This is a genomic window from Armatimonas rosea (assembly GCF_014202505.1).
In the GTDB taxonomy this organism is placed as follows: Bacteria; Armatimonadota; Armatimonadia; order Armatimonadales; family Armatimonadaceae; genus Armatimonas; species Armatimonas rosea.
In genome coordinates, this window is sequence record NZ_JACHGW010000002.1 from 951,168 (window position 1) to 1,005,412 (window position 54,245).

Sequence of the window (54,245 nt, forward strand, 5' to 3'; positions counted from 1 at the left end):
ATCAGCGGCCCAAGTCTGTAGGCTGTTACCACGGGGTCCTCGCCGACCGCCAGCGGGTTGCCAGCATCGAGGCAGACACCAAACGCCGGGTGTGCGCCGGTCTTTTCGTAGAGCCAGAGAAAGTCCGACGTATCCGCGTCTTGGTGGTTCTCAAACGCAAGGCTCAGGCCAAGGCTCTCTGCCACGGGCAGTAGTTCGGTGATGCGCCGCGCCAGTGCATCGCGACGGATAAACCAGCCTTCGTGCTGACCCAGCTTGCGCCGGTCGCCGCACAGAATCCCGGAGAGGGTGAAGCGCACGACTCTTGCGCCCGCCAGTGCCGCTTTTTTCAGGTAGCCCTCGGCGTCCTCCATCTCCAAGACACTCATTCCCTCCACCACGAGCCGCAGGCCACGCTCGCCAAGGGCATCGTGGAGGGCGTCTGCGGAGAGGTCGGGGGGGAGGGGAATATCGACCCCGGCGAGGCCTCGTGCCTGCGCGGCGTCCAATAAACCGAGCGGGGAGAGCGGGCTAGGGTTGGGGGTACCGTCTTTGGTAGGCAGGTAGCCCAGGACATGCGGCAGCGCATAGGCCGTCAGAGCAAAGGGAATTGGCATGGCAGATTGTACCTGGCTTGAAAAAGTCCCTGGGAACAAATCCCGGACAGTGAGCCCGGACAACGAGTGTCCGGGCTTAAGAGGGCGACGGCGACCTTCGTCGCCACTCAGTTCGGTTGGCTGCGAAGGCAGCCGTCGCCCTCTTAAGCCGGAAGACTCGTTCTTCTGGTAACGTTGGCATGGCAGATTGTACCTCGTGGTTTCTGTCTGGAACAAAGTGCACACTTGGCGACGTATAAGAGGTAGAATGAGAGTATCTTTGGAACTCTCTGGAGGAAGAAACATGAATCGTTACCTAATCGCTCTGACGGCTGTCTTCGTTGCCGGCGCTGCGTTTGCACAGAAGCCCGCCCCGACCAAGCCCGCCCCCAAGGCACAGACCAAGTGCGCGGTCACCGACGAAGACCTGGGTAGCATGGGCAAGCCCATCGAGATCGCCTACAAGGGCAAGAACGCAAAGTTCAAGGGCAAGTCCGTCAAGGTCTGCTGTGGCGGCTGTGTCGCCAAGGTCAACAAGGAGCAGGACAAGTACTTCACCAAGGTCTTTGGCAAGTAGTCTCGTCCTAAACTAAGCTCGGCTGAAAAATTGCCGATGGATTCCAGAGCCCGCCCGCGAATAGAAGAGCATGTACTCACTACTCGCTTGGCGGGCTCGCTCTTTGCCCTCCTCGTCCTCGCCCTCCACCGCGACGGTCTCAGACGAGTGGCTCACACAGCTCCGACAGGCCCACCTCGATGGGGTCTATGCCTATGCGCGGCGACGGCTCCCCAGTGTGGAGGATGCCGAGGATGTCGCCGCCGAGACCTTTGCCGCGGTCTGTGTCGCACCGCAGCGAGTTCCTCAAGACGAGACAAAGGTGCGTGCCTGGCTCCTCGGGATTGCCCGCAACAAGCTAACCGACCTGCTGCGCAAGCGCTACAAGCGGCGTGAGCTCCCCCTCACCGACCTGGAGCCACTGGCCCTCGCTGGCCCCGAGGCACTCCTCGGACCGCCCCAGGCACAGGCACTCCGCAGCGCAATCGACGGCCTCCCGGCGGACCAGCGCGAGGCACTGCTCCTCAAGTACGCCGACGAGCTCACCCTCACCGAAGTGGGCAGGGTTCTCGGAAAGTCCGAGGCCGCGGTCTCTAGCCTGCTCCAGCGCGCCCGTGCCACGGTGCGAGAGCGTGCCGCCTATGCCTTTACGACAAAGGAAAAGTCATGAACGATCCCCTTATTGAGCAGGCTATCCCGCTTGTCTTCCCGGTGGAGAAGGCATCGGCTGCGCTCCATGCCCGTGTCCAGGCACTCCAGCCTCCGTCCCCGCCCAAGGCCACACTGCGTTTTCTGCCGCTGCGCTTCCGCTGGGTTGTGGCGATTGTGGTGCTGCTCTGGGTGGGGCACAATATCCCGGCGGCGGTGCGGGCGTGGAATAACATCGGCTACCCCTCCCAAGCGCGCCACACGACACGCTGGGTGCACGGCCCGACCAAGGACTACCTCCAAGGCGAGAACTGGTCCGCACGGGGCAAGAGCCGCGATGTTATCTACGGCAACTGGAAGTGGGACACCAAGACCAATACCCGCTCCTGGGCCAAGTACGAGCATCCTACCGTCGTCATTATCACGGAGAGAAAGTCCTATAGCTTCACTCCGGGTGACAGCACCGTGCCGGTTCAGGTCATGACCTTGCCCAAAGCCACCCCACCCTCTCTCCAGCAACGGTTGTTCACAACCTTCTCCATCTTGTTTTTCCGTGTTTTAGATCGTCCCGTGTTCTTGCCACACGGTAAGAAGATCGTCCGCATGTTCCCAGAGAACTCCCCTGAGGGATTTGTCACCACGACCACCTACGAGCCGGAGACGGGGCGTTATATCATAGACCGCAAGAACCCCCGAGGAGAAGGATTGCTCCAGGTGAATGAGACCATGGCGGCTGTTCCTGAGTCTTACTTTGTGCCGGATTTTCCCCAGGGAGTCCGCTTTGTCACGGTACCGCCTCTCGTGATGGCCCCCGGCCCGAGTGTCACAGAGCAGGCCGCGACCCTCTGGAACAAGCTCCTACTGGGCAACTAAGCCCCTCAACACTTTCCGGTGAGCTCACACTTGCCTGGGGAGCGAGCTCCCCAGGCTTTTTTGTTTCTGGGTACAATAAGGCGTGAATCAATCTCTTCTCCCCGTCCGTGCGGTCACTCTGTTTTCGTCGGGGGTGGCCTACACCCAGCGTGAGGGCGCCATCGACTCTGGCGAGGTGACCGTGCCGCTCACCTTCCGCACCAACCAGATCAACGATATCCTTAAGTCCCTGATCCTCCTCGATGAAGAGGGCGGTGCCTTGCCGGCGGTCTATCCATCGCAGGACCCCGTGGAGCGCACCCTCCAGAGCTTTGCGGTCGATGTCTCGGCGTTTACCACCCGGGGAGAGCTCCTGCGCCAGCTCCGGGGGGCGGCCCTGCGCCTGGAGACCCTGAGCAAGGAGGTCTTTGAGGGGCAGATTGTTGCGGTGGAGGCGGAGAAGCAAGTACGGGGTGAGCGCTCCGTGGTCGAGGTGGAGAGCCTGACCCTGATCACCGCCGAGGGGCTGGTCTCGGTCTCGTTGGACAAGGTTCGCACCATTAAGCTTCTCGATGAGCGGCGGGACCGGGAGCTACGTGAGGCGCTGGCGGTGCTGGCGGGGGGCGCAGACGATGCCCGGAGGACCGTACAGCTACGCTTTGCGGGCAAGAAGAAGCGCAAGGTGCAGGTGGGCTACATCACCGAGGCCCCCCTCTGGAAGATCAGCTACCGGCTCGTGCTCAGCGATACCGAGGGGCAGAAGCCCTACCTGCAGGGCTGGGCGCTGGTGGAGAACACCACCGACGAGGACTGGGAAGGGGTTCAGCTCACCCTCGTTTCTGGGCGCCCCGTGAGCTTTATCCAGGACCTCTACAAACCGCTCTACCTGCCGCGTCCGACAGTCGGGCCCGATATTATTCCCGCCGCCGCTCCGGCGCTCCACGATGCCGCGATGGCATTTGAGCTGGACGCTGCGACCGGAGCGGTGCCGATGTCGGCTCCTGCGCCCATGGCCAAGCGCTCCCTGAGAAGCGAGTCGATGCGGCAATCGGTCACGTCGCAGGCCGAGGGACGGAGTGTCGGTGAGCTCTTTCAGTACAACATCACGGCCCCGCTTGCCCTTCCCCGGCAGCAAGCGGCGATGATCCCCGTGGTCTCGGGCGATATTGGGGGGGAGAAGGTCTCGCTCTACAACGCCGACACCGATCCCAAGCACCCCATGAACGCCCTGAAGCTGGTCAACGACACGGGGCTCCACCTCAAGGCCGGGCCGATCACGGTCTTCGATGGCGGCACCTACGCCGGCGATGCGCGCCTCGGGGAGGTCACGCCCAACGACACGCGGCTGATCACCTACGCGGTGGACCTGAGTATCGAGGGAGTCCGCACCGAGGAGCTACGCAACGGGAGCGCCCTGACCCTGACCATCAAGCGCGGCATCTTGGTAGTCACGTCGAAGAACCGCCGCGAGATGCTCTATAAGTTCCAGTCCAAGGCCGCTGTCCCCCGCACGGTCCTGGTCGAGCACCCGCTCTGGGAGGGCTGGAGCCTGGTCACCCCCACCGAGCCCACGGAGACCACGCGGGACCGCTACCGCTTTGCGGTCGCGCTGCCCCCGGGTGAGTCCGCCAGCCTCTTGGTGGTACAGGAGCACGCACTGGGAACCACGGTCTCCCTGCTCGAGGCGGACACGACCCAACTCACCCACTATGCCAGCCAGGGGGAGATTCCCTCGCGCCTGAAAGAGGCCCTCGCGGTGACTATCGCCCGGCGCCGCAAGATCAACGAGCTGGAGACCAATGCCGATCTGCTCGACAAAGAGCGCACCCAGATCCACGAGGAGCAGGGCCGCATTCGTGGCAACCTGGCCACCCTCGACAAAGAGTCGCCGCTCTACCGCCGCTACCTCGACGAGCTCAATGGCCAGGAGAACCGGCTTCTAGAGCTCCGCGAAGAGGGCAATCGCCTGCGAAAGAATGCCCGTGATGCCCATACCGAACTGAAGGCTTTCCTAGACACACTGGACTTATAGAGTAGCCCCCGGTTGGAGCGGGGGGACAGGAGAAAAGACAATGCTGACAATGATGGTTCTTCCGTTGATCGCACTGGTGCCGGCAAAGCTCCCCGAGGGAGACTTGCCGGTCCGGGCGGTGACACTCTTCTCCTCCGGGGTGGCCTACACCCAGCGTGAGGCGGAGGTCAGTGACAATGCCACCATTCCCCTGGTGTTTCGCACTACGCAGATCAACGATATTCTCAAATCTCTGGTCCTGATCGACGAGAAAGGCAAGGTCCAGCCTGCGGTCTATGCCGCCAAGGACCCGGTCAATCGGACGCTCCAGAGCTTCGCTGTCGATGTTACCCAGCCGCTCGACCGCAATGCCCTGCTCAATCGTCTCCGGGGGCAAGTGGTGACCGCAAGCATCACGACCACACGAACAACGGCAGCGGGCTACGAGACGAGCGCAAAGGCGTTTACAGGCAAGCTTGTCAGTATCGAGGCCAAGTCCCTTCTCAGCGCGGAAGGGAAGCCCAGCAGTGTGGAGTTTCTCAACTTGCTGACGGAAAGCGGGCTCAAGACCCTGCGCCTCGATCTGGTGGATGAGATCGCCTTCGAGGACCCTAAAGTTGCTAAGGAGTTTGGTGAGGCCCTGACCTTGCTCGCGACCGGAGCCGACGATAAGCGCCGCAGTGTGACCCTGCGCTTTGCGGGGCAGGGGAAGCGGCGGGTGCAGGTGGGCTATATCTCGGAGGCCCCGCTCTGGAAGATGAGCTATCGCTTGCTCCTGGGCGAGAAGTCCTACATGCAGGGCTGGGCGCTGGTCGAGAACACCACCGATGAGGACTGGAGTGGGGTCTCCCTGACGCTGGTCTCGGGGCGCCCGATCAGCTTCATTCAGGACCTTTATCAGCCGCAGTACCTTGCCCGCCCCGTGATTGGGGCCGATCTGAGTGTCTCGCCCCTGCCCCAGGTCTCGGAGGCGGCGATAGACTTTGCCGCGAAGAGTGATGTGGGAGCGCGGGCTGCGATTCGCAACTCGATCATGCGGGGGCAAGGGGGTGGGCAAGGCGGAAGCCAGGGCTTTGGGGCACCTGCACCCAGTGCGCCACCCGCCGAGGCTGCGGTGGATGGCCCCGCACTGGCGGGCTCCGTGGACGCGCAGGCATCGGGGGAGAAGCAAGGTGAGCTCTTTACCTATAAGATCACCTCGCCGGTCTCACTCCCACGGCAGCAAGCGGCGATGATCCCGGTGGTGGCACAGGACATTAATGCCGAGAAGCTCTCTCTCTACAACGCGGCAACCGATGTGCGCTTCCCTCTACACGCGGTGCGTCTGAAGAACAACACCGGGCTACACCTCAAGGGTGGGCCCGTGACCCTCTTCGACGGGGGAATCTACGCGGGCGATGCACGGATGCTGGACATTCCGCCCGGCGACAGCCGCATTCTGAGCTACGCCGTGGATCTTGGGCTACGCGGAGAGCGACAAGACAAAGGAGGGACATCGGTCGAGACCAGCCTCTCCATCAAGCGCGGCGTACTGACCAGCACCCGCAAGGAGACCATTGAGGTTGTCTACACCTTCCGCAATACCTCCGACAAGCCACGCCAAGTGCTGGTCGAGCACCCCTACGACCCTGCCTATAAGCTTGTCGCGCCTGCCAAGTTTGAGGAGCGCACCCCCGGCCTCTACCGCTTCCAGATCGCCGTGCCTGCCAGCAAGACCGAGAACCTGATAGTCAAGACCGAGCGCCCGCTGCAGGAGACCTACGCCCTCCTCGATGCGGAGCTGGACTTTATCGAGGTCACGACGCGGCGCAAGGAGGGGGTCTCCCCCAAGCTCAAGGCCGCGCTGGAGGATGTCCTCGCCCGCCGTCGCAAGCTCCAAGACCTCCAGAGCCAGATCGCCGAGCGCGAGGGGGAGGTCAAGCAGATCGAGCAGGACCAGAGCCGGATTCGTCAGAACATGGCAGTCCTAGAGCGCACCTCGGAGAGCTATAAGAACTATGTCAAGCAGCTCGATGCGCAGGAGCTACGGATTCAGGAGCTCCGCAAGCAGGATAGTGCGCTCCGCACCCAGCGCGCCACCAGTGAGCGCGAGCTGAAGGCATTTATCGATACGCTGGAGGTCTGAGGGGCCGGGGGCTTTCCGGGCATTGAAATACCCGGCATAAAAATAAGGAGCGTCCCGTGGACGCGCAGAACACAACATGCTCTGCGCGTCCTCGGGACGCTCTTTTTCCGTAGGCGGGGACTTTCAGCCCCCGACTACCCGCTGCGGTGGAGGCGCTCGCGGGCCATCTGGATATCGGCCTTGAGCTCGGGGTCGGTGGCGAAGCGTGCCAGGGTTTTATCGTCGGCCTTGCTCCCGATATAGCCCACGAGCCGAGCGGCATGGGCACGCACCAGCCGCGGGCGCTTGCTTGCCACAATCGACAAGAGCTCCTTGAGCAGTGCGGCACGCAACGCCTTGGGCTGGCCGGGTGCGGCGGCACCGTGGACATCGCGTGTCATCTGGAGCATGGCCGCCTTTGCCTTCACTTGGTCGCTCCCCGCCATCGTGTCGGCGAGGGAGGTGAGTAGCTCACGCATGTTCAAATTCCTTTCAGGCTCCAGGGCGCACGGTACGGCTCGTAGAGTAGCCGGTTGGCCTCTTCATCGTTGATAAACTTCCAGGTCTTGGGGTCGTAGGTGAGCTTCCGCCCGACCGTGTAGGCGATATTGGCGATAATCGGGAGGATGATCACCTTCACCCCGATCTCGACATCCATCACCGGCTTCTCGCGGGTCTTGATGCAGTGGCGCCAGTTGCGGCGGTGCCGCTCGGTGGGGTCGGTGTTCTCGGGGTGGAGGAACGCCTTGAAGCCATCGGCGGGAGGTGTGTAGAGCTTGGCCTTCTCCTCCGTGGCGCAGCCGCCATCGCCGCCCGCGACAATCAGGTCGCCCTTGTCGCCGGTGTAGGTGCCGCCCCACTCGCCCTCGAAGCGCTCGGGGACCACGCCGGGCTGCTCCCAGATCAGGGTCCACTTCGGGTTGGAGAACTCCCACTTTGCCTTCATGGTCAGCGGCGCATCGTAGACCGAGTTGGGGTTGGTCTCCCCGCTCGCCTCGACCGTCACCGGGGCGTCCCAGCCGTCTTGGCCCGTCAGCCAGAGCGCGATCGACATGGCGTGGTTTCCCCGGTCGCGGATAAAGCCACCGCCCGAGTCCATGAGCCAGCGGAAGTTGAAGTGGACAATCGCGGGGTTGTAGGGGCGCCAGCCCAAGGGGCCAAGCCACATGTCCCAGTTGAGCTCAGGGGGCGCGGGGCCTTCCTTGCCAAAGTTGTTGTCGGAGACATAGTTATTGGGGTGCCAGAGCTTGACCTCTTTGATCTTGCCGATCTGCCCATTGCGGATGTAGTTACAGGCCACAGCCGCGCTCGGGTGCGAGCGCCCCTGCGAGCCGATCTGCACCACCCGCTTGTAGCGCCGCGCCGCCGCGATCATCGCCTGCCCCTCTTCGATCGTCTTACAGGTCGGCTTCTCGCTGTAGACATCCTTGCCCGCCTGGCAGGCATGCACGGTCATGAGGGCGTGCCAGTGGTCCGGGGTTCCAATCGTGACCGCGTCGATATCCTTGCGCTCCAGCACGCGCCGGTAGTCGTCGGTGAGGAGCGGATTGCCCGTCACGCGCTTGGCGTTGTTCTTAAGGTGGTTGGCGTCGACGTCACAGAGCGCCGCGCAGGAGTCGGGGACCACGTGGCTGCTGCCCATGCCGCCCAGCCCGATATGTCCGTAGATAATTTTCTCGTTGGCCCCCTTGGGGTTCTGGGGGAAGATCGTCGCAAACGAGTCCACACGCTTCTTTGAGTCCATGCCTCTCTCGTTCGACAGGCGTGACGGTTCTTCCTCTTTTTGACCGCTCTCGGTGAGATCGCCCCCGTTGGAGGGGGGCGTCTTGCTGTCCTCGTGCCTCGGACACGAAGGCCTCCGGCCATCCCAGCGCGAAGCGCTCGTTGACGCCTCGCTCCAACCGAGGCGATCACACTCTACTCCTGTGTTTGTCGCCTAAAGTGCCAGGCCAAGAAGAGATGGAGAGCGGCGAGACAAACACCAATCCCAGCGGCCCAGAGCGTGAACAAATGCCCCTCCGCACCCATGTCTTGGTCTAGCGTGTAGCCCATTGGAATCAGTCCCAGCCAAGCGATAGCCAGAAGCACCTGACAGGCCAGGGTGATTGTTCGTAGGCGCAGGAGGCCGACAAGCGCCACGAGAAAGAACCCGATCCCGACCCCCTGTGCCATCCGAACATAGGCCTGCCTGAGCCCCATGTCTTCGAGAACATGGGCAACGTAGAGAGAGCCAAGGCCGTAGAGCATGCACAGCACCGATGCGAATACCTCTAGCGGCAAGAGTCTGTCGTGTTTCTGCTCTTGCCGTTGCACGGCCTAGCCCTCGTTGCGCAGGCGGATATGTCGGGCGGCGGCGAGATGCAAGGCGGTCATCAGGGCGGCACCGACACCCGAGAGAACCCCATTCCAGTAGCCCGGCGCGTCTTTGTTGCCACAGAGCGCCAAGATTCCCAGAACCAGGAGGCAGATCAGGAGCCAGCAGAGCGCGATCGCGTACTGGCAGGCACTGGCAAGCGCTCGGTCGCCGCGCAGGAGCGTGATGGTGGCGACAAAGGAAACCAGCGCGACCGCTCCGAGAACGATATTGAAGGGCTCTTGTCTGTTGCTCAGCATCCACACGGTTAGCATACCACCGTAGAGTAGGCACAAGACGGCAGCGATCCACTCCAGCGGGGAGAGCGCAAGGCGTTTTGGTGGTTCCATGGCTCACTCTACCACCGATTGAAATCGGTGTCTGCAATGGCCTGCGGCCACAAAGCCCGTGCCGGGCTACAATATTGCGCCCCCCTTCGCAGCGAAGAATGAGCCGCCCAGAGGGCACCCGGCCGGAGGGGGTGGCGAGCCCTAGCGAGCCGGGGGAGGCTAGCCCGGCACGGGCTTCGCGGCTGAGGGACGAAGCCACTGCAGACGCCTCATTTCATGGGGCGGATGACGTCGCGACAACCGGGAATTCCGCGACTCGGAGGAGTGTCGAGCCATACGGAACCAGCGTGAGTTCCTCCGCGGGCGTCGTGACCGCAACGGGGGAGGGTGGCAGCGGTCCGGCGGCGTGTTTTTCGAGCCCCCACTCGGGGACGCGGTGCCCGGTCGCTTTGATGGTCAGCGTCTCTTTGTCCAGCACCAGCGGCTTGCTCAGATCGAGCGCATAGTTCCACGGCGTGGTCGGGTGCACCTCCCGATCCGCCCACGGCTCCGGGCCATCAGGACGCACCTCCTCCCCGATCTTCAGCCCAAAGAGCAGCGACCCTACGTAGATAGAAACGCCATCATTCTCTAGGCCCGTGACAACTTGGACAACATAACTAAGATTGAGAACAACAGGTGAGCCTAACTGGAGTGTTACTGCGGCAAATCTCCCCGCGCTGACAGGGTTCCCATTCAGCATTGCGTTCTCTACTGAGGCAGGAATGGGAAGCCGGAGTATTGCTTCACCAGAGGTTGCTGTGATGGTGATGGTCTCTCCATAGGGATAGTTCGTCTCAACCGAAAACGAAACGGAATCTGTGGTGACGGTGCAGGGAGCCAGAGAGAGGGCTACAAGTGCACCATCTTCGCACTGCATCCAGAGATGGCTGGTGAGCTTGGGCCAGCCTTGGTGAAAGTTCGCGGTGCAGCAGCCGAAGTTAGGCTCAAGCCCGAAGAGATTGGAGCGTGGGCCATTGGTCGTGAAGATCGTTTCCTCTTTGGTTTTGGAGTCGGTGCACAGCACTTGGTTCACTTGCTGATCGTACTGGTGTCCCCACATGTCATCCGTGAATGTCGCGGGGAGGGCGTTGTAGGCAATTCGTTCAAACCGGGAGGACAGTAAGATATCGCCATAGATTGCAAAACACTGCTCCAAGGAGAACATAGCCTCGACAACGGCACAGAGCTCGGTGCCTTGTGATGGGGATTTGCCGGCAAGGGACTCATCACCACTGAACATCCCATTCGCCTGACCATGATAGAGACCTAAGTGAAGTATCGCATCCTCCAAATGGCTAATGTCAGAGCCAGGCCGATAGAGCGATTCTTTCAGAGCCATCCCATGATTGACCACATGGTTCTCCAGTGTCCATTTCGTTGCCTTGTCCGTGTGCTCGAAGTTCTCGAAGTGCGCTTGCCAGTTGTAGCCTTGCTCGGCGGCGAGGGTGAGCAGGTCATCGAGCCAGGCTTCGCCGGTTTGCTCTTTCAGCCACTTAATCGAGATCGCCAGCTCCATCCAGCGCATCTTGGCCCAGTCCCAGAGCGGGGTCTCTTGCATCACGTCGTGGATGCGCCGCATGGCCTTGAGCATCGCGGGGACGATGCGCGGGTCTTTTGTCGCTTCGTGCCACTGGGTGAAGACTTTAAAGAGAATAAACTGCGGCCAGGGATCATTTTTTCTTTCTCCGTGGCTCTCGTTGGCGGTGCGCGGACCAAACCAGCCGTCGGCGTGCTGGCCGGCGAGAATGAGCTCGATCCACTCGGTCGCCACTCCGATTAGGTGCTCGTCTTGGAGGAGGAAGGCGAGCGGGACAAAGCCATCGAGCCAGTAGGGGACGCGCTCCCAGCCCTCGGCGCTTCCCCCGCGCCACTGGCTGTCCTTGATGTCCGGCCAGAACTCGTGCAGGTGCCCGCCCAGCCCGTCGGCTTGGGTCTGGAGCTGTTTCTTAAGCCAGCCCGAAGGCAAGATCGCCCCGAGCGGCAGGGGCTTGGCAAACGGCGTTGTGGTGCTCATGAGAGGCATTCTACCGGGGATTTGCCGGGGGCTGCCGGGCATTAAAATACCCGGCAGAAGGGAGGGAGCGTCCCGTGGACGCGGGAGACGCTGGGACTTCGCGCGTCCACGGGACGCTCCCCAAAATCCGAGGCGGGTATTTTAATGCCCGACAAATCCCCGACGGGTATAATCCGGCCATGAGCGACGAGAAAAAGCCCGACGAGGGCGCAAAGAAGAGTGAGTTTGTGGAAGAGACACCGGTGGTCACGCAGCATGAGGTGGTGCTCGGTGGCAAGACCATCCAGTACTCCGTGACCGCGGGGCGGATGCCACTGAAGAACGCCAAGGACGAGATCGAGGCGCAGGTCTTCTACATGGCCTACACCAAGGACGACGACCGCCCCGCCAAGGAGCGCCCGCTACTGATCTCCTTCAACGGCGGCCCGGGCTCGTCGAGTGTCTGGCTACACCTGGGGACGATCGGTCCCAAGCGTGCCGCCCAGCTCCCCGATGGCAGCCTGCCGCCGCCACCTTACGCGGTCGAGGACAACCCGCACACCTGGCTGGAGCAGTTCGACCTGGTCTTTATCGACCCGGTGGGGACGGGCTTCTCGCGTGCAAAAGACGACGAGACGGCCAAGAAGTTCTGGGGCGTCCAGGGCGATATCGAGAGTCTTGGTGAGTTTATCCGGCTCTTTATCACCCGCAACAAGCGCTGGAGCTCGCCGCTGTACATGGTGGGCGAGAGCTACGGAACCACGCGCGGCGCGGGGCTGGCGGGATACCTTGCCGACAAGGGAATCGCGCTCTCGGGGCTGCTGCTGATCTCTACCGTGCTGAACTTCCAGACCCTGCGCTTCACGCCCGGCAACGACCTGCCCTTCATTCTCTACCTCCCCACCTACGCCGCGACCGCCTGGTACCACAAGAAGCTGGCCAAGATCATCCTCAACAAGCCGGTGGAGAAGCTCATCAAGGAAGTGGAGACCTTCGCGATGGGCGAGTACGCCACGGCGCTGCTCAAGGGGGATCGCCTCCTTCCCAAGGAGCGCATCAAGCTGATCGCGACTCTTGCTAAGTACACCGGCCTCTCGGAGACCTACCTCGACCGCAACGATCTTCGAATCGAGCACTGGAGCTTCTGCAAAGAACTCCTGCGCGACCGCGGAGTCACCGTGGGCCGCCTGGACAGCCGCCTCACCGCGCAGCAGGGCAACGAAGGCGGTGCCCACCCGGATTTTGACCCGTCGCACGCCGCGATCTCCCCGGGGTACACGGCTTGCTTCAATAGCTATGTCCGTGAGCAGCTCGGCTACGAGTCGGACCTGGAGTACAACATCCTCGGTGGGCTCTACGGCAAATGGAACTGGGGTGATGGCAATAACTTCACCGACACGGCAGGGGCGCTCAAGTCTGCACTGACCAAGAACCCGTACATGAAGGTCTTTGTCGCGCAGGGCTTTTATGATCTGGCCACCCCGCACGCCGCCGCCGAGTACACCTTCGCGCACATGGGTCTGCCCGCCGTGCGCAAGGCCAACTTCACCCAGTGCTACTACCCATCGGGGCACATGATGTATATCGAAGAAGGCTGCCTGGCGCAGCTCAAGGCCGATGTCCTAAGCTGGCTGTAGGCGGGGCCGGGGGCTGAAAGTCCCCGGCAGAGGGGAAGGAGCGTCCCGGGGACGCGTGGAGTGAGTTGTGTTCTGCGCGTCCTCGGGACGCTCCCCAAAATCGGAGGCGGGGATTTCAACCCCCGACAGCATGCCCGGGGAGCAACAACTCGTAGTAGATCTCTTGCTCCTCGGTGCCGTCGTGCCAGGTGTGTGGCTCGCGGTGGGTTTCTTGAAAGCCGAACGCTTGGTTGGCGCGCATCGACGGTGTGTTCGAGGCGCGGTGCCCGACCACAAGCCGGGTAAAGCCCTGCTCGCGTGCCCAGTCGAGTCGTGCTTGGTAGAAGAGGCGCGAGAGCTTTTGGCCGCGGTAGGCGGGCTTGAGATAGCTGGCGATACACATCGCCGTCGTGGGATCATTGGGATGGGCGAGGATGCCCGTGAGACCAATCAGAGACGTGTCGTCGTAGAGCAGGAAGACCGCCTTGCTGGGGCCGGCGCTCCACGTGCGCCACTGGGCTTCGTCGTAGACACTCTCGCGGGCGTAGCTGCTCCCAAAGACACCCGGCTCGGACTGAAGCGCCTCTAAGCGAAGGGTGCGGACGAGCTCCCAATCGTCTTGTGTGGCAAGCTGCAACTTCATCGGATGGCCTCTTCGAGGCTGCGCCAGCGGGTGGCTTGCTCGGCGGCGGGGATGGACTTCTTGTCCCAGCGGCGCAGGGTCTCGGCGCGCCAGGCACGGGGGATGCTCTCCTCATACGCCGCGATCCAAAGGCAGGCTGCGCGGAGCTTCTCCCGGAGCCGCTCGCCGTCGTCCGGGGTGGCGGGGTAGAGGAGCTCGGCATCACGCACCGTCCAGATATCCGGCGGCAACTCCGACGGCGCGAGGCGGATCTTAAAGTCTTGCCGCAGGAGCCAGAGGCCATCGTAGAAGAGCCCAAAGGCCCAGAGCGTGGCGGGGGGCTGGCGGTAGCGCGAGAGGTCTTTCTCCGCCGCGTGGTGCTCGCGGACAAAGCCTTGGGCGAGGAGCAGATTGCCGTCGCTGTGGCGGATGTCCTGCCCCCAGCACCAGCACTGCTGGTCCAGTAAGAGCTTTCCCTCACGGATCACCGCAGGCGGCACGCGCCAGATGGATGCCATCGACAGCGCGACCTAGTCCTCGTCGTCTTCTACCAGCTCGGCGGCTTCCAGGCAGAGGACCCAGTCGTTGTGGCGACCGGAGGTGGGGGAGGCAACCGTGACCTCGCCGACGCAGTCCACTTCGTCGTCGTCGACTGCGATTCCGGTTCGGGGATCGAGCCAGCTGACGGCGGCCATCTCAAAGCCGAGGTCGTCGATAGTGAGGGTGAGCTCGCCGCCCTCGGGGAGGTAGCAGAGCAGGTAGCTATCGCCAGTGAGGCAGCGCGCGCCCGTGCCGTCGGTGAGGATGCGCTCCTGAGCGGGGACTCCGGTGGTGAAGTCGCGCTCTTCGAAGAGCGAGCGCAGGTGGCGCACCTGCCAGGCCCCGGAGAAGTGCAGTGCCTCGCTCCAGTGCGTGTCGGCGTAGGCGATCGCGGCATGGCGGCTGGGATCAAAAAACTGCCAGACATCCTGGCAGCCGTAGGTGACCCCGCACGCCCCCGCCAGCACCGAGCGCCAGAGCGCCGAGCGCACGTCGTCGTCTCTAAAGCGGCTCGTATCCGGCTTCCAGTTGATCGGGTGGTTCTCGTAGCTGGGCTCGGCATCGAGGGTCGGCTTGGCGGGCGCAAGGGCGTAGTCCTTGTCCACCATCGCCGCGTTGTCGATCCGCCGCGCCCCGTGGCCCGATTGGATCATGTTGAAGTCCAGCCAGTCCTCGGTGTGGAACGCATCGCTGGAGTGGCACCCGCCCTGGGGATGGAAGGTAATGAGGTGGTTGGGATCGGAGTCGCGCAGGGCCTGACCCAGCTTGCGAAACGTCTCGCGCTCTTCGTCGGTGGTCGGCTTGCGGTCTCCGCCGTTGATCCAGATAATATTCTCGCGGTGGAGATAGCGCAGCCCCAGCCACTTGCCGTAGGCGTAGGCATTGGTGGGGTTAAAGACCACTGGCCCCGTCCCCCAGGCCTTCACTACCTTGTCGCCCCACGTGGGCAGGAGCCCCATCATCAGCCCGAGGCTCTCGGCGTAGTCTAGCACAGCGTCCACATGGGCGAAGTACTTCTCATTGGGCTTGGTCGGATCGAGGTCGTGGAGGGGCAGGTCGCCGTTTTGGTTGGGCTCGGTCAGGCCCTCGAACTCGGCGAGCAGAACCGCCTGAATCACCGTGAAGCCCTGCTCCGCGCGCACGTCTAAGTAGTGCTTGGCCTCGTCGAGTGTCAGCCGGTGAAACAGCTCCCAGGCCGTGTCGGCGAGGTAGAAAAAGGGGGTCTGGTCGTCCCACTGAAGAAAGCGGCCATTGTCGGTAACGCGGAGGTTCATGGACGCATTTTACCTTGCGGGCGGCTAAAGCGGCCCGTTGTTGCGGCAAGACCCATAAATGGGCCTACAGGTTTAAGGCTTCTGCAATCTCTCGTGGGAAAGTCCGATCAGGATTGTCCGCTTCAGGTAAGAGGGAAGGCAAAGTGTTGTCTTGAGCAATGGCGTGGAGATAGAGTGGTTTACCGACACGCTCGCCGTGGAGCCAGTAGCGAGAAAAACCACGTGCCAGCTTGCCTTTCTGATCCCAGAGTCGCTCAATTCCGTGGAGCTGATCCTGATACCAGTGCTTCTCAGCTCTAAGTTGGCCATTGGAAAATTGCCACTCATAGCCGTGGAGCTGACCGCTTACAAAGTTGTAGGCTTCCGCTAGGCTGGTGTTGCCGTCTTCATCTTCGGACCACCAGAGATCGAAACCACTCCCCTGTTCCATTGTGTAGGTGCCTAGGAGTCGGCCCTCATTAGCCCACTGGTAGGCGGTACCGTGTTGTAGTCCCCGTTCGTAGGGCTGTGCAGAGATCAGGTTTCCCTTTGTGTTCCAGAAGTACTGCCAGCCGTGCTTGTTGCCGTTTTGAAAAGCGTACTCGTTTGCCGGAAGCCCACTGGGATGCCAGAGACGAATCCCGACAAGCTCGTCCTCGATGTAGTACTCTGCCCGCATAGGACATCGCCCCTCCCCGCGTGCGGTGACTTTTTCCCGGGCTGTGGGGGGAATGCACGAGTGGTAGGCTGTCTCACGAGTCATGGTGTGGCTCCGACAAAGATCAGCACGCGGCTGTCGGTGTTGCAGAAGAGGTTGGTGCCTTCGGTGTGGAAGGGCGTGGGCCAGTAGCAGTGGCCAAACACGACTAGTAAATCGTCTTCGTACTGGAGCTGCTCGTTGAGGGCGCTCCAGCCACGGTGCCGCTCGGTGGGGCCTTCGGGGCCTTGGTGGAGCAGGAGAATATCGGCCTGGGGGCGCGTGGCTCTCTCGACCGCACGCAGAAACTCTGTCTCGGTCTTGCGCTGGTTGCGCTCTGGGTTGCCCACAATCCCGCCGACACCGCCCACCGTGAGCCCCGCGACCGAGGCTTTCGTGCCATCAAGCAGTGTCACTTGGGAAGCGATGGCCGCAGGCGTGGCCTCGTCGTGGTTGCCCAGCACGGCAAGTGTCTGGGGCGCGAGGGGGGCGAAGGCATTGAGCACCGGAGTGATATCGCCGGTTCCGCCGCGCTTGTGGCAGTCGGGGTAGTCGTAGAAGTCGCCCGCCAGCAGGCAGAAGTCCAAAGGGGGGACTTGCCCGAGCTCCTGGAGAAGCGCTAGCTCCTCGGCGAGCACCTCACCCAGGAGCCGGTTACGCTTGCCCTGTTCGCGGCCTTGGAGGTCGGCGGTCACCAAAAAACAAGGCGCGGTTTTCTTCTCCCAGGCGTAGCGCACCAGAGCAACCTCCAGCAAGCGCCGCTCCGGCTTGTCCGCCCCCGACGATAGATAGCGGATCGTGTGGATTGTCTCGGGATCAGAGAGAGTCATGTCGTCGTAGCCAGGTTCCGATTACCTTGCTCATGCCAACGGTCTCCTCAGTGTAGGCGAGAGTGGTGTACAGAGGGACAGCATCTTCTGTAAATAAGGCCACATGTTGCCCAGAGAGCTTTGCTTCCAGTAAGGCCATCATCGCGGTGGCAACTCCTTGCCGTCGATAGGCAGAGTAGGTCCAGACATCGACAATGTAGGCGTTGCAGACTCCATCGGAGAGGGCGCGTGCGGTGCCGATAGGCTGCGGGCCGGCATAGGCGATAACGGTCGCAAAGCTATTGCGAAACGACTCCTCTAGCTGCTCCGCCGTTCGCCCATTATGGAAACGATCCGCGATCAGCAACGCCCTAAGCTCCTGCCAGTCGACAGCAGAGAGATCGGTCTTATACAAAATCGGTACTTCTGGCTTGGTCACAGTCTTGCTCCTATAGGTTTGGCAGGGAGAGGATCAGCGCATGATCTTGGAGGAAGCGTGCGGTGACCGCTTTTCGGTAGCGCACCAGGTTGGCTTGGACCGTCTTGAGGTGCGTGTCACGGGTCTTGCGCAGGGTGGTGCTGGCTTGGGGGGCCTCTTTGGCATCGTGCGTCGCGGCGACTAGCGCGGCGGTCTCGGCGACAAGCTCCGCGTGGGTATAGCCGCCTTGAAGGGTAAGGGGTGGCGTAAAGTCGGGAAGGGAGGCGGCATTGAGGCGTGCCCAGAGATCTGCCATATCGTGGATAGTCTGCTCCCAGAGGCTGTCATTTGCAGTCATCGAGGGAATCAGCGGCAGCGCGGCGGCAAACTCCGTCTCGGCAAAGTCGGCGAGCACCGTGGCCCGGAACGAGCGCAGGCGCTCACGAAGGCTCGCACGCAGCGCCTTACGGCGGCTAATCGCGGTCTCGGAGCGGTTCATACTTTGCGTAACCGCTTGCGCATTGGCCTCAAAAGTCGTGCGATCTGCGGCGAGCGCCGCCACATCATAGCCCCCCCGCAGCGTGAGTGCGTCGGGTGCAAGCGCTGCATTCACTGCAAACCAGTGCTCAAGAAATCGGCTCATCACCGCCGGTGCATCTTTCACAGAGACGTTTGGCATCACAATACTCCTGTATATGGGGGAATAGGCAGGTAAAAAACAATCGCCTTGACGTTTCTTCTGCCATAGCGGAGTATATCCAAAATTAGGAAAGTTAAAACTAATGCTCCTCAAGTTTGAAGCATCGCGAGAAGTTTCTCAGAAAATAGAAGCGTTTATACCTAGTACTTCCGCGACACGCAAGCGCAAGGCGGGGACGATGTCTTCGTCGAACCAGGGATTGCGCCGCAGCCAGAGATTATTGCGCGGGCTGGGATGGGGCAAGGGAACGACACTCGGCCAGTGGTCACGCCAGCCTTGCACAATTTCCGTGACCGAGCCGCGCACCGTGGGCAGGTGATAGGCCATGGCATACTGCCCGATCACAAGCGTGAGCTGAAGATTTGGCAAGTGCGCCAGAAGCTTCTTGCGCCAAGCCGGGGCGCACTCAGGGCGTGGAGGCAGGTCGCCGGACTTGCTGGTGCCGGGGTAGCAAAAGCCCATCGGGAGTAGCGCGATTTGGTGCGGGTCGTAGAAAACGGCGGGCGTGATCCCCAGCCAGTCGCGGAGCCGCTCCCCGCTCGGGTCATCGAAGGGAATCCCCGACGCATGGACGCGCCGCCCTGGCGCCTGCCCGACAATCAGAATCTTGGCATCGGAGTGGCACTGGAGCACCGGGCGCGGCCCGTGCGGCAGGTGCTCCGCGCAGAGCGTGCACGCACGAACGTCGGTGAGGAGTACATCGAGTGGTGTCATCGTGTTTTCCCCCCGGTTGGAGCAGGGGGACTGGAGAGCGTCGCGTCCCCCCCCGGTTGGAGCGGGGGGGCTGGAGAGCGCTACGCGCTGCAAAGCCCGTTCCGGGCATGGGAATTTGTATGGCCGAAGGCCTTCCCAGCGGAGCTTGCGACGCTCGTTGACGCCCCGCTCTCACCGGGGCGATCTAACCGAGACTACGCATCCCGCCACGAATGCGCCGCCTTCCACCCAAGGACGCGCTCGGCCTTGCTGCAGTTAAAGACACTCTGGAACTCCCCATGGCCCTCGGCCAGGAGCGCGAGCGCCTCGTTGCCGTAGTGGTCTTGGAGAGCGTTGTGGAGCGGCGTGTCCAGGCAGGTATCCGCTGCGGCGATCAGAAATACCTCGTGGCCCGTGGTGTCGGCCTCGATCGCACAGCGAAACGCCGTGGCGACATCGCGCACATCGATGTAGCTCCAGAAGTTGCCGCTGCCGCCGTGCGGGTAGTTGGCCCGGCGGTCGGCGAGCCAGGTGTAGGTCTCGGGGGTGATGACATTGTTGATGCGCAGGGAGACAATTGGCATCTCGGGGTAGCGCACGGAGAGCGAGTCGGAGATTACCTCGCCCAGGTACTTGGAGAGCGCGTAGGCATTGGGAGTCGTGGCGCGGTCCTCCTCAGCAAAGGGCAGGCGCGGGGGGAGCTGGGTGGTGGTCAGCCAGCCGGTCGCCATCTCCGACGATGCATAGACAAGGCGCTTGACCCCAAAATCGCCGGCAGCCTGGAGCACGTGGTAGGTCGAGAGCGTGTTGTTGGCAAAGACTGTCTGCCGTGGGTCCCCGCTGGGGGCTGGGTTGGCTGCGACATGACAGACAAAGTCGGGCTTCACCTGCGCAAAGGCATCGTAGACCTCGCCCGCATTGCAGAGATCCACTTTGATAAACGCGCCGGGGAGCCCCTCTAAGCGCCGCTGATCGAGGTTGGTCACCTCGTAGCCCGCCGCTACCAGCTCGCGGACCACATAAGAGCCCGCCTTTCCACTACCGCCCGTCACAAGAACTTTCTTACTCATGGCACGATTGTACCCCTTGCCCAGGGAAGTTCTGTGACGGGCAAGTTTGTGCTAGAGGTGAATCCCCAGGCTCAGGCTGTACTGGTCGGCGCGCACCCCGCTGAGCGAGCCGAGACCGGTGTAGCGCGCCTCGATAAATGCCTTGCTTCCCAGCGGAGTTCCGAGCAGAAACGAGGGGACAAAGCGGGTGCCACTGAGGTTCTTGATCGCGAGGGGGCCATCGGCGCTGGTAGCACGTGTTGTCGAGCGGGTTGCAGAGAATATATCCGATGCCGCGGGCCCGGGGACATCGAGCTTGAGGCTTGCCACGCCCAGCCCAAAACCGTAGTAGCTCCGTGCCCCCGATGTCGTCGGAGCGCGCTCGACGTAGGAGAGGCCCGTCGCCGTGAGCGTGTTGCCCTGGCCCTCGCTGAGGAAGTGGGTGAGCTCCCACGACGGCACCCCGACCTGGCGCTGACTGCCCCGGCTCGCCGTCCCAAGACCGATAACCAGGCCGCTCTCGGAGATGCCTTTGCGGGTGCTCTCACTCAGGAGCGAGGTGCCACCCGCAAAAATATAGGTCCCCGATGTTAGAACGGGCTCCTCGGCGTGTGCCATAAGGCCGGTGAGCAAGAGCGCCGAAGCGCTGAGAATAAGACGATTCATCAAGAGAAGTTCCTTTCTTCTTAAACCAATAAGGCTCCGCAACTTCTATGCTATCGTATTATTTTTTTCCTTTGGGAGGCTGCCAGGCATCTAGGCGTGTAAGCTGATCCGGGGTGAGGAGTGGGCGTAGTTTGGCGCGGGCATCGGTCATGACCTCACGGCTCTTATTGGCAGCGTCCTGGCGGGCATCGGGATCGCTGCGGTTGGCGCGGGCACTTTTCTGGAGCTCGGTGAGCTTGTCCTGGAGCTGGTCAAAGATCGGGGTGACCTTGACTTTCTGGTCGGCGGTGAGCTGGAGGCTCTCGATCAGCTCCCCAAACATCGACTTGCTGGCCGGCTCTTTCTTTCCCTTCTTGGCCTGCTCCAGCGCCTCTTTAAACTGGGCTTGCTGGTCAGGGGTGAGAGTGGCGAGGATATCGGCCTCCAGCTTGAGGGTGATCCCCTCCAGCTTGGTGCGCTGGGGATCGGTGAGGGTGAGGCTATGGACCGCCGCTGCCAGAGCCGCGAGCTGACTGCGGTCGCGGCTACTGGTGCTGGCGGCGGTGCTCTTGCTTGCCTTGCGGGCTTGCTTGTCGGGCTTCTGTGCGTGGGAAGGCAGGCTTAGAGCAAGAAAAACGGTGGAGAGAAGAAGGATATTTTTCATGTCCTCACCGACGAAAAAGCCTGCCTTGGGGTTCACTCCGCTTGTCTAGGCGCGCCCCTCTTGCTCCGCGGTCAGGAGCGGGTTACCGTCTTTGGCCTTGGCCGCGGCGAGCCCCTCGGCGGCCTGGCGCTCCCAGAGCAGGCGGGAGAGGACCCGGCGCACCATCGCGAGCTGCACGGCGATCTCGGCGTACTCGTTTTGCTTGGAGTGGTGCTCAACCCCCCAGCAGCCCGTGTAGCCCGCATCCAGGAGGAGTGCCATCTTCTCGGCCAGGCAGGTGTGGGTGACCCGGGCATCGACATGGGTGTGCACCGCGTAGGGCGCGAGCCGCCGGTCGCCTTCGTCGGGGTCGCCCAGCTCCCAGTGCCCGATGTGCAGCAGGATCCCGTAGGCCGGGTGCGCGACTGTCTTGGCGATCGCTTCCATGTTGTCGGCGATCAGCGAGATGCCCCAGTGGGTCTCGGGGCCGACCGAGAAGCCATGCTCCTGCCCAAAGACACAGTACTCACGGAACTGGTCGGAGACAATCTCCAGCTGCTCGGGGCTCATGTGCTCTAGCTTGCCGCCGGTGTCGATCCGCACGGTCTTTGCCCCGAGGGTCGCGGCGACTCTTAGGTGCTCAAAGGCCAGCTCGCGGTTCTTGGCGCGCGCTTCAGGGCTATCTTCCCAGACATGGCAGCCATCGGCGTGGTAGTTGACCAGGGTCAGCTCGCGCTCGTCAAGCCCCTGGCGCACCTTGCGGATCAGCGCGCTGTCCAGCGAGGGAAGCAAGCCGTTCCAGATATCGGCGGTGTCGAGGCCGAAGCGGTAGCGGCAGCTCTCCAGGTAGCCAAAGATATCGATCTTGCCCTCGGAGAGGAGCCCGTGGACACTGTAACCTGCGATAGAGATCTTCATTGTTGTTTTTCCTTCGAGGGGTTGAAAATCCCTCGCTAGAGGCGCTGCGCGCCCAGGGCCCTCTGGGCCGGTGAATGCGCCGTTCGGTAGGACGTCCGGCAACTTGTTGCCTTCAGCGAGGAATTTTCAACTCCTCGCACACCCAGGTCGTTTTAGCGGCTCAGAAACGGCCGCACCGCCTCGGCGAGGATCTTGTAGCCATCGGCGTTGAGGTGGAGCTTGTCGGTGATAAAGAGCTCGGGGCGCGGCTCTCCTGTGGGGCCAAAGAGCTTCTCGCGCACGGGGATAAAGTCCACCCCGTTGCGCTGGCAGAGGCGCTGGATAATCCGATTGGTCTCCACGACGGCATCGCGCTGGGCCCAGCGGCTGGGGCTGCTCGTCAGCTCGATAAACGAGAGCCGGGTGCGGGGCAGAAGCTGGCGGACGGTGACCACGAAGTCGCTGAAGTCTTGGGCCACCTGCCGGGGCGTCCGCTTGGCATTGATGTCGTTGGTTCCCGCAAAGAGCACGATCTGGCGCGGCTGGTAGGGGAGCAGGATGCGCGGGGCAAAGTGGGTCGAGTCTGGGAGCTGGGAGCCGCCAAAGCCCCGGTTGAGCGTGTTGTAGCCGGGGAAGTCCTTCTCAAGGCTCTTCCAGATACGGATGGTCGAGCTTCCGACAAAGACAATGCCGCCGGGGCGTGGGAAGCGCTTGCGGTCCGCTGCCTCGAAGGCCGCGATCTCTTTCTCCCACTGTTTCGGGTTTGCTTGCATGGGCCAATTATGCCACACTTTGCGCTCGTGCGCGGGCTTTCATCGCGAGCTCCTCGATGCGGCGGGGGCAGCGGTCGATTGCCCAGCGCACGAGATCAAACGCCTTGAGAAGCGCCAGATCTTGCACCTGAGCAAGGAGCGCCGCCCGCGTCTCAATCGGCCAGCCGTAGCCATCGAGAAACGTCCCAAGGAACTCGTCGGGCACATTCAGCAGGTCGTAGTGGGGGACGACATGCGCCTCAGCACAGCCCCAGTCGAGGAGTACCAGCGTGCCCTCTGGGGTAAGGACCGTGTTGCGCGGCGATAGGTCTCCATGACACAGCCCCAGCGCGACAGGCTGGCTCTGGAGCGCGGTGAAGCGCGCCACGATGAAGTCGCGCTGGTGGGAGGCGTAGACCCCTAGCCCAAGCAGGGCATCGTTTGCGGTGAGGCTATCAAGGTTGTAGCGCACAAAACGCTGCCACCCGCGCTGTGCCGGTGTTGGGCAAAAGACCGCCACGCTTGGGGGAATGTTGGAAGGGGGTGGAGGAACGAAGGAGAAGATATCCGCCGACTCGCCAAATCCCGCGAGGGAGCAGGTGTGAAAGCGTCGGGCGTAGCCGCCCAGAGTGTGCCAGAGAAGGTGGGGCGCAAGCGTGCTCTGCGCCCCATTCACTCCCTCGATATAGCTTAAAATCTGGTAGGGCCAGCCGTCGTGGATGCCGAACTGGAGCACGAGTGGGCTGGGAATCCCGAGGCGGGTGGCCTCCTCCAAACACCAGAGCTCTTTGGTGTAGGATGCCTCCGCGCCCGCTCTGTCCTCAGGCTTAGGCAGGCGCACGACGATCCGTTTTTTGGGGAACTGGGCCACGAAAATATCGTTGACGCTTCCAAGGCCCGGTAGCGCTTCGATACGTGTGGCGGCTTGGCCGAAAAACTCTCGGGCGATGGCTTCCGCGCGAACCATAGCCCCCATCCTATCAGGTATGCTAACACCATGAGTACTGTTTCTCCCGGTGCGATCCAGGCCGCACAAGATGCTCTCGATGCCCATGTGCGCGAGATTATCGCCTGGCACTTCTCCCCCGAGACCGGCTGTCCTTTCTGGCTCGACTGGGCCAAGTCCGCCGACTTCGACCCGATCAAGGCCGTGACCTGCGCTGCGGACCTGGCCAAGTTCCCACACTTCCAGGACGAGTGGCTGCGCGACCTGCCCAACGAGGTCTGGGTGCCCAAGCCCTACACCGGCCGCCCGTTCTTTGTCTTTGAGACCGGCGGGACCACGGGGATGCCCAAGCAGCGGATCGGCTGGGACGACCACAAGCACGACTACGAGGAGTTCTCAGCAGGCCTCGACGACAAGTTCTTCCCCAAGGGCGGCAACTGGCTCATGCTCGGCCCCACCGGCCCACGCCGCCTGCGCCTCGCCATCGAGCACCTGGCCAACTTCCGCGGCGGCTCGTGCTACCACACCGACCTGGACCCGCGCTGGGTGAAGCGCCTGATCGCCGATAAAGAGTTTGAGACCGCCAAGAAGTACAAGAAGCACGCGGTCGAGCAGGGCGCGACCTTGCTCAAGCACCGCAAGATCAGCTGCCTCTTCACCACGCCGCTACTCCTAGAGGCGCTGGATGAGTATGTCAATGTCCCCGATGCCGGAATCAAGGGAGTCTTCTGCGGCGGGACGTCGATGAACCCGCAGACCGTGCGCTTCCTGATCGAGGAGATCCTCGACAACCGCGCTCAGTTTGTCCCGACCTACGGCAACACGCTCATGGGCCTCGCCCAGAGCCGCCCGGTGACCCGCGAGGACAACTACTCCATCACCTACCACGCCCCGCAGCCCCGCGCCGTGCTCCGCATTGTCGATCCCAACGACACCCAGACCACCGTGGACTACGACACCTGGGGCCGGGTCGAGCTCTCGACCCTCACCAAGGAGTTCTTCATGCCGCGCTTCCTGGAGCGCGACGAAGCCCTGCGCCGCCAGCCCTGGGGCCGCTTCGCCTGGGACGGTGTGGGGGAAGTGCGCCCGTTTGGCGCACTGGAGACCAAGGCCATCGAGGGCGTCTACTAGAGACTTACCAGGAGCCCTGGAAAGAGGTTGGAGGGAGCGCCCAAGACTTGGTGCGCTCCTTTCCTTTTTCTGACATCATCTCGCCTGCCTCTACGGAAAATTTGCCATCTCGAAGAGCGAAGCGGAAGCTGTCATTGTCGTTGTTTTCATAGGCACTGACCCGAAGGTGTTGTGGCTTTTCACCCCTGCGCTCCATAGGAACAATGGTGACCCAGCGTGGGTATCCTTCGACATCTCGCCAAAAATAGCTCTGTAGCTGGCCAGGGTAGAGCGCTTCCAGCCGACGGCACGTCTGGTGGTACAAGTCCTTAATGGTGCTTCCTTGTGCGGGATGATCGTAGGTATTGATATGCAGATCCCATGAGGAGAGGGGGCCGAGCTGTGGGCGGTTGGAGTCGTGAAGGGATTGGATGAGGTCTCTTGCCACCTGAACGTCGGAAGGAGGCTTGATCACATAAAAGATGGCAATCACAAGACTGACGGCGAGTGCGGCAATGATGATTGCAGGTTTTTTCACGAAATTCACCTCGTGGCTGGCATCACTTCAAACATGGACTGAGAACGGAAGAAGCAGACGTTGAATTCCTGGAAGAAGTTAACTTGGCCTAGAAGTACTCGGACGTGGTCGGTTTGTGCCCACGCAAAAGCAAGTCGAACCGGTGGAAACGAGGCGACGGTTGCCGAAAGTACGACACCACGGGCAGGAATCTGTGCGAGATTTCCTGCAAGTGTGATGGTGTGGTGCTGGTCTTCCCAGCTTAAACCTAGCTCCAGTCCTAAACTATAGGGAAGAACATTGATAGAAGCACCTGTATCCAACATGCCCGCTGTTGCAAGTTGCTGGCTCTGATACGAGAGGAAGAAGGGAAGCAGGGGAACGAGGCTAGAGCCAGGAAGATGGGGATTCGCATTCACGAACGGGAATGTGGCAGGCTCCAACTCTGTCACATTCTGCCTGCCTTATCGTCCTCAAGCAGTTTTTGCAACGAGGCAGCTGCCTCATGGTTCTCCGCGGGTGTCCACACGGGATAGGAATTTTCGAGGACAACACCTGCTTTTGTCAGCTCTTCTTGCTGGGCTAGCTCAGCGAGAAGCTCTTGCACGAGCATAAATTTCTCCTGGCGTGGGAGGGCATGGAGCGCAGGACGTAACTCGGTCAGGGACATGTCTGATTTTATCACTGCCTTGAATGCATTTACGACGCCGGTGCCCTTTTCTTTTGTTAGGGACGAGCACCGTGCGCGATCAGTAGCTGCCGCATCTGGGGATTTTGGGTCCAACGGATCATTCGGTAGTCGCTGTGGAGAGGGCCACCATCGAAAGGATCGCGGCCCATAAGGCGGTAGGCTGTTGCCTTGAGGTCATAGCCGGACCAGAGTGCGTTGGGGTCTACGCCTGCGTCCAAGAGCTTCTCGACCTTGGCGATATCGTTTCTGCTGATGGCTTCGGTGAGGGCATAGTCGCGCTCGTTGCGCTGCCAGAGGAGCGTGCTTCCTAGCAGAAAAAAGCAAAAAAGTACCAAGATGAGCCGCTTGATATATTTCATGGAAGTCCGGCCTACTCCGCGAGTTTTTTGAGGCCCGCTTCGATGGTCTGCGTGTTTGGCCCCTCACGGAGCGCGATCCCGAGGTCGGGGCGGGTGAGGGCTTCGTTGACCTTGGGGGCCATGAGGATCGTCTTGCCCAAGCGAATGACGATGGTCTTATGGAGCGCTCCTTGGGTGAAGGCGGTGAGCTTCTTGGTGTCGTCGGGAGTGAGCCGTACCTGGATCACCGACGCTTTCGATCCCTTCGGCGAGGTCGTTTGGGGGGTGGCACTCTCCAGGTGGGTGAGGGAGAGCTCGGGTGTCGCGGCGATATAGCCTAGCTTGGGATAGTGCTCGGTATCGAGAAACTGCCCTCCCTCCACCTTCGTGGCGCTTAGCGTGTAGAACGTCAGCGGAGTGGGCGGCGCGCTCTTCTGGCACCCGGCAAGGACGAGGAGCAGCAGAGTAAGCGAGGTGGTGAGGGTGCACATATGAGGATTGTACTTCTTTCAAAAGTGTCCGCAACCACCAGAGTTCCGGCTTAAGAGGGCGACGGCTGCCTTCGCAGCCAACCTAACCTACTGCGTCCGCAGGGACGCGTCGCCCTTGCAAGCCCGAGGACTCGTTCCTCGGGAAACTCTTGAAAGAGGTTGTTTCTTTCTTTGGGTTAGTGCTTCGTGGCGTAGTGTAGCCAGGAGCTCTCCGGGAGACCTGGGCCAGGCTTGCCATCAACCGCCGTGACTTTCCCCTGGTGGACGATCTCTTTGAGCCCATCGGGGCCATCCGTGGTGAGGAGGCTATTGCTCTCGACACACATCCAGGAATGATTGACCTGTACCCAGGAGTGCTTGCCGGTTCGCACCAGGAATTTCCCTAGATACTCTCCCTTTTGAATGCGCTGCCAGCCCGGAGCGAGCTTTCTTTCGGGAGCGGAGCTATTGGTCTGAAAGCGACAGTCTGCCGAGAGAGGCTTGATCTCGACCAGACCGTGCCATTTGGAGAACATCAGGGGGACATCACCACCGGCGACGGCGATTTTTGTTCCATTCAAAACAACCAGTGTCATGACCACAACCAGCATCAACTTTTTCTTCATCACGAACTCCTCGACTGCTGTTTTGGTAGGGGGCATCTCTGCAGATGGCTCTCTCCCCTCTTTAAGGTGGTTCCAAGCACGGTAGAGCGCTCGTATAACTTGGCAACCGTTAGGAGATAGTTTACCCTAAGAGTCGTGTTACCACTCGTAGCGAGTCTAGCCTTGGGTATCACCGACTTTGGTCCGAGTATGGAGAACCTCGCCGTCGCGCAGGCCGAGCTCTTGGAAGCCACTACGGAGTGCGACCCGGCGGGAGGCGGTGTTGTCGGGGGCAGTGAGCAGCTCAAGCTGCTCGAAGCCGTATGTCTCGAAGGCGAGCTGGCAGGCCAATGCGACTGCGCGGGTGGCGACCCCCTTGCCACGGTGCTCGGGGTAGGTCCAGTAGGAGAGATTGGCCGTGCGCCTCTGGCTGTCGCTCTCAAGCGGCTGGAGCTCGCAGCCGCCGAGGAGCGTGGACGAGTGCGCGTCGCGGACCGCGAAGGGAAAGCGCACCCCGCTTAGGCGCTCCTGCTCCCAGCGCGCCAAGACCGCCTCGGCGTGCGCGACGCTGGGGACAAAGTCTGCGGGGAAGTCGAAGCGCAGGCGGTGCTCGGGGTCGTGGTCACCGGCGCAGAGCACCGGGGCATCGGTGGCGGCGAAGCGGGTCAGGCGCACCGTGCCATCGCTACGCGCGGCGAGCGTGCGGGTCATAAAAGTGCTGTTGGGATCGTCTTTGTAGGCGGCAAACGGGCCGCAGGCCACAAACCCAAAGCGTGTGTAGAGCTGGTGGGCCGGCGCAAAGAACGGCTGTGAGCCCGTCTCCAGGCTGAGGCGCATGTAGCCCCGCTCGCTGGCCTCGTCGAGGACATGCGCAAGGAGCCGCGCGGCCACCCCGCGCCGACGAAACGCCGCTGCGGTGCGCATGGACTTGAGCTCGCCGTGCTGGGGAGTCAGCTCCTTCAGTGCCGCGCAGCCCGCCAGAGTGCCGCCGTCCCAGAGCGTCCAGAACGTGAGCTCAGGCTTTCGCAACCCCTCTAAATCCAGCGCGTGCACACTCTCCGGCGGCGAGACCGCCCGCATGTCCGTGAGGTGCTCCTCCAAGAGCTGCGCGACCTCGGGGCGGGTTAAGTTGTCGAGCTGAATGGTCATGCGGGTCTCTCGGTGGGCTTCTTAAGAAAACCGAAGTAGAAGCAGAGCAGAAAGAAGACAAAGTGGATCGCGCTCCGTGTCCCTGCCAGCTCCGGTGTCTGGATCATCGCTGTTCCTAAGATCGGGACGGAGACTTTGGCTAGCGAGAGGTAGAGCAAGACGCCACTACTCACGAAGAATGCCCCCGCAAGAAACTTACGCACCTCGATGCTCTTTTTGACAAAATAGAGTGTCGCACCCCCGAGGAGAAGCGCGGCGATTGCGTAGAGGATAAGCACTTCAGATTACCTCCGGCGTGGAGCGTAGCGTCTCCAGGGCTTGCTTCAGGCGATCGTAGTCGCAGGGCCTGAGCTCAATCTCACTAATTCGCCCACTTGTTCGGCGAAACCGGACGATCAAGCGGCGTTGCCCCCACACTGTTCCCCCATCGCGTATCTCTAGAATATCGCTGGGCGCGATCTGGTGCTCTAGGTCGTAGAACTCTGAGAATAGCTTAAAGAGGGCGAAGACTGAGGTCACTTGTAGCCCCGTGGAGGTGACGCGGATCGTCAGCGCATTTGAGGCACCGAGGCCAACTTGGTTGTGATCGAGGGAGCTACCTGAGGCAAATTTTTCCTCATAGAGAAGGATAGACATTATTACCTGCTTCACTGTTGCTTCGGAATGGGGTCAGTATAGCATCTCAGGTAAAATGGGCGCATGCAAGACTGGACACGGTTTCGAGGACCCAATGGCACGGGGATCGGGCAGCCCACGGGAGTCGCGGCGGATTTTACGGACAAGGACGTTCGCTGGAAGGCGACTCTCCCCGGCGAGGGGCACTCGTCGCCGGTGCTCATGGGCGAGTCGTTGTTGGTGACGGCGGCCCAGCGCGAGGCGGGGAAGCGGCACTTGGTCTGCCTGGACACCAAGACCGGAAAAGAGCGCTGGCGGCAGAGCTTTGACTTCAAGGTCTACCACACCCACGAGCTCAACACCGCCGCCAGCGCGACTCCCACGGTTGACAAAGAGCGGGTCTACGCCACCTGGCCTAGCGACGAAAACTTTGTGGTGACGGCGCACACGCTGGCGGGAAAGCCGGTCTGGCAGCGGGAGTTTGGGGCCTTTCCCACCCAGCACGGAGGCGCATCGGCCCCGATCCTCTACGACGGTATGCTGATCTTCTCCCGCGAGCCGGAGAACGCGCCGGGCGGGCTGGTGGCGCTGGATGCCAAGACCGGACAGACACGCTGGGAGGTGAAGCGGCCCAGCAAGGACGCCCCCTACGCGGTTCCGATGCTCTACCAGCCCGAGAAGACCGCCCCGATGCAGCTGCTCTTTGCGAGCACGGCCCAAGGGATCACGAGTGTCGAGGCCGCAACCGGGAAAGTCCTCTGGGACCTGCCAGGGCTCTTTAGCCTGCGCTGTGTCGGCTCCCCGATCTTCGCGGGTGGGCTGATCTTCGCCGGGACCGGGGTGGGCAATGGCAGCCGGCTCTTTGTGGCGCTGAGGCCCGGTGCAAACGGTGGCAAGCCGGAGCTCGCCTGGAAGCAGACCCGCAACACGCCCTACGTTCCTTGCCCGCTCTATGCCAATGACCTACTCTTCCTCTGGGGCGATGGCGGCGTGGTCCACTGCGTGAAGCCGACGACTGGGGAGACGGTCTGGCTGGAGCGTGTGGGCGGGAACTTCTATGGCTCGCCCGTGTTTTGTGAGGGGAAGCTCTGGGCGACAAGTAATAAAGGTGAGCTGGTGGTGATCGCCGCCGAGAAGACCTTCAAGATCCTAGGCCGCCACGACCTGGGAGAGGGAACCAACTCGACGCCCGCCTTTGGCGAGAAGACGCTCTACCTGCGCACGCTGAGCCACCTCACTGCCGTGAGCGGGAAGTAGTCGCCCTGGTTGGAGCGGGGCGTCAACGGGCGTCGCAGACTCCGCCGCAAAGGCCTTCGGCCATCGGGCTTATTTATGGCCGAAGGCCTTTCCAGCGTGAAGCGCTCGTTGACGCCCCCTTCCCACGGGGGCGGTCCAACAGGACACATTAAAGGAATCCAAACATGTCATTGCCGTATCTACCGACCCTGCGTCGGGGCCAAGTCTACGAGAGCCTGGAGAAGGCCGAGCTCAAGAGTGTCAAGAGCGGGGAGCTTGTCGCCCATGTTGGGCAGGTCAACGCGGGCGTGATCCGCCGTGACCTACGCAAGCCGTCGCGTGCCTGCCTGCGCGATATCCCTGTCGCACGGCTCCTAGAGATCTGCGCCGACGCCGGCAAGCACTTTATGGAGTCCGCGCTCCCGCTGGGCGATGGGCAAGTGCAGACCCCCGACGACTATATCGCGCAGCTGGCGGCGACCAGTGGCCTACCGCACGTCATGATCCGCCGCAACATGGCCAAGATCAACCAAGTCTTCACCCAGATGCCCACCATCCTCAAGGGCCTCACCCGCGGGATGCCCTTAGACGTCCTAGACAACGGCTACGGCGAGCAGAACGGCGTCCCCGTGAGCTACTACGCCACCACCGCGGCGCTGGGAGTCGTGCTTCCGAGCAACTCCCCGGGCGTCAACTCGCTCTGGATTCCCTGTATCGCCCTCAAGATTCCGATCGTCCTCAAGCCAGGCCGCGAGGAGCCGTGGACCCCGTTTCGCATCATCCAGGCGTTTCTCGCCGCCGGTGCCCCGCCCGAGGCATTTAGCTTCTACCCCACCGACCACGAGGGGAGCGCCGCGGTGATGGAGCACTGCAAGCGCGCGATCATCTTCGGCGATCAGGCGACGGTCGAGCGCTACGCGGGCAACCCCGGTGTCAGTGTCCACGGTCCCGGCTGGAGCAAGGTGCTTATCGGCGAGGATAAGATCGAGCGCTGGCCGGAGTTTATTGACGTCATCGCATCGTCGATTGCGGACAACGGCGGCCGCAGCTGCATCAATGCCAGCGCCGTGGTGGTTCCCAAGTACGGCGCTGAGATCGCCGATGCACTGGCCAAGAAGCTCGCCGCTATCGAGCCGCGCCCCGCCAGCGATCCCGATGCCGTTCTCTCGGGCTTTGCCAACCCCAAGATGGCCGAGTGGATGGATGGCGCGGTCACCGATGGCCTGAAAACGTCGGGTGCGGAGGATGTGACGGCCAAGTACCGCACCGGCGAGCGCTTGGTGGAATTGGATGGCAGCACCTACCTGCGCCCAACCATCGTCCGCTGTAATAACTTCCAGCACCCGCTCTCCAACAAGGAGTACCTCTTCCCCTACGCCAGCGTGGTCGAGGTGCCTCAGAGCGAGATGCTCAGCCAGATCGGCCCCTCGCTGGTCGTCATGGCGATCACCGAGGACCAGGCCTTCATCGACCAGCTCTTCGACTGCCCGCTCATCGACCGCCTCAACCTCGGCCCCATCTCCACGATGGTCACGTCGTGGGACCAGCCCCACGAAGGCAACCTCTTCGAGTTCCTCTACAAACGCCGCTCGCTCCAGCGGGCGTAGTCCCTCCTCCCCAGCCCCTCCTCCCGAGAATCGCGGGAGGAGGGGAGAGGTTTTTTTCCTTATGTCGACCATGGAGCGCTATTTTTCGGGTGAGTGCGAGGCCGTTTGGGCAGAGCTAAACTGTGGAGTGGACCGCTTTGGAAAGCCGATCTCTACTGAGGATGCCGAGGCTGTGGCATGGGAAACCATGCGCCGTGTACGGCACAACATCGAAATTCTTATTCCTCGACTTACCGAAATGGGCTATGACTTTGGAAACCATTGGTTGAAGTGGCCTTCTGAGCGAATTGGGATACCTTGGTTTCGGGGTGCACACGTGCCACCAGATGCAAATATTGAGGAGAAAATTGCGTTTTGGGAAGCGAAAGCTGGTTCAATCCCATTGGCGCTAAAGGCGTTTTGGAGAGAGGTTGGCAGTGTTGATCTTTGTGGCATCATGACTCACTGGCCGCGTTCCTGCCATGACCCGCTGATGGTTTGGCCAATCGATGAGGTGTTTGAGTACTATGAGTACTCCAAATACAGTCATTCTGGCCAGCCGCCCTACACATTTTGTGCATCAATATCCGTGGATGATGTCATGAAGTACACACCTGCTGGTGGAGCTGATTACTTTATTGATCTCCCTGAGGCATTGGCTGACCCTCTTTTAAAGATTGAGCCCAATCGAACGACCTTTGTGAATTACCTCCGTATTGCCTTCGAGTGGGGCGGTTTTCCTGGGTTCAAGCAACTTGGTTATAAGGATGCTCCGATGGAGGATATTGCAAAACTCCGTGAGGGACTTTTGTCCATTTAGTTATTGATAGGTAGTCGACGTGATAAAATTGGGGGTGAAAGGATGTTTGCTATGCCACACCCGCGTTTTTCGGGCGACGAGATTGTGCGCCTTGGGGAAGAACTCTACGAAGCGACCGTTCGAGCGTTGGTAGAGACCGACGAAAACATCGGCAAAATTGTCTCCATTGATGTTGAAACCGGTGACTTCGCCGTGGATGCTGATCCGGTGCGCACGGGTCTTCAGGTGCAGGCTAAGCATCCGGGGGCTGCGATCTACGGGAAGCGAATTGGCTACAATGCTGCCTTTGCCTTAGGAGGAACCCTCACGAAGTCCGCATCGTGAAAGTTACGCCGTTGTGATGCTTCTTGATGACAACTCCCTGACGCGCTCCTCGGTGGTGGCGAACTCGACGATGAACCGGGAGCGGGGGCTTTTGGGGGCTAATAGCTACGCCAAAGACCTCGGGTTTGCGCCGCTGGTGTGGCTGGAGGGGCGACGTCCGGCGCGGTGGCTGGATTTATGCTGTGGCTCTGGGCGGGCGCTGATCGAGGCGGCGGGGCTGTGCATCGGGCAGGGGATCGAGATTGTCGGGGTGGACTTGGTGGGGCTCTTTGCCGACGGCGGCGACGACTTTCCGCACCTGCGCCTGATCGAGAGCCCGGTGGGGGAGTGCGCTTTGGAGGGGCCGTTTGAGCTGATCACCTGTGTGCATGGCCTTCACTACCTTGGGGATAAGCTCGGGACTCTGGCGCAGTACGCCGCGCTGCTTTCCGAGACGGGGCGCTTGGTGGGGCACTTGGACTTGGTCAATATTCAGGGAGTGGAGCGGCGTAGGCTCCTGGCATTGCTCCGAAAACACGGCTGGCGCTACGACACGCGTCGGCACCTGATCGAGGGGACGGTGCAGAGCCAGCCGCTGCCGCTACGCTACTTGGGCGCGCTGGACCACGACGCGCCAAACTTCACGGGGCAGCCCGGTGTGAACTCGTTCTACGAATAAAAACGCCCCCGGTCCATGTGGGCCGGGGGCATTTGGGTGTAGGTTAGGCCAGCTCGCTGGCGCGGCTGGTGTCCTCCCAGGGGAAGCTAGGGTTACCGAAGTGGCCGTTCTTGGCGGTGGCTTGGTAGATCGGGCGGCGCAGGTTGAGCGTCTCGATAATGCCCTTGGGGGTCAGATCGAACTTGCTCTTGAGGCGGGCCGAGATCTCCGTGTCGGGGAGCTTGCCCGTGCCGAAGGTATCCACACGCACCGAGACCGGCTGTGCAACCCCGATGGCGTAGGCGAGCTGGATCTCGCACTTGCTGGCCAGCCCCGCGGCGATAACCAGCTTGGCGAGGTAGCGCGCGACATAGGCTGCCGAGCGGTCTACTTTTGTCGGGTCCTTGCCCGAGAACGCACCGCCGCCATGGCGCGCGTAGCCGCCGTAGGTATCGACAATGATCTTGCGCCCGGTCAGACCCGAGTCGCCGTGGGGGCCGCCGATCAGGAAGTTGCCGGTCGGGTTGACAAAGCAGCGGATGGCGTTGTCAGCGACGGTCGCATCGAGGTTGTCGGGAGAGAGCGCCACGAGCTCGCCGGTGATGAGACTGGGGCACTCCTTGAGGAGAACCGGGCGGATCAGGGTCTCGATAATCTCCTGGCGCGCCTCGTCGGTGAAGTAGGGCTTGCCGTGCTTGGAGGCCATGACACTCTCATCGTGCTGGGTGGAGAGCACAATGGCATCGAGCCCGACTGGCTTGCCGCTGCTGTCGTACTTGACGGTCACCTGGCTCTTGGCATCGGGGCGGAGCCAGGCCAGTTTCTTGGAGTTGCGCAGCTCGACATGGGTCGCGACAAGCTGGTGCGCGACCTGGATCGGCAGGGGCATCAGCGCCTCGGTATCGTCGCAGGCATACCCAAACATCAGACCTTGGTCGCCCGCACCGCCCGAGTCGACGCCCATGGCGATATCGGGGGACTGGGCATGCACAAAGTTAAAGACACGCACCTCGTTGGCAGAGAAGAGCATCGCAGGATCGTTGTAGCCAATCTCCGCAATCACCGCGCGAGCCAGCTCATCGACCTTGCGTGCGGTTAGGGCGTCTTTTTGCGTGGTAATCTCCCCCGCGACCACCACGGTATCTGTGGTGACCAGCGTCTCACAGGCAACACGGCTGGTGGGTAGCTCCGCGAGGCAGAAGTCCAGGATGGCATCACTGATTTGATCGGCGATCTTATCGGGATGGCCAACGGAGACGGACTCCGAGGTAAACAGGGAAGTATCAGACATTTCGTTCTCTCTTTAGTTCCGTGTCCAGCCTGAGGCGTGCGGCGAGAGAAGAGTGTCTCTTGTCTTCGCAGGAAGCGCCTGCTCGGAATTCGCACCAGGCTACGCAGATTCGCGCCGGTTGCGGTGGTTTCATAGGGCCGATCCCTCCGCCACTCTGGACAAGACTGTTGTCATGTTTACTCTACCATGCGGAAAAATAGCCGTCAATAGCTTGACAGAGGGAAAGACCTATGGTATTATTCCCCTTGCGTTTCGGGTTGTTAGCTCAGTCGGTAGAGCAGCTGACTCTTAATCAGCGGGTCACAGGTTCGAGTCCTGTACAACCCATCCGAAAGCAGCCACTATCAGTAACTGATGGTGGCTGTATTTCTTGTAAGAGTGTTGACGCTGTTGATAGCTATTGCTACATTCAAAATGATCTATCCGTAAGGGGTGTCAGATGTACAAAGCTTTGGGCCAAAACAGCCTCATCACCTGGGAGGAAGCCATCCAGGAGTTCTCCTACCACCTTCAGGCGACACGCTCGCCTCAGACCCTGCGCTTCTACAAAGTCCAGCTCCGGCAGTTCACGCCTTGGGCCAATGAGAACCAGGTGCCCTTCCAGGGCTTCGGCAAGCGCCACCTCGACCGGTACCTCGCGTACCGGCAAGGCAAAGGCATCGGGCCGACCACGCTCCGCCATGATGCCATTTGCCTGAAAGCTCTGTGCAAGTGGTGCTCACGCAACGATCTTCTGGAGCGCAACCCGCTGGCCGACTACGAGATTCGCAAGGCTCCTGCCCCTGCCCGCTACATGCCGCCCGATGATGATGTCCGGGCAATCTTAGAGGCGACCCGTAACTACTTCGACCCTACCAAGAATCCCGATGCCCGTTTCCTACCTCCCGGCAAACGACTCTTTCACCGGGATCGCAATATCGCCATCACCATCGGACTGCTCGATAGCGCGTGTCGTGTGGGAGAGCTACTCGCCTTGAAGGTGGAGGACTACCGCATCAAAGAGCGGATGATCTACATCCGGGAGAGCAAAGGTCGCGAACCCAGAGCGCTTCCGGTCAGTCCGGGATGGGCCAGTGCGATGGAAATCTGGCTCCGACTCCGAAAGAAGCTCATGTCCAACCTGCCTCCTGAGGAAGATGAGGGCTGGCTCTTCATCAACGAGATGGGCAATCAGGCTGATATTCACTCGTTCCGCCGTGCCCTCAAGACCTATGCTCGCTGGGCAAACCTGCCCGGCTCTATCACACTTCACAGCCTACGTCGTTTCTCGCTCAACAAACTCGCCAAGACAAACTTGCTTGCCGCTCAGACTATCGCAGGGCATAAGGAGACAAAGACCACGTTGCTCTACACTAAACTCGACCCGGACTTCGTTCGTGACGTGCACCAGAGCGTTGGTGTTGTCCAGAAGATTCTTCAGAATCCAGCCAAGGAACTGGTGGTTCGTCGCAAGCGTTTGGTTTGAGGAGGCAGGCACTCCAGCACAAGCAGTCCCTTGTGAGTTATTCCACACCTTTGCCAGCCCGCACTCAGAAAACAGTAGCCTGGGTTCGGACTGGCGATTTTGGTTGGATTGACGTAGGTGTAGAAACGCTCGCCCGGCCAGCGTTGCCAGGCCCACTGCATCGCCTCGCCGATTAAATCGCTGGAGCGTGTCGTCCCCTCGTTGCGAAACACTGCCGCGTTTACTCCCCAGGGGCTTCGTAAACCCCAGGCATGCCGCCGATCCTGGCTGATGTGGTGCCGCCAAACAAAGAGAGCATCCTGGTTCTGTGTAATCAGAACCATCTTCTCCCCCGGCCCGACAAAGAGTTGTGCCTTTTTGGGCCGACGTGGTGAGCAGGAGTAGTGGCGCTGGTAGAGTGCGAGGGCTGTGGGATTGCCATCGCGGGTGAGAATCCAGTAGGAAATGGGAAGTGGTTAGGGCTTACCCCGTCACCATAGCCCTACGTCTCCAAGGCTGCAAAAAGCGTCCCGCTGTAGAGACTGCCAACTCCAATCAAGCCTTCCGCTTGATGAAGACGAGGCGGAGTCTTCTAGCATGGATCGGTTGCTTTTTACCCCACGCACTCTGAGTGGTGAGCGCCTCCAACTCCATGTTTCGCCCCAAGATAGCCGAAAGTCTCGGCGGGGCAAGCACTGGAAGGCGCTCGTCACTGATCTAGATAGTGGGCTGGCCTACCTGTGTCGCGGAGCGTCCTGTGGACTGCCCCGCTGCTTCTGTGATGCTCTGGTGGTTGAGATCTATCCCAGCTTGAGCGACGTTCCCGAGGACTTACAACAACGCCTTGCTCGCTCCGAGTATCGCTACCGTGCAAGCGGCCATGGCTTGCACGATAGGTTCACGCGTGGCGAGACACTGACCCAGCGGGAGAGGCTCCGCCTGGAGCGATGGTATCAAGAGCGTGACGCTGCCCAAGCTGTCGTGATGTGAAAGTTCCTCTAGTGATGCCGACGACGCTCGGGCAACAGGAGCTTGCTTCTCCAGGAACCCTCCCGAAACGCTTTCAGCTTGCCCGAGCGGATGTACGGCAGAACTTTCTCAAGGTCTACCTGTCGTTTTCCATTTCTACTCGGAGAAGACGACGAACCATACCCGAGAGACCTTCAGGCTGACGCTTGGCCCATTCAACCAGCTCAGGCTCCATCAGGATGCTGGTAAGTTGCATCTTGAGTCCTGGTGGTCGGCCTGGACCTGACCTTTTCAAGGGAGCTTGGGCCACCGGGTTTCTGGTGGATATGTCCTCTGGGATTGGCAGTAAACTCATTAGCCAAAAATAACACGAACCAGATATTTATCAACCCTTGATTAAAAACAATTAATTATATATATAATTAATTACTGATTGAATTCAGTCTTAGTAAATAATCAGAACAAACAGCATGAAGAATTAACCATAAGACATTCTCAATAAATCTTTTATATTAACAATTTATCCATGAATGCATTGATAACGAATGATTTAAATGGCCTTACGGATAGACTTGAACCTATGCTCCAAGGTAAACAGGAGTTTATTCTGACCAATGAGCAGAAAGCAGTGTTTGACAAAGCAACAGCACTCGCAACAAAGTCGCAAAAAGGCTCCAAGAATGTCCTGATTGTTCAGGGTGGCCCTGGAACAGGCAAGTCCGTGGTTGCCATCAACTTACTGGCGGTTCTGACCAAGCAAAACCTTACGACTCAGTATGTTTCAAAGAACGCGGCACCACGAGCGGTCTACCAAAGTAAGCTCGCTGGAAAATTCACAAAGCACCACATCGCAGAGCTTTTCAAGGGATCAGGAGCCTACACACAGACATCCGAGAATGCCTTCGATGCACTCATTGTAGATGAAGCACATCGGCTCAACGAGAAGTCTGGTTTGTACCAGAACCAGGGCGAAAACCAGATTCTGGAGATCATCCGCTCTGCACGCTTGAGCCTCTTCTTCATAGACGAAGACCAGCGCGTTACCCTCAAAGACATCGGGGAAGTCCAGCAGATTCGGCACTGGGCCGAGTCCCAAGGAGCGACGGTTCACGAAATGGCGCTCACCTCACAACTTCGCTGCAATGGGTCTGACGAGTACCTTGGCTGGCTTGACAACGCACTCCAGATGAAGCCAGCCGCTCGGGGTAGCATTGAGAAAATCGGCTACGACTTTCGGGTTGTGGATTCACCCACCGAGCTACGCGACCTGATCTTTGAAAAAAACAAGCTGGCGGGAAGGGCGCGACTGGTTGCCGGATACTGCTGGGACTGGAAAAGCAAGAACTACCCCACGGGAAAGGTGATGGACATCGTCCTTGAGGAACACGACTTCGCTATGCGCTGGAACCTGGCCTCCGATGGGAGCCTCTGGCTCATCAAGCCAAAGTCGGTGACCGAGGTCGGGTGCATCCACACTTGCCAGGGGTTGGAGCTGGATTATGTGGGAGTGATTATCGGCCCTGACCTGATCGTCCGTGACGGTGTGGTCATCACCGATGCCACCAAACGCTCTAGTCAGGATCGCTCGGTACAGGGCTACAAAACCCTTCGTCAGGAATCCGCAGAGCAGGCTGAAAAGCAAGTGGAGTCCATTGTGAAAAACACGTACCGCACCTTGATGACTCGGGGGCAAAAAGGGTGCTACGTCTTTTGCACCGATAAAGAGACCCAGGAGTATTTCTCGAAACAGGTGGTGGGCTTGGCGAGCTAGCAACGAGTTTCTGAACCCGTAGCGAAAACCAAAAGCCGCTCCCAGATCATCAAAGTCTGGGAGCGGTTTCTCTATCCTGATCAAATCTACCTGGCCTGTTTGACTCTACTTTCTAGGCGATGATGCTCTGATTTTGCTCGATGATGCTCGGAGAAGAGAAGTCTGTCTATTCGCTTCTCCAGGAACCTGCGTATCGGGTCGAAGCTAAAGGCTAGAACTAGCACTCCAAAACGTGTCACTCCGCCCGATTCCAGACTGGCGAACTTCTCAGTTGCCAGGAGTACCAAGGCGCTGTAGACCGCCAGTATCAACGAGAGCGCCATTCCCGCTCCCAACGTTCGACTCAAGAAGATGCGGATGTCGAAGAGCTGATGGCGCACCACCGCGTAGGCCACACAGAGCAGGAGCACCAGTGTGGAGAGCGGGCCGATGTCTATCCAGCGGAAGTCATGGTTGATGTAGGGAATCAGGACATTGGAGATGAGAGAGATACTCCCCGTCCCCAGAATCCCGACTCCGAGCAACAGAAGTTGATCCGAGACGTGGGGTGGGAGTCCTCGCCTGCCCCGCTCTCGAAAGGCAAGGATGATGGCACCCCCCAGACAAACCAGCAGGTGCAAGACGTAGAAGGAAAACACCGGACCGTAGATCGTCTGGTGGCTCTCACCAGGTGTCATGCTCAGAACTTCGGCGGCATCTACCCACGGTGTGAAGGCACTCACCAAAGCCATTGCCGCCGTGATCCAGCCCAGTTGCCGCTCTTGGATTCTCGCAGGCAGATGCGCCACATCCCGTACCAGGCGATAGACCCCATAGACTGCCAGGCTCGCCATCGCAAAGTTCAGCCGCCCGACAGTCAGAACATTAGCCTCGGTGCTGTAGTGCTGAAAGTAGTAGAGGGTCAGTGTCCAGCCCAAGAGCGCCAGGGCAGAACGGCCAGTACCGCCGCGTGAACCGAATCGGAACCAAGGATGGGCAGTTCCGGCCAAACAAGATGCGTGGGAACCTCACCTGCCTCATCAGGAGTGACTAGTTGAAGCCCTCCTATGAGCAAGTCTTTCTCCCAGCAACCAAAGAACCCTGAGCGATTCAGATGCGCCCGGAGCTGGTCGCCTGGCTGCCAGCCTTCCTCCTCCGCGATCTGCTCAAAGAGCTGAAGAACCGTGTTCTGCTCTGCAATCCCAACCTTGTAGCTTCCCATATCGTGGTCTTTCCTGGCTATTATATCTGCCTTTTGGCAAATCTATTTGCCCAATTATGTACTGTATCTACCCCAGAATTGGGAACCATGCCACGAGGTGATACCCGTCTTAGGACTGAGAGCGGCCAACTCAACCAGATCGCAGAGCGACTACGTGCCCGTCGCCGTGTACTGAAACTAACCCAGGAGCAGCTCTGTGGGCGGCTCGCTGATGTGACGAGCTCGCGCTGGATCGCAGCTCGTAAGGAAATCGTGCATCTAGAGGCTGGCACCCGAATTGTCTCTGACCTGGAGCTACTTGCTCTCGCCCAGGCGCTCGATTGCCCCCCAAACTGGCTGCTCACTGGCGAGGAAGCCACTCCGAAAACTTCAGCTTGAAGTCGTGTCTCTTCCCATGTTCCTTCTCTTATCATCGCGATATTGTACATGATGATTAGACCAAGTGGTCTACTTTGTTGGCAAGGTGGCTCGGATAATGAGCCATGCCGAGAGGGGCCCCCCGTCTTCGTACCGAGCAAGATCAACAAAACCTGGTTGGTCCAACTGTCAAAGCCACCCGAAAGCAGCTTGCCCTGACTCAGGATGCGCTCTGTGCTCGCCTGGCAACGGCCACCTCAGGGCGCTGGAGCCCGACGATCTTCGACATCTACCGAATCGAGAGCCAGCGGCGCATCGTCTCCGACATGGAACTACTCGCTCTTGCGATAGCTCTGGAGTGTGACCTCTACGACCTGCTGGGTACGACCAAGGAAGCGACCACTCTCCCAGGTTAAGACTGACTTGATTGTGCCGCGACCAACAGATAAGCTACTCGGGACAATTGAGACTCTTGTTTCAAAAGTTTGATTAACGGCTCGTTAGGACTACCAAAAGCGACTTCCGAGATTTCGGGGGTCGTTTTTCCTTTACCAGAGCTACTTTCCACCAGTTTGAACGACTCATTTTCGTCCTCTCTTAGAAAGAAGGGGGCAAGCTCTGGAAGTGGCTCTAGGAGCAGCTTTTTGCCGGTTTGATTCTCGTCCTCTCTCACGAGGATCATGCTCTGCGCAAAGCGGCTCAGGATGCTTTGTTTGATTGTTGGTCCTCCCTCCTCGAAGCGCTGGCGGGCACGTGCTGCGAAACTGATAGTGTCATCCAGTTCTTTCAGTACCGCACCAATTGGCTTTCCTTGCCCCTGAACCTTCGCGTTTAACTTCACCAGCTCTGCTTGAAGCGACTCTTTCTTTTGCGAGTACTCCTTGGTCGTGATGCCCCCCTCCAAGTGCAGATCCAGTAATCTCTCCAGACCTTTCTGTTTGCGCTCTATTTCTTGCTCAAAGCGCAGACGAGCGTCGGCCTGATCGCTGAGATGTTGCGGAGCCAGCTCCCGAATCATCTGCTTGAGCATCGCTTCCATGCCCTCAGGCAACTCCGCCCTGGCAAGGAAGGCGAGAACCTGGTCTTCCAGTGCCTCCTCCCGAACCCCGGTTCGGTCACAGGTTTTGTGGGCATTGGTGCAGTGGTAGTAAACATGCCCCTTGGCGCGGCTGGCAGTGACCATCGAGCCGCAGCGTCCACAACGAATCATCCCCCTCAGGACAAACTCGTGCTTGCGGCGGCGAGAAACTCGGCCCCGTCCGAAGATCGCTTGCACCTTGTCGAACTCATCTTCAGAGATCATGGGAGTGTGAATTCCTGGGTAGGTCGTGTCCTTGAAACGGCACTGCCCCATGTAGAAGGGATTCCCAAGCACTTCATAAAAGCGTTTGGCGGAAATGGGCCTTGCTGGATGCTTCTTGTAGGGGCGGCAGCGGTAACCCCATGTATCGTTGAGGGTATCAAGTACCTTTACCGGGGGCACTCCCAGCAGAATGAGATCGAAGGCTTTTCGCAGAAGGGGAAAGCGCTCGAGGTCTTCAATGACGCTTTTGCGCCCCGTGACGGGGTCACGGTAGTTCAGATACCCCTCAGGGGCACGGGAGAGCCACTGCCCTTCGGCGCGGCGGGTGATGAACTTCTCGGTGACTTCGTGCGAGAGCTTGTCCACGTAGTATTTTGCCTGGGAGAAGATCATGGAGAGCATAAACTTACCCTCAGGCGAGTTCTCAAAGTTGTAGCCGGAGCCAAAGCATATATCCGCAAGCTTCTTCCTATCCAGTAGATCAAGCACTCGCCCACCATCCACAGCGTTGCGAGCGAGTCGGTCGGGATGCCAGGTAAGGATTCCCTCCGCTTCCCCCGCCTCAATGCGCCGTACCATCTCCATGAACTTCGGGCGATTGTCAGCGAGCTTGGCAGAGCGGGACTCCTCAATCGTCTCAACTATCTGTATGCCACGCTCAGTAGCTAGCTTTCGGCAGATACTGATCTGATCGTTGATGCTGTAGAGCTGCTTATCTTCCCGGTCAGTAGATTTACGGGCATAGAGGAAGTAGCGCGGGGCACCTCTATGGCTCGAAGGGGCGGCTTTCCTGGTCGTCGGGGATACTTTCCTGGTCGTGGCGTACATCCTGAGCGGTTACGTCTAGGTAGAGCTGGGCCAATCGGGTGAGGGTCTCCCGCGCCTCATCTCCCTCTAAGGCTACGCCAAAGTGGCGCTCGTACAAGAGCCGAAAGTGCTCGACATGGCTGGTCTTGGGCGTAAGATGCATGGCGAGCGTGAGTGTAGCTCAAAAAGAAAACTCTCTTCAAAAAGCGTCCCAGAGCAGGGATTGCGTCCCGCCATCGGGACGCTTTTTGCATAGATTTTTCATCTACGTTAACCTAAAAACCGAACAGAAACCGAACTGTTTTCTGCTTCACCATCACGAGCAGCGCGCGCTTTCCTGATGCCTATTTCTGCCGTAGCACATCGTCTATGACGCCCTCACCCTCTCTCCCTACTCAGGCCGTTCCTGATGTCGAAGGTCCTGTGCCTCCACACAACCGCATTCCGCTCATCATGGCGCACACCAGGCGCTACGCCTTTCGTGGCCTGCCCAACCTGGCTCGCGACGCGGGGATTAGCCGCTCTGCTCTCTATCGCCTCGTTCAAGAGGAGACCTGCCCCACGCTGGATCAGGTACTGCGCCTTGTCAGGGCGCTCTCAAAAGCCCTGGGAAAGCCGCTCGACACCGATGAGGTCTTCTGTATCGGCGGGAGCTATCCCACCGCCTCGGTCTGCGCTCTCTGTGACTGCAAAGGATGCCGCCCAGACTTGGCATACAGCTCCCCAAGCAGGCTCCCCATCTATTTCTCATAACGCTCTATCATGTCTCACTCTCAAACCTATTCGCGCCCGCAGCTTCGTAGCCGTCTTCATGAGCAGCTTACTGCGGGCAACTTCCATCTCTTCGCCTCGGTCTGCCAGGACGTTTTGAAAGCCATTGGCTGTCAGGAGGTTCGCTTGGCGGGACGGCTTCGATTTAAGGGTAAGAACCAGGGTGGGGGCTACGACCTGGAAGCAACGCTCCCCGGCCCACTACCTCGCCCCGTGGTAGTGCAACTCAAGCAGTTCCGCTCGCAGCGCGTCTTTCAGCGCAGTATTGATGAGCTACGCGGCGCGGCCCTACGAGCCGGAGCCGCCGAGGCAATTCTCATTACCAGTGGCCCCCTGTCACGCGTGCTTCAGGATACACGGGCAAAGCTCACCAAATCTCCAGTTCCTGTGCGCCTGATTGACGGTCAGGAACTGCTAGACCTACTGCTCGCTCATGAGATAGGGGTCATGCAGATCGAGGAGACGCTGGTCTTTGATGATGCCTACTTCGCTCGCCTTGCCAAAGCCTGTGTGGATCAAGGTCTCCAGGAGTCTTACCGAAAAGTGCGAGATAAGTCCCCAACGCTCACCATTCGCTTTGAGCGGCGTGGACGGGTACGCTATCAGTTTCTTCCCTAGATGACTTGGCCCACTCATCTCTCAGGAGGTATTGCAGCCGCTCTGATGCTGGGGCCGCTGCTGGGGGCGGAAAGCATCGCACCAACGCTCCTGGGAGCGATAGTGGGGGCGCTCCTGCCCGATCTTGACGCTGACCAGTCCCGCCTTAGCAACACCTACATGTTTGGAAGCCACCCCCTCCGCCTTCCCGCCCAAATTCTCCATAGAGCACTGGGACACCGGGGAGCCCTACATTCCTTCCTCGGCATGATGCTTTTCTGTAGCGCACTCGGTATTCCTCTCCTTATCCTGGGACTGGGATATGTCGCACTCGGCGTGACGTTAGGTTTTCTCTCCCACCTCCTGCTCGATGCCTGCACAAAATCGGGGGTTCCTCTGCTCTGGCCTGATAGGACTCGCCTCCACCTCCTGCCGTCCTGGCTCTTAGTTACCACAGGCTCAAAGGCCGAGGACGTTGTCTTTGCGCTCCTTGCCGCCGTAAACCTCTATGCGCTCGTGCACATTGCACTCACCGCTCTTGATTTCTAACTTACCCCCTATGTCTATGTCCCCAATCTCTACAGCCACACTCCTGGAAGCGGCCCTCGTTGTCGCGCTGGAGCAAGCCATTCGCCTGGTCGTGCGACTCCTGCCACTGATTCGCCTGCTCGCTCCCTCCCTGCGATTCTCGGAAAAGCGCCGCCTTCTGCGCGCACTGGATCGGCTTCATAAAGCCGAGAAGGGGGCGGAGGCCCAGCTCACCACGTTCTCATAGGAGACCTCTTCATAATTTCTTCCACCATGTCACCACTTCCCAAGTTCCTTCACCATGCTTCCGTAGATCAGGCTCCGTTCCTGATGCAACAGACACGGGTTGACAGCCATCCCATAAATCAGATCGTTGTCACGGCTGCCTTACGTACCTCAGGATTTCTTACCCAGCTCTCCGATACTCAGCTTCGCCTGTTCGTTACCTTGCTGACCTTCCAAAAACCCTCGGGTGCAGTGAGGGCAACTGCACGCGAGCTTGCCCATACCCTGGGCCAGCACGAGGATATAACCCGTACCAACCTCGACATCTTGCAGAAGGTGAAGTGGGGAGGGGCGGCGATTCTTTACTGCACGCAGGATCACTACCACCCCTCCAAGCAGGTGCTCGCTCCCCTGATCATTCCCGCTCCCAAGCCCGCGCCGCCACAACCACGCGTCCCGATGGCAACCCGTGAGCAGGTCATCCGCCATTCGCAGCAGACCTATGGCCGTCCTATCGAGGAAGTCAGGCGTGAGATAGAGCGCCAGCTCGCTCCGGTGGGGCTGGAGAATCTCAGCAAAGATGAGGCTGAGGGGGTGCACCTGCTCATGAAGCAGGGAGTTTCCCAGGATCAGGCGAGGCTTGTGGTGGCATCCGTACTCCTTGAGGAAATCCGTCAGCAGATCGCCTGGCTTCCGTACCGGGCTGCGAAAACTCCCGCTCGCTACCTGGTGGCTGCGTGTTTGGATCACTACGCTCCGCCGCGTGGCTACGAGCTGCCCAAGGTAGATATAGAACCGGGCCTCGATATTGGAGTTCAGGCAGCGGACTCCTCCACTCCCTTCACGGTGCCTGAGTCATCCCTCACGGTGCCTGAGTCATGAGAGTGACGGGTGGGTTTACTGCACTGCCCAATACCTTGATAACACTGCTCCCCGGCCTGTCTGGGGCGCAGTGGAAGGTGCTTTGTGTCGTGGTGCGCCAGACTATAGGGCGGCAGCGTCGGCAGGCTCCCATCGCCCACCGCTACCTGGTGGGGGCTACAGGGCTTGCCTCCAGCACCGTTAGCGAGGCGATCTCCCTCCTCGTATCCGAGGGTATCCTAGTCGTACTGGATGGCAACGGGCGTGAGCTTGGCAGTGCTCTTCAACGCCAGCGCCGAGGGCTACTGACTTTTCGCCTCCATCCTGACTTTGAGGTTGCAGATACGGTAGAGACGTAGCAATCAGACAATGGGATACTCCAAACGTAGGCAGAGACTGCGCCAGCTCCGCCAACATGTCAGCGCCAAGAGGGAGGTACGGCAAGAGGGAGGGGCTTGCGTACCACCTGCAAACTATCCCGAAAATCGGTGTCGAAAATCCTGGACATATAAAGAAAGGGATATGTGCTCTGCGCTAGAGGGGGCGGCGGGCCAGGTAGCGCCCGCCCGCCGCTCACTCTACAGTGTGGATCAGGCAGGCAGGCGCTGGGAGATAGATACCAGCACCATGAGCGAGCGGGCCTATCAAGCTCTACTGGCTACTTTTCAAGAGACTGTCTCACCATCAGCCGATAGAGACCACACCGAAACGTAGCTTGTTTACTACTGCGGCCCTGAAGGATGCCCAGGCTCCGTAGCTCCCAGAAAGCACGCTCTTCACAGGGCTGCCCAGCCAGAGTTGTCATCAGGGCCGCAGCGAGTGCTGGCTGCTGTTCCAGAAGTGCCTGCAAACGGTGCAAGTGACTACGGAATATCTCGCTCTCAAGTGGCGCTTCCAGTAGCCCAGCGACGGAATGCTGTTTACGGGCAAGCACGGCGAAGGTACGGCTAAGAAGAGCAGGATGACCTCTGAGTAGATCGATGAGGGCCTCCCGTTCCCGAGTTAATAGGGAGGCTCCCGAGAGCTCATACAGATGCAGAGACTCTTGGTAGGTAAAGTCCTCGGTCTCAATCGCAACTCCAATATTAAAGGGAGACTGGTGCAAATCTTTGATGTACAGATGCGGCTCACGGGAGCAGACAAGAATCAGCGAGAGACCAGACCACGGACTGGGATGGAGAGCATGAAGAGAGTGCCAGCTTCGCAGTTGGGCAAAGAACGTTTCCTGGTAGGGTTTGCCAAAGACACGATCCAGACCATCGATAGCCCAAATTAGCCTACCCGGGGAAAGGAACTGTAGCTGATCCTGAAGCAGTTCTGTGAGCATCACAGCGGGGGGCAACTCACTCATCCAGATATCTTGTAACTGGCCCGTTTCTTTTAAGGCTAAGAGTAGTGAGGAGGCGAGGTGACGACAGAGCTGCTCGGCATTCGCAAGATCCTCTTCATCCAGCAATGTCAAATCGGTATAGATGGACAGTTGACCACTCTGGCGATGCTGATTGAGCCCACGGGCTAGTAGCGAGGATTTCCCCGTCTGACGTGGGCCTTTTATGAGAATGGTCCACTGCCCTTCGTACAAAGCACGTTGTAGCGACTGATCCACAGGACGTTCAATATAGTGCTGATCCTCCAGTGACATTGGCCCCTTGGCAATGACCTGTGCGGCTTCACGCGATTCTTTAGGATGACCCAACTGTGCAAGAAGCTTCTGGATACGTGAATCAGGTTTCTCGCGCTTAAGGGTGAGGTATTGGTGATAGCGCTCTGCACTCTGCCTTGCCATCACATGCTCACCTCGCTGCTCCTGCGCCAAGAGTAGGTCATACCAGCCTTGCTGGTACTCAGGATGGATACTCGTTGCTACGAAAGCAAGCTGAGAGGCGCTGACGAAGTCTCCCCGTGAAGCAGCAATCTGGCACTGCTGGCGTACTTGCTCCAGATAGAGTAGCTTTCGCTTCTCACGCTCCTTTTGAAACCAAGTGTCATCTGGGCTGTCCCAGCCCTCTAAAAATGGGCCGGTGTAGAGTGCCAATGCTTCCCGTCGTTGGTGAGGATCTGAAGCCAGGATCAAGCTGTCGAAGCGCTCCATATCTGAAGAGATAGGCTGGGTTAGCGATAGGAGCTGGTTCTGCGACCGAATGATCTCTTCACCAAGTGCTTCACGCACCTCAGCTATTGCTTTACGGAGGGTTGCGTCACCGGTATCCCCCCACACGTTCTCGATAACAAAAGGAGCAGCGACCGGCTTGTTCTGTGCCACCAGAAAAGCAAGGAGGCGGTCAGAGCGGCGCAGTGCCAAAGCAACGGGTTTTCCATCACGACAAACCTCAAAAGGGCCAAAAAACGTCAGTGAAATCATGGCTTTTGTATCTTTTTCGGGGACTCTGCTTGCGCGGTAGTGGGGAACTCAACCTTTACCTCACCCCCTCCTGGCGGGATGCTCTGTAGCATCTTTTGGCTTTGCAGGAGGCATGCTTCCGCAGTAATGGGTAGGACGCGAGCAAGTCCGTCCTCACTGGCAACGACAATCCAATGACTATCCGGTGAGAAGCGAACGGTGTTGATCTTTTTAGCTGAGATGGGCACTACCAAGGCAGGACGTGGAGTTTCCCCCCGACGTAGTGCCTCCCGTGCTTCGGGCCATCTCCATAGGCTAACCGTGCCCTCACTACGCAGACCAGCAATTCCCGCCACAGCCAGCCAACGAGCATCTGGAGAAAAATTAACCGAACTAATATCACTGCCGCGAATGTTGAGCTCACCATAAAGCCGCTTGGCTTTCCAATCCCAAATACGAACTTTCCCATCCGTCTCACCAACAACAACGTGCTGCTCATCTGGAGTGAACTCTACATCCCAGGGCCGTGTAGGAGTTCTTAGTTTCAGCTCGCGCCCTGCTGGAGCAAGGGATGTCAAGAGATTTCCCGTGGAGACATCAAAGACACGTGTACTACCATCGCTACAAGCAGCCGCCACCCAGCGAGCACTTCGGGCTGCTCGGAGGGAATAAACAGGTGCATCAACAAAAATCTCACGTAGACGATGCCAGTCTCTCGTGTCCCAAACCTTAATTGTCTTATCTTGGCTGCCCGAAATCAGCAGATCCTGCTCAGGGCAATAACTAAAATTTTGGATAGCTGCCTTATGGGCATTGATCCGCAAAAGTGGCTTGAACCCTTCTAGGACAACACGATTACTGCCCTGCCTTCTCAGCTCACCTTGGCGCTTCCACACCTGAATTTGTCCTCGTCGAGTCGCGGCAACAAATTGATCCGTTTTTTTAAGAAAAGCAGATTGATGCATTGCTGGCATGGTGAATGATTTTATTTCATTCCCATTTTCATCTAGGTTAGGAATCCCTTCCCACTGCAAAAGGGCAGTATCTAGGCTACTGAGACGTATGTGTCCTTCTTTCGTCGCGGTCAATAGGGACTTTCCATCTGATGCAAACTCAGCATGTAGAGGTGTGCCAAAGCCATTAGGAATCAGTGGGAGGCTGATCTGCCATATTTGAACGGCATAATCACTACCTACAATCGAAAAAGCATGATTTTCTGGCGACGTGACAATATTATAGATTTTTTCATAGGTGTCTTCATAGGTCACAAATAAAGTCTGGCTCAGTAATGATTCTTGGCTTGTGCCATAATTCCACATCTGTACGACATTTGCATCCGTCAAACCAAGTATCATCTCTCCCATCCGATTAACCTGAGTGATCTTGCCTCGGATATCTTGATAGCCTGGTACAACGGGAAAGTCTTGATTCCAGTTCCAGACGGCGAACATGCCATTTTTGCGAGCAAAAACCACATCATGAGGACCTGAATTCAGCAGTGATGTGATGGGACTATCATCATTAATCGGGCTATCATCTTTCGTTCTTGGGTCTTTGAGTGGCTCACCCGTCTCCACATTCCACGGCTGGAAGACACCATCCGAGCTGCCCAAAAGGAGCCCGGTGGTTGTAGGTATACTCCCCTCACGGTCCACTCCAAAATCAGCGCAGGTAATCTCGCCAGAGCTCCCCTTGATCTCCACTGTTTTGCCGGTCAATAAATTATGAAGCATCCCCCCTGATCCCGGTTGCGAGTAAAAAAGATATTTACTATCTCCAGAGATAGCGATGATAGGTGTTCGTTGAAGTCCCGACTTGAAGACGTGAATCGACTTGGATAAACCTTGCTGAAGATCACGAAGGTGTACTTCACCATTCATGGCCCCCAGAATCAGCCAGTGCCCATCGGCGGAAATCCGTGCGTAGCCAAGAGTGCCCTGGATATTGGTGGGAAGCCACTGGAGCACTTTACCTGTGTGCGTATCGAGAATTACCGCCCAGGCACTTTCTCCGGCAACGAGGAGACGCCTCCCATCAGGAAAGAAGCATTGTGAGCGTGGCACAAAGGGGAGGGTCACCCGAAGACGACGAAAGAACGGACGGCTGATGAGTGACCTCAGGTTCGTCAATGATTCTGTTTGCAGCAGAGCAGATTGTTGCATGTTTTCCTGTACCTGCTGACGAACATAGCTCAACAGCTCACGATCCTCATCAACCGTTCGAGCTGTGCCAAACCGTTGCAGGAGCTGACGACGTGATTGGGTTAGTTGGCGCTGTTGTTGCTCCGCTCGCTGAACCTGCACTTGAATCTTGGAGAGATCCCTCTGCTTCGTGATAATCGAAGCATTGAGCTGGGCAACTCTGATACGGCTATCACTCTGAAGGCGCTTTTTCTCATCCACTAGCCGCTGCTTTTCTCGTTGCATACCAGTGAGATCACGACGCATCTGCTCCATTGTCTGCTCTAAGCTGAGACGCTTCCCCTGTAACTCTTTTAGCTCCCCGCTGGCCTGAGCAAGCTCTCCCTGCACTAGAGAAAGCTGTTTGCTTGTTGTATGTTCTTTGATCGTTGCCTGGTCTGCTCGCCGTGCCTCTCTAGTCAATAGCCCCCCAAGGATGACGAGTCCCGTCAGTGCCCCATAGAAAGCCGTGGCACGGCGAACTCCCTGTTGCATCGCCTTCTTCTGGCGTAGCAGTTCTGCGGGGAGCAGAGCCTCATGTACCCAGCGCTTCCCAAAGAGAGATTGGTAGATGCGATTGCGGACATGAAGCCGTCCGCCTTTAGGGATGACAAGGCCACTCAAGCGCAACTGGGCGGCCACAGAATCGGTAGGGTCGTAGGCCGTTGGCCCTTGAAGGACTTGAAGGTAAAGGCTCAAAAGTGCATTGGGATCGGCATTTCCCAGCACGCGTTCACGGACAAAGGTAACATTTTTGTCTTTCTCCCACGCCTCCTCACTAAAGAATTGCTCTTTGCAGAGGCGATCTACATCCCGGACACTCTGGACGTTGCTATCGCGCACAGCAAGACACAGGCTCTGTGTTAGATAAGGATGCCCACCGGTCCAGTACAGTACACGCCGCAATAGCTGTACTCGGTTTGCTCCCAAACCAGCCAGGAGCGGAGCTGCTTCCTCCTCGGTAAAGTTTGTAATTTCAATCTGTGTCCCGACATTGAATGGCGTGATCTTGATGTCGTTAATAAGTTGGGAGGGAGTCACCGCACCCGCCAAGCAGAACACAAGACGATCTAGTGGAGGATGGTCGAAGCGATGCTGGTAGAGCTCTCGAATCGCCCCAAGAAAAGCCTGTGTAGGAAACGTCAAGTTCTGAAGTGCATCTATCTCATCTAGAAAGAGATAGAGCCTCCCAGTTAGGCGTGGTAGCACGATAGTCTCTAGCGCCTGCCGCCACCGAGTCAGGGGGGCCAGTTCGGGCAAGGAGCGCCAGAGCGTCATACACTCCTCTGTCGTCTGTGTTGTGTGTGAGATTCCCCTGAGCATGGCGAGATACCATTGCCCTGCTTGTAGGTCAGAGGAGCAAAGACCGCTCATATCAAGCAGAACAGTCGTATGGCCCTGCTGACGTAGCTGGTGACCACAACGAGCAAGCAGTGATGTCTTGCCCACCTGACGTGTGTCGAGAAGGTAACAAAGCTCACCACACTCCAAAGCCGTAAGCAGCTGTGAGTCAGCCTGACGCACCACGTAGGAAGGGGCATTGACGCCTAATGCCCCTCCCGTAACAAAGAAGGAGCTTTTAGGGGATAAGGCATCAACAGGCTCTTCAGAACTCACAGGCGCATTGTACTGCCTCTTTTTTGCGAAAATCAGCGGGGTACAAAATCGGTACAGATTCGTCCTTAATATCTCGTCTACTGCCCGTAGAGTTGCTCTAGTATCTCGTTTGAGGAGTAGGTTAGAGCACAGCATCGGCCACCACGATTAAAATGAAAATATCAAAACTCGTCACTCAATTTTGCCTATCAACAATCCTAGTCATAGGAGTTGCTAGTAGATCACTCGGTCAAGTAGTTCCTACCGAAACCTACAATATGCAGGTAATTGAGTCTCCCGAGTTCGCGCGTGTGGCTCCAAACGCATCCCCTAATCTTACGGGATTGAATGACTTAGGTCAGGTTATTGGACATGTTTATAACAATCAAAGTCGAGATTATCACTCGTTTGTTTGGAAACCCTATATAAATGGTGATGGAAGTAGTGCATACTCCCTTGTTTTCACAAAGGAAGTTTTACCTCCAGTAAGCCTGTTAACTATTGTGAATTCAACAAATAGTATGAAGGCGTTAAGTATTAACAATCAAGGGATTATTTCAGGCTCATTTGTGACGTTCAGTGATTTTGGGTTTTGGGATTGCCCGGCTCTATGGGATGCTAACGATGGACACTCTATATTTCTTGAGCAAGCACCTAGTGAATGGGCATTCTGGACGGGGGCTGCTGATAAAATAAATAACTATGGGACTATTACGGGGCTTTCATCACGCATTTTTGGAGAGAGAGGTGCTGTCTGGAAACTTAATTATGGTAGTTATGGACAGGTTACTGATGTTTCCTATGTGCGTATTCATGGTGGATTTGGTACTTTTGACAGAGGTCTAGCAGGATTAAATGATCAGGATCAAGGGACTGGGAATTTCGGATCTCCGAATAATACTGCATGGAAAGCAAAAAACATACGGAATCCTTCGATACCTGCTATTGGTGATGATTATACAGAATTAAGTTATCCAAATGCATCATCAATAATATCATCAGGTATAAACTTAAAAGGAGAGATTGGAGGTACAGCTACGTTAAACCCTGATGTTCGATCTGGTTCCAATGACGATGGTTTTCGTGTTGTATTTTGGGACACGAATAATTCAAGCACAGTAGTGACGACGGGTGAATGTTCAGGGATCAATAACTCGGGGAGTATCGTTGGGAATCATCATGGGCAAAGTGGCAATGTCGGTGTGACCGAGAATGATTGGTTCCCTTTTATTTGGGATAAAACCAAAGGCATACGTCGCACAGTAATATCTGACCCGAAATGGGAAGTGAGAAGTATTGTATCCATAAATAATGTGGGGCAAGTATTAGCCTATGCTATCAAGGACGGGAATTATTCATCAACTTTTCCTGTTCTTTTAACTCCCGTGAATTTTCAACAGGAAGTGATTCTGCCATCAAGCGAAATTAGTCTTAAGTCATCTGATATACCAAATGGAGCGGAACGTGAAGTGGATGGGATTGTTTGCGACAACCTCAGTGGGATGAATCCTACTCTTCTCAACAAACTCTCAGTACATCTTCCTCCTTCCTACAATAATGCCAGGGTATATGTGTCTCCAATCGGTACAAATCCTGGCAGCGTAAAAACTAGCATTGGAGGGTTTACGTATTACCCGCCTGATGAATACAATGAGAACCCAACACCGGCGAGTGTTGATGATCTCACAAAACCAGCGAAGCGAAAAATCACTCTTGCTATATACATAGATGATCCTGATTCTAGTGATGGGCAACGTGTTGCATACAAGGATATTATTTTAGCTCGCCCTCCGGTCGTACTCGTTCATGGAATCAATAGTAATATTGATTCATGGAATGAATTTATGATTAATATACAAAATCAAAACTTTGCGGATCCATTTGGAATTAGAATGCCTTTTGTAACTGTAGATAACGCTAATTTCGAAGGCAGTTTTAATGGAAATGGCCCTATCGAAATTTGTTCTAATAATTTAGAGAAAGCAATATCTGACTGTTTGTTTATGTTAAGAAATGGCATCGAAATTCCAAATGGCTCGTTTGGTTTTGCCTATGGTACAAGTAACTCACGAGTTAGTTTTACGGACTATAAAAACTTACACTTAGCATCGAAGCGGGTAGATGTTGTAGGATGGAGTTATGGCGGCCTTGTTACGCGATGGTATTTAGCCTCTAAAGGTATTCGTAGTGAGGCAAAAGAT

At 58.7% G+C, this 54,245-nt stretch carries 60 protein-coding genes, 1 tRNA gene, 1 pseudogene and 1 riboswitch (2 of these 63 cut by a window edge); of the genes and pseudogenes, 25 read left to right on the forward strand and 37 right to left on the reverse strand.

Features of this window, described 5'->3' with window-relative positions; all coding sequences use genetic code 11:
- Positions 1–596 carry the 5' portion of a sugar phosphate isomerase/epimerase family protein gene (locus HNQ39_RS12275; RefSeq protein ID WP_184196101.1) on the reverse strand. 397 nt of this gene lie to the left of the window's left edge, so the window shows 596 of its 993 coding nt (coding positions 1–596); it begins with the start codon at positions 594–596; its stop codon lies beyond the left edge, outside the window.
- 283 nt (positions 597–879) lie between these two features.
- Here HNQ39_RS12275 and HNQ39_RS12280 point away from each other — a divergent pair, with 283 nt between their 5' ends.
- The 5 genes from HNQ39_RS12280 (at position 880) to HNQ39_RS12300 (ending at position 6,767) form a co-directional block, all read left to right on the forward strand.
- Complete coding sequence (locus HNQ39_RS12280; RefSeq protein ID WP_184196104.1) at positions 880–1,152, forward strand: hypothetical protein; 273 nt, start codon at positions 880–882, stop codon at positions 1,150–1,152.
- A 70-nt stretch (positions 1,153–1,222) separates the two neighbouring features.
- Complete coding sequence (locus HNQ39_RS12285) at positions 1,223–1,801, forward strand: RNA polymerase sigma factor (RefSeq protein ID WP_184196107.1); 579 nt, start codon at positions 1,223–1,225, stop codon at positions 1,799–1,801.
- A complete protein-coding gene (locus HNQ39_RS12290; protein ID WP_184196110.1) occupies positions 1,798–2,652 on the forward strand; it encodes a hypothetical protein in 855 nt (284 codons plus the stop codon). The genes HNQ39_RS12285 and HNQ39_RS12290 overlap by 4 nt, the downstream gene beginning before the upstream one ends.
- Positions 2,653–2,734: 82 nt before the next feature.
- Complete coding sequence (locus tag HNQ39_RS12295; RefSeq protein ID WP_184196114.1) at positions 2,735–4,663, forward strand: hypothetical protein; 1,929 nt, start codon at positions 2,735–2,737, stop codon at positions 4,661–4,663.
- Between the two features lie 49 nt (positions 4,664–4,712).
- A complete protein-coding gene (locus HNQ39_RS12300) occupies positions 4,713–6,767 on the forward strand; it encodes a DUF4139 domain-containing protein (RefSeq protein ID WP_184196117.1) in 2,055 nt (684 codons plus the stop codon).
- Positions 6,768–6,901: 134 nt separating this feature from the next.
- Here the strand turns inward: HNQ39_RS12300 and HNQ39_RS12305 are convergent, their stop codons facing one another.
- The 5 genes from HNQ39_RS12305 to HNQ39_RS12325 form a co-directional block, all read right to left on the reverse strand.
- A complete protein-coding gene (locus tag HNQ39_RS12305) occupies positions 6,902–7,225 on the reverse strand; it encodes a hypothetical protein (RefSeq protein ID WP_184196120.1) in 324 nt (107 codons plus the stop codon).
- Positions 7,226–7,227: 2 nt separating this feature from the next.
- On the reverse strand, positions 7,228–8,490 hold the full coding sequence (locus HNQ39_RS12310; RefSeq protein WP_184196123.1) for a Gfo/Idh/MocA family protein: 1,263 nt from the start codon (positions 8,488–8,490) through the stop codon (positions 7,228–7,230).
- Between the two features lie 173 nt (positions 8,491–8,663).
- A complete protein-coding gene (locus tag HNQ39_RS12315; RefSeq protein WP_184196124.1) occupies positions 8,664–9,059 on the reverse strand; it encodes a hypothetical protein in 396 nt (131 codons plus the stop codon).
- Between the two features lie 3 nt (positions 9,060–9,062).
- Positions 9,063–9,449 (reverse strand): hypothetical protein, encoded by a 387-nt coding sequence (locus tag HNQ39_RS12320; protein ID WP_184196125.1) that lies wholly within the window; start codon positions 9,447–9,449, stop codon positions 9,063–9,065.
- Positions 9,450–9,663: 214 nt separating this feature from the next.
- Entirely contained in the window at positions 9,664–11,445 is a 1,782-nt protein-coding gene (locus HNQ39_RS12325) for a beta-L-arabinofuranosidase domain-containing protein (RefSeq protein WP_184196126.1), read from the reverse strand.
- A gap of 179 nt (positions 11,446–11,624) precedes the next feature.
- Here HNQ39_RS12325 and HNQ39_RS12330 point away from each other — a divergent pair, with 179 nt between their 5' ends.
- On the forward strand, positions 11,625–13,061 hold the full coding sequence (locus HNQ39_RS12330) for a S10 family peptidase (protein WP_184196127.1): 1,437 nt from the start codon (positions 11,625–11,627) through the stop codon (positions 13,059–13,061).
- A 115-nt stretch (positions 13,062–13,176) separates the two neighbouring features.
- Here the strand turns inward: HNQ39_RS12330 and HNQ39_RS12335 are convergent, their stop codons facing one another.
- The 14 genes from HNQ39_RS12335 to HNQ39_RS12400 form a co-directional block, all read right to left on the reverse strand.
- Positions 13,177–13,683 (reverse strand): GNAT family N-acetyltransferase, encoded by a 507-nt coding sequence (locus HNQ39_RS12335; protein WP_184196128.1) that lies wholly within the window; start codon positions 13,681–13,683, stop codon positions 13,177–13,179.
- A complete protein-coding gene (locus HNQ39_RS12340) occupies positions 13,680–14,180 on the reverse strand; it encodes a hypothetical protein (RefSeq protein ID WP_184196129.1) in 501 nt (166 codons plus the stop codon). Before HNQ39_RS12340 ends, HNQ39_RS12335 begins: the two co-directional genes overlap by 4 nt.
- Before the next feature lie 12 nt (positions 14,181–14,192).
- Positions 14,193–15,476, reverse strand: a complete 1,284-nt coding sequence (locus HNQ39_RS12345) for a glycoside hydrolase family 140 protein (RefSeq protein ID WP_184196130.1) — start codon at positions 15,474–15,476, stop codon at positions 14,193–14,195.
- Positions 15,477–15,540: 64 nt separating this feature from the next.
- A complete protein-coding gene (locus HNQ39_RS12350; RefSeq protein ID WP_184196132.1) occupies positions 15,541–16,134 on the reverse strand; it encodes a toxin-antitoxin system YwqK family antitoxin in 594 nt (197 codons plus the stop codon).
- 80 nt (positions 16,135–16,214) lie between these two features.
- Positions 16,215–16,982, reverse strand: coding sequence for a metallophosphoesterase family protein (locus HNQ39_RS12355; RefSeq protein ID WP_184196134.1), 768 nt, complete (start codon positions 16,980–16,982; stop codon positions 16,215–16,217).
- Complete coding sequence (locus HNQ39_RS12360; protein WP_184196136.1) at positions 16,969–17,400, reverse strand: GNAT family N-acetyltransferase; 432 nt, start codon at positions 17,398–17,400, stop codon at positions 16,969–16,971. The genes HNQ39_RS12355 and HNQ39_RS12360 overlap by 14 nt, the downstream gene beginning before the upstream one ends.
- Positions 17,401–17,410: 10 nt before the next feature.
- On the reverse strand, positions 17,411–18,022 hold the full coding sequence (locus HNQ39_RS12365; protein ID WP_184196138.1) for a hypothetical protein: 612 nt from the start codon (positions 18,020–18,022) through the stop codon (positions 17,411–17,413).
- A 174-nt stretch (positions 18,023–18,196) separates the two neighbouring features.
- The gene (locus tag HNQ39_RS12370; protein WP_184196140.1) at positions 18,197–18,793 is read right to left on the reverse strand and encodes a uracil-DNA glycosylase family protein; all 597 of its coding nucleotides are present in this window, start codon (positions 18,791–18,793) and stop codon (positions 18,197–18,199) included.
- Positions 18,794–18,987: 194 nt separating this feature from the next.
- A complete protein-coding gene (locus tag HNQ39_RS12375; RefSeq protein WP_184196142.1) occupies positions 18,988–19,842 on the reverse strand; it encodes an NAD-dependent epimerase/dehydratase family protein in 855 nt (284 codons plus the stop codon).
- 51 nt (positions 19,843–19,893) lie between these two features.
- Positions 19,894–20,487, reverse strand: a complete 594-nt coding sequence (locus tag HNQ39_RS12380; protein ID WP_184196144.1) for a hypothetical protein — start codon at positions 20,485–20,487, stop codon at positions 19,894–19,896.
- A gap of 58 nt (positions 20,488–20,545) precedes the next feature.
- Positions 20,546–21,130: a hypothetical protein gene (locus tag HNQ39_RS12385; RefSeq protein ID WP_184196146.1), complete on the reverse strand. Its 585-nt coding sequence runs from the start codon at positions 21,128–21,130 to the stop codon at positions 20,546–20,548.
- A gap of 45 nt (positions 21,131–21,175) precedes the next feature.
- Positions 21,176–22,027, reverse strand: coding sequence for a sugar phosphate isomerase/epimerase family protein (locus tag HNQ39_RS12390; protein WP_184196149.1), 852 nt, complete (start codon positions 22,025–22,027; stop codon positions 21,176–21,178).
- Between the two features lie 152 nt (positions 22,028–22,179).
- Positions 22,180–22,779, reverse strand: a complete 600-nt coding sequence (locus tag HNQ39_RS12395; protein ID WP_184196152.1) for a GDSL-type esterase/lipase family protein — start codon at positions 22,777–22,779, stop codon at positions 22,180–22,182.
- A gap of 7 nt (positions 22,780–22,786) precedes the next feature.
- Complete coding sequence (locus HNQ39_RS12400) at positions 22,787–23,725, reverse strand: phosphotransferase (protein WP_184196155.1); 939 nt, start codon at positions 23,723–23,725, stop codon at positions 22,787–22,789.
- Positions 23,726–23,755: 30 nt separating this feature from the next.
- On the opposite strand from HNQ39_RS12400, the gene HNQ39_RS12405 reads away from it, so the two are divergent.
- On the forward strand, positions 23,756–24,835 hold the full coding sequence (locus HNQ39_RS12405) for a hypothetical protein (RefSeq protein ID WP_184196159.1): 1,080 nt from the start codon (positions 23,756–23,758) through the stop codon (positions 24,833–24,835).
- Positions 24,836–24,839: 4 nt separating this feature from the next.
- On the opposite strand, the gene HNQ39_RS12410 is transcribed toward HNQ39_RS12405, so the two are convergent.
- The 10 genes and pseudogenes from HNQ39_RS12410 to HNQ39_RS12450 all read right to left on the reverse strand — a co-directional run bounded on the left by HNQ39_RS12410 (position 24,840) and on the right by HNQ39_RS12450 (position 29,220).
- Positions 24,840–25,352, reverse strand: coding sequence for a hypothetical protein (locus tag HNQ39_RS12410; RefSeq protein ID WP_184196162.1), 513 nt, complete (start codon positions 25,350–25,352; stop codon positions 24,840–24,842).
- Positions 25,353–25,357: 5 nt separating this feature from the next.
- Positions 25,358–25,783, reverse strand: a complete 426-nt coding sequence (locus HNQ39_RS12415; protein ID WP_184196165.1) for an aspartyl protease family protein — start codon at positions 25,781–25,783, stop codon at positions 25,358–25,360.
- Positions 25,780–26,001: a hypothetical protein gene (locus tag HNQ39_RS12420; RefSeq protein WP_184196168.1), complete on the reverse strand. Its 222-nt coding sequence runs from the start codon at positions 25,999–26,001 to the stop codon at positions 25,780–25,782. The genes HNQ39_RS12415 and HNQ39_RS12420 overlap by 4 nt, the downstream gene beginning before the upstream one ends.
- A 56-nt stretch (positions 26,002–26,057) precedes the next feature.
- Positions 26,058–26,381, reverse strand: coding sequence for an ankyrin repeat domain-containing protein (locus HNQ39_RS12425; protein WP_184196171.1), 324 nt, complete (start codon positions 26,379–26,381; stop codon positions 26,058–26,060).
- A gap of 11 nt (positions 26,382–26,392) precedes the next feature.
- Positions 26,393–26,851, reverse strand: coding sequence for a hypothetical protein (locus tag HNQ39_RS12430; RefSeq protein WP_184196174.1), 459 nt, complete (start codon positions 26,849–26,851; stop codon positions 26,393–26,395).
- 176 nt (positions 26,852–27,027) lie between these two features.
- A complete protein-coding gene (locus HNQ39_RS12435) occupies positions 27,028–27,492 on the reverse strand; it encodes a hypothetical protein (RefSeq protein ID WP_184196177.1) in 465 nt (154 codons plus the stop codon).
- A 120-nt stretch (positions 27,493–27,612) separates the two neighbouring features.
- Entirely contained in the window at positions 27,613–28,146 is a 534-nt protein-coding gene (locus HNQ39_RS30570; protein ID WP_343075967.1) for a GNAT family N-acetyltransferase, read from the reverse strand.
- A pseudogene (locus tag HNQ39_RS30575) lies at positions 28,132–28,584 on the reverse strand (GNAT family N-acetyltransferase); the annotation flags it as partial. The gene HNQ39_RS30570 and the pseudogene HNQ39_RS30575, both read right to left, overlap by 15 nt.
- Positions 28,581–28,862, reverse strand: coding sequence for a hypothetical protein (locus HNQ39_RS12445; protein WP_184196183.1), 282 nt, complete (start codon positions 28,860–28,862; stop codon positions 28,581–28,583). The pseudogene HNQ39_RS30575 and the gene HNQ39_RS12445, both read right to left, overlap by 4 nt.
- A 1-nt stretch (position 28,863) precedes the next feature.
- Positions 28,864–29,220, reverse strand: a complete 357-nt coding sequence (locus HNQ39_RS12450; protein WP_184196185.1) for a hypothetical protein — start codon at positions 29,218–29,220, stop codon at positions 28,864–28,866.
- A gap of 63 nt (positions 29,221–29,283) precedes the next feature.
- Between HNQ39_RS12450 and HNQ39_RS12455 the strand changes: the two genes are divergently transcribed.
- From HNQ39_RS12455 to HNQ39_RS12475, 5 genes are all read left to right on the forward strand, one after another.
- Positions 29,284–30,456, forward strand: coding sequence for a PQQ-like beta-propeller repeat protein (locus tag HNQ39_RS12455; protein WP_184196188.1), 1,173 nt, complete (start codon positions 29,284–29,286; stop codon positions 30,454–30,456).
- Between the two features lie 164 nt (positions 30,457–30,620).
- A complete protein-coding gene (locus HNQ39_RS12460; RefSeq protein WP_184196191.1) occupies positions 30,621–32,042 on the forward strand; it encodes an aldehyde dehydrogenase family protein in 1,422 nt (473 codons plus the stop codon).
- A gap of 61 nt (positions 32,043–32,103) precedes the next feature.
- A complete protein-coding gene (locus HNQ39_RS12465) occupies positions 32,104–32,841 on the forward strand; it encodes a hypothetical protein (RefSeq protein WP_184196194.1) in 738 nt (245 codons plus the stop codon).
- Positions 32,842–32,892: 51 nt separating this feature from the next.
- A complete protein-coding gene (locus HNQ39_RS12470; protein WP_184196197.1) occupies positions 32,893–33,165 on the forward strand; it encodes a hypothetical protein in 273 nt (90 codons plus the stop codon).
- A gap of 16 nt (positions 33,166–33,181) precedes the next feature.
- Positions 33,182–33,823 carry a methyltransferase domain-containing protein gene (locus HNQ39_RS12475; RefSeq protein WP_184197740.1) on the forward strand — a complete coding sequence of 214 codons (642 nt, stop codon included), beginning with the start codon at positions 33,182–33,184 and terminating at the stop codon, positions 33,821–33,823.
- Between the two features lie 43 nt (positions 33,824–33,866).
- Here the strand turns inward: HNQ39_RS12475 and metK are convergent, their stop codons facing one another.
- Positions 33,867–35,093, reverse strand: coding sequence for a methionine adenosyltransferase (gene metK / locus HNQ39_RS12480; RefSeq protein ID WP_184196200.1), 1,227 nt, complete (start codon positions 35,091–35,093; stop codon positions 33,867–33,869).
- Between the two features lie 56 nt (positions 35,094–35,149).
- Positions 35,150–35,258: riboswitch (SAM riboswitch) on the reverse strand.
- A gap of 89 nt (positions 35,259–35,347) precedes the next feature.
- On the opposite strand from metK, the gene HNQ39_RS12485 reads away from it, so the two are divergent.
- The 4 genes from HNQ39_RS12485 (at position 35,348) to HNQ39_RS12500 (ending at position 39,277) form a co-directional block, all read left to right on the forward strand.
- Positions 35,348–35,420 (forward strand) — tRNA-Lys (locus HNQ39_RS12485).
- A 112-nt stretch (positions 35,421–35,532) separates the two neighbouring features.
- Positions 35,533–36,558, forward strand: coding sequence for a tyrosine-type recombinase/integrase (locus HNQ39_RS12490; RefSeq protein WP_184196203.1), 1,026 nt, complete (start codon positions 35,533–35,535; stop codon positions 36,556–36,558).
- A 576-nt stretch (positions 36,559–37,134) separates the two neighbouring features.
- A complete protein-coding gene (locus tag HNQ39_RS12495; protein ID WP_184196206.1) occupies positions 37,135–37,527 on the forward strand; it encodes a hypothetical protein in 393 nt (130 codons plus the stop codon).
- A 505-nt stretch (positions 37,528–38,032) separates the two neighbouring features.
- Positions 38,033–39,277, forward strand: a complete 1,245-nt coding sequence (locus HNQ39_RS12500) for a DUF2075 domain-containing protein (protein ID WP_184196209.1) — start codon at positions 38,033–38,035, stop codon at positions 39,275–39,277.
- An 86-nt stretch (positions 39,278–39,363) separates the two neighbouring features.
- Here the strand turns inward: HNQ39_RS12500 and HNQ39_RS12505 are convergent, their stop codons facing one another.
- Positions 39,364–40,194 carry a histidine kinase N-terminal 7TM domain-containing protein gene (locus tag HNQ39_RS12505; RefSeq protein ID WP_184196212.1) on the reverse strand — a complete coding sequence of 277 codons (831 nt, stop codon included), beginning with the start codon at positions 40,192–40,194 and terminating at the stop codon, positions 39,364–39,366.
- On the reverse strand, positions 40,179–40,478 hold the full coding sequence (locus HNQ39_RS12510) for a hypothetical protein (RefSeq protein WP_184196215.1): 300 nt from the start codon (positions 40,476–40,478) through the stop codon (positions 40,179–40,181). The genes HNQ39_RS12505 and HNQ39_RS12510 overlap by 16 nt, the downstream gene beginning before the upstream one ends.
- An 87-nt stretch (positions 40,479–40,565) precedes the next feature.
- Here HNQ39_RS12510 and HNQ39_RS12515 point away from each other — a divergent pair, with 87 nt between their 5' ends.
- Positions 40,566–40,856, forward strand: coding sequence for a helix-turn-helix domain-containing protein (locus tag HNQ39_RS12515; protein ID WP_184196217.1), 291 nt, complete (start codon positions 40,566–40,568; stop codon positions 40,854–40,856).
- Between the two features lie 104 nt (positions 40,857–40,960).
- Positions 40,961–41,251, forward strand: a complete 291-nt coding sequence (locus HNQ39_RS12520) for a helix-turn-helix domain-containing protein (RefSeq protein ID WP_184196220.1) — start codon at positions 40,961–40,963, stop codon at positions 41,249–41,251.
- Here HNQ39_RS12520 and HNQ39_RS12525 read toward each other — a convergent pair.
- Together HNQ39_RS12525 and HNQ39_RS12530 are read right to left on the reverse strand one after the other, a co-directional pair.
- Positions 41,248–42,966, reverse strand: a complete 1,719-nt coding sequence (locus HNQ39_RS12525; protein WP_184196224.1) for a recombinase family protein — start codon at positions 42,964–42,966, stop codon at positions 41,248–41,250. The genes HNQ39_RS12520 and HNQ39_RS12525 overlap by 4 nt on opposite strands.
- Positions 42,905–43,108: a hypothetical protein gene (locus HNQ39_RS12530; RefSeq protein ID WP_184196227.1), complete on the reverse strand. Its 204-nt coding sequence runs from the start codon at positions 43,106–43,108 to the stop codon at positions 42,905–42,907. Before HNQ39_RS12530 ends, HNQ39_RS12525 begins: the two co-directional genes overlap by 62 nt.
- A gap of 260 nt (positions 43,109–43,368) precedes the next feature.
- Here HNQ39_RS12530 and HNQ39_RS12535 point away from each other — a divergent pair, with 260 nt between their 5' ends.
- The 6 genes from HNQ39_RS12535 to HNQ39_RS12560 are packed head-to-tail and all read left to right on the forward strand — an operon-like array spanning position 43,369 to position 46,286.
- On the forward strand, positions 43,369–43,698 hold the full coding sequence (locus tag HNQ39_RS12535; RefSeq protein ID WP_184196230.1) for a helix-turn-helix domain-containing protein: 330 nt from the start codon (positions 43,369–43,371) through the stop codon (positions 43,696–43,698).
- Between the two features lie 9 nt (positions 43,699–43,707).
- Positions 43,708–44,334, forward strand: a complete 627-nt coding sequence (locus HNQ39_RS12540) for a restriction endonuclease (RefSeq protein WP_184196233.1) — start codon at positions 43,708–43,710, stop codon at positions 44,332–44,334.
- Positions 44,335–44,862, forward strand: a complete 528-nt coding sequence (locus tag HNQ39_RS12545; RefSeq protein ID WP_184196236.1) for a metal-dependent hydrolase — start codon at positions 44,335–44,337, stop codon at positions 44,860–44,862.
- 16 nt (positions 44,863–44,878) lie between these two features.
- Entirely contained in the window at positions 44,879–45,088 is a 210-nt protein-coding gene (locus tag HNQ39_RS12550; protein WP_184196238.1) for a hypothetical protein, read from the forward strand.
- 26 nt (positions 45,089–45,114) lie between these two features.
- On the forward strand, positions 45,115–45,948 hold the full coding sequence (locus HNQ39_RS12555) for a hypothetical protein (protein WP_184196241.1): 834 nt from the start codon (positions 45,115–45,117) through the stop codon (positions 45,946–45,948).
- On the forward strand, positions 45,945–46,286 hold the full coding sequence (locus HNQ39_RS12560) for a replication protein (RefSeq protein WP_184196244.1): 342 nt from the start codon (positions 45,945–45,947) through the stop codon (positions 46,284–46,286). The genes HNQ39_RS12555 and HNQ39_RS12560 overlap by 4 nt, the downstream gene beginning before the upstream one ends.
- A gap of 299 nt (positions 46,287–46,585) precedes the next feature.
- Here the strand turns inward: HNQ39_RS12560 and HNQ39_RS12565 are convergent, their stop codons facing one another.
- Positions 46,586–48,289 (reverse strand): AfsR/SARP family transcriptional regulator, encoded by a 1,704-nt coding sequence (locus HNQ39_RS12565; RefSeq protein ID WP_184196247.1) that lies wholly within the window; start codon positions 48,287–48,289, stop codon positions 46,586–46,588.
- A complete protein-coding gene (locus HNQ39_RS12570) occupies positions 48,286–52,065 on the reverse strand; it encodes an AAA-like domain-containing protein (protein ID WP_184196250.1) in 3,780 nt (1,259 codons plus the stop codon). The genes HNQ39_RS12565 and HNQ39_RS12570 overlap by 4 nt, the downstream gene beginning before the upstream one ends.
- A gap of 323 nt (positions 52,066–52,388) precedes the next feature.
- Here HNQ39_RS12570 and HNQ39_RS12575 point away from each other — a divergent pair, with 323 nt between their 5' ends.
- Positions 52,389–54,245, forward strand: the 5' portion of a protein-coding gene (locus HNQ39_RS12575) for a hypothetical protein (protein WP_184196253.1). 1,509 nt of this gene lie beyond the right edge of the window; the window shows 1,857 of its 3,366 coding nt (coding positions 1–1,857); it begins with the start codon at positions 52,389–52,391; its stop codon lies off the right edge, out of view.

Excerpts from the sequence above, each read along its gene's own strand:
- HNQ39_RS12280 (WP_184196104.1), top strand. The coding sequence starts at position 880 with ATGAATCGTTACCTAATCGCTCTGACGGCTGTCTTCGTTGCCGGCGCT.
- HNQ39_RS12285 (WP_184196107.1), top strand. The coding sequence starts at position 1,223 with ATGTACTCACTACTCGCTTGGCGGGCTCGCTCTTTGCCCTCCTCGTCC.
- HNQ39_RS12290 (WP_184196110.1), top strand. The coding sequence starts at position 1,798 with ATGAACGATCCCCTTATTGAGCAGGCTATCCCGCTTGTCTTCCCGGTG.
- HNQ39_RS12300 (WP_184196117.1), top strand. The coding sequence starts at position 4,713 with ATGATGGTTCTTCCGTTGATCGCACTGGTGCCGGCAAAGCTCCCCGAG.
- HNQ39_RS12305 (WP_184196120.1), bottom strand. The coding sequence starts at position 7,225 with ATGCGTGAGCTACTCACCTCCCTCGCCGACACGATGGCGGGGAGCGAC.
- HNQ39_RS12310 (WP_184196123.1), bottom strand. The coding sequence starts at position 8,490 with ATGGACTCAAAGAAGCGTGTGGACTCGTTTGCGACGATCTTCCCCCAG.
- HNQ39_RS12320 (WP_184196125.1), bottom strand. The coding sequence starts at position 9,449 with ATGGAACCACCAAAACGCCTTGCGCTCTCCCCGCTGGAGTGGATCGCT.
- HNQ39_RS12325 (WP_184196126.1), bottom strand. The coding sequence starts at position 11,445 with ATGAGCACCACAACGCCGTTTGCCAAGCCCCTGCCGCTCGGGGCGATC.
- HNQ39_RS12330 (WP_184196127.1), top strand. The coding sequence starts at position 11,625 with ATGAGCGACGAGAAAAAGCCCGACGAGGGCGCAAAGAAGAGTGAGTTT.
- HNQ39_RS12335 (WP_184196128.1), bottom strand. The coding sequence starts at position 13,683 with ATGAAGTTGCAGCTTGCCACACAAGACGATTGGGAGCTCGTCCGCACC.
- HNQ39_RS12340 (WP_184196129.1), bottom strand. The coding sequence starts at position 14,180 with ATGGCATCCATCTGGCGCGTGCCGCCTGCGGTGATCCGTGAGGGAAAG.
- HNQ39_RS12345 (WP_184196130.1), bottom strand. The coding sequence starts at position 15,476 with ATGAACCTCCGCGTTACCGACAATGGCCGCTTTCTTCAGTGGGACGAC.
- HNQ39_RS12350 (WP_184196132.1), bottom strand. The coding sequence starts at position 16,134 with ATGCGGGCAGAGTACTACATCGAGGACGAGCTTGTCGGGATTCGTCTC.
- HNQ39_RS12355 (WP_184196134.1), bottom strand. The coding sequence starts at position 16,982 with ATGACTCTCTCTGATCCCGAGACAATCCACACGATCCGCTATCTATCG.
- HNQ39_RS12365 (WP_184196138.1), bottom strand. The coding sequence starts at position 18,022 with ATGAGCCGATTTCTTGAGCACTGGTTTGCAGTGAATGCAGCGCTTGCA.
- HNQ39_RS12370 (WP_184196140.1), bottom strand. The coding sequence starts at position 18,793 with ATGACACCACTCGATGTACTCCTCACCGACGTTCGTGCGTGCACGCTC.
- HNQ39_RS12375 (WP_184196142.1), bottom strand. The coding sequence starts at position 19,842 with ATGAGTAAGAAAGTTCTTGTGACGGGCGGTAGTGGAAAGGCGGGCTCT.
- HNQ39_RS12380 (WP_184196144.1), bottom strand. The coding sequence starts at position 20,487 with ATGAATCGTCTTATTCTCAGCGCTTCGGCGCTCTTGCTCACCGGCCTT.
- HNQ39_RS12385 (WP_184196146.1), bottom strand. The coding sequence starts at position 21,130 with ATGAAAAATATCCTTCTTCTCTCCACCGTTTTTCTTGCTCTAAGCCTG.
- HNQ39_RS12390 (WP_184196149.1), bottom strand. The coding sequence starts at position 22,027 with ATGAAGATCTCTATCGCAGGTTACAGTGTCCACGGGCTCCTCTCCGAG.
- HNQ39_RS12395 (WP_184196152.1), bottom strand. The coding sequence starts at position 22,779 with ATGCAAGCAAACCCGAAACAGTGGGAGAAAGAGATCGCGGCCTTCGAG.
- HNQ39_RS12400 (WP_184196155.1), bottom strand. The coding sequence starts at position 23,725 with ATGGTTCGCGCGGAAGCCATCGCCCGAGAGTTTTTCGGCCAAGCCGCC.
- HNQ39_RS12405 (WP_184196159.1), top strand. The coding sequence starts at position 23,756 with ATGAGTACTGTTTCTCCCGGTGCGATCCAGGCCGCACAAGATGCTCTC.
- HNQ39_RS12420 (WP_184196168.1), bottom strand. The coding sequence starts at position 26,001 with ATGTCCCTGACCGAGTTACGTCCTGCGCTCCATGCCCTCCCACGCCAG.
- HNQ39_RS12425 (WP_184196171.1), bottom strand. The coding sequence starts at position 26,381 with ATGAAATATATCAAGCGGCTCATCTTGGTACTTTTTTGCTTTTTTCTG.
- HNQ39_RS12430 (WP_184196174.1), bottom strand. The coding sequence starts at position 26,851 with ATGTGCACCCTCACCACCTCGCTTACTCTGCTGCTCCTCGTCCTTGCC.
- HNQ39_RS12435 (WP_184196177.1), bottom strand. The coding sequence starts at position 27,492 with ATGCCCCCTACCAAAACAGCAGTCGAGGAGTTCGTGATGAAGAAAAAG.
- HNQ39_RS30570 (WP_343075967.1), bottom strand. The coding sequence starts at position 28,146 with ATGACCCGCACGCTCGCCGCGCGTAGCGATGGCACGGTGCGCCTGACC.
- HNQ39_RS12450 (WP_184196185.1), bottom strand. The coding sequence starts at position 29,220 with ATGTCTATCCTTCTCTATGAGGAAAAATTTGCCTCAGGTAGCTCCCTC.
- HNQ39_RS12455 (WP_184196188.1), top strand. The coding sequence starts at position 29,284 with ATGCAAGACTGGACACGGTTTCGAGGACCCAATGGCACGGGGATCGGG.
- HNQ39_RS12460 (WP_184196191.1), top strand. The coding sequence starts at position 30,621 with ATGTCATTGCCGTATCTACCGACCCTGCGTCGGGGCCAAGTCTACGAG.
- HNQ39_RS12465 (WP_184196194.1), top strand. The coding sequence starts at position 32,104 with ATGTCGACCATGGAGCGCTATTTTTCGGGTGAGTGCGAGGCCGTTTGG.
- HNQ39_RS12470 (WP_184196197.1), top strand. The coding sequence starts at position 32,893 with ATGCCACACCCGCGTTTTTCGGGCGACGAGATTGTGCGCCTTGGGGAA.
- HNQ39_RS12475 (WP_184197740.1), top strand. The coding sequence starts at position 33,182 with ATGCTTCTTGATGACAACTCCCTGACGCGCTCCTCGGTGGTGGCGAAC.
- metK (WP_184196200.1), bottom strand. The coding sequence starts at position 35,093 with ATGTCTGATACTTCCCTGTTTACCTCGGAGTCCGTCTCCGTTGGCCAT.
- HNQ39_RS12490 (WP_184196203.1), top strand. The coding sequence starts at position 35,533 with ATGTACAAAGCTTTGGGCCAAAACAGCCTCATCACCTGGGAGGAAGCC.
- HNQ39_RS12495 (WP_184196206.1), top strand. The coding sequence starts at position 37,135 with ATGGATCGGTTGCTTTTTACCCCACGCACTCTGAGTGGTGAGCGCCTC.
- HNQ39_RS12500 (WP_184196209.1), top strand. The coding sequence starts at position 38,033 with ATGAATGCATTGATAACGAATGATTTAAATGGCCTTACGGATAGACTT.
- HNQ39_RS12510 (WP_184196215.1), bottom strand. The coding sequence starts at position 40,478 with ATGGGAAGCTACAAGGTTGGGATTGCAGAGCAGAACACGGTTCTTCAG.
- HNQ39_RS12515 (WP_184196217.1), top strand. The coding sequence starts at position 40,566 with ATGCCACGAGGTGATACCCGTCTTAGGACTGAGAGCGGCCAACTCAAC.
- HNQ39_RS12520 (WP_184196220.1), top strand. The coding sequence starts at position 40,961 with ATGCCGAGAGGGGCCCCCCGTCTTCGTACCGAGCAAGATCAACAAAAC.
- HNQ39_RS12525 (WP_184196224.1), bottom strand. The coding sequence starts at position 42,966 with ATGTACGCCACGACCAGGAAAGTATCCCCGACGACCAGGAAAGCCGCC.
- HNQ39_RS12530 (WP_184196227.1), bottom strand. The coding sequence starts at position 43,108 with ATGCATCTTACGCCCAAGACCAGCCATGTCGAGCACTTTCGGCTCTTG.
- HNQ39_RS12540 (WP_184196233.1), top strand. The coding sequence starts at position 43,708 with ATGTCTCACTCTCAAACCTATTCGCGCCCGCAGCTTCGTAGCCGTCTT.
- HNQ39_RS12545 (WP_184196236.1), top strand. The coding sequence starts at position 44,335 with ATGACTTGGCCCACTCATCTCTCAGGAGGTATTGCAGCCGCTCTGATG.
- HNQ39_RS12550 (WP_184196238.1), top strand. The coding sequence starts at position 44,879 with ATGTCCCCAATCTCTACAGCCACACTCCTGGAAGCGGCCCTCGTTGTC.
- HNQ39_RS12555 (WP_184196241.1), top strand. The coding sequence starts at position 45,115 with ATGTCACCACTTCCCAAGTTCCTTCACCATGCTTCCGTAGATCAGGCT.
- HNQ39_RS12560 (WP_184196244.1), top strand. The coding sequence starts at position 45,945 with ATGAGAGTGACGGGTGGGTTTACTGCACTGCCCAATACCTTGATAACA.
- HNQ39_RS12565 (WP_184196247.1), bottom strand. The coding sequence starts at position 48,289 with ATGATTTCACTGACGTTTTTTGGCCCTTTTGAGGTTTGTCGTGATGGA.